At 39.5% G+C, this 57671-nt stretch carries 52 protein-coding genes and 1 pseudogene (1 of these 53 running past the window's edge); 38 read left to right on the plus strand and 15 right to left on the minus strand.

The annotated features are described in order from the left end of the window. Nucleotides 1–1083: 1083 nt before the first annotated feature. From BMW64_RS17495 to BMW64_RS17510, 4 genes are all read right to left on the minus strand, one after another. Nucleotides 1084–2154 (minus strand): nucleotidyl transferase AbiEii/AbiGii toxin family protein, encoded by a 1071-nt coding sequence (locus BMW64_RS17495; protein ID WP_078797530.1) that lies wholly within the window; start codon nucleotides 2152–2154, stop codon nucleotides 1084–1086. Nucleotides 2155–2180: 26 nt separating this feature from the next. After that, nucleotides 2181–2918, minus strand: a complete 738-nt coding sequence (locus BMW64_RS17500; protein ID WP_078797531.1) for a DUF6577 family protein — start codon at nucleotides 2916–2918, stop codon at nucleotides 2181–2183. A 416-nt stretch (nucleotides 2919–3334) separates the two neighbouring features. Then, nucleotides 3335–4420, minus strand: coding sequence for a PIN domain-containing protein (locus BMW64_RS17505; RefSeq protein WP_090001501.1), 1086 nt, complete (start codon nucleotides 4418–4420; stop codon nucleotides 3335–3337). Nucleotides 4421–4924: 504 nt separating this feature from the next. After that, nucleotides 4925–5434 carry a helix-turn-helix domain-containing protein gene (locus BMW64_RS17510; protein ID WP_164462435.1) on the minus strand — a complete coding sequence of 170 codons (510 nt, stop codon included), beginning with the start codon at nucleotides 5432–5434 and terminating at the stop codon, nucleotides 4925–4927. Nucleotides 5435–6289: 855 nt separating this feature from the next. Here BMW64_RS17510 and BMW64_RS20510 point away from each other — a divergent pair. The 4 genes from BMW64_RS20510 (at nucleotide 6290) to BMW64_RS17530 (ending at nucleotide 13708) form a co-directional block, all read left to right on the plus strand. After that, nucleotides 6290–6697, plus strand: coding sequence for a hypothetical protein (locus BMW64_RS20510; protein ID WP_143052725.1), 408 nt, complete (start codon nucleotides 6290–6292; stop codon nucleotides 6695–6697). A gap of 131 nt (nucleotides 6698–6828) precedes the next feature. Further along, the gene (locus tag BMW64_RS17520; protein WP_090001503.1) at nucleotides 6829–9837 is read left to right on the plus strand and encodes a SusC/RagA family TonB-linked outer membrane protein; all 3009 of its coding nucleotides are present in this window, start codon (nucleotides 6829–6831) and stop codon (nucleotides 9835–9837) included. 11 nt (nucleotides 9838–9848) lie between these two features. After that, nucleotides 9849–11213: a RagB/SusD family nutrient uptake outer membrane protein gene (locus tag BMW64_RS17525; protein ID WP_078797536.1), complete on the plus strand. Its 1365-nt coding sequence runs from the start codon at nucleotides 9849–9851 to the stop codon at nucleotides 11211–11213. A gap of 17 nt (nucleotides 11214–11230) precedes the next feature. Beyond that, nucleotides 11231–13708 (plus strand): alpha/beta hydrolase family protein, encoded by a 2478-nt coding sequence (locus tag BMW64_RS17530; RefSeq protein ID WP_177175319.1) that lies wholly within the window; start codon nucleotides 11231–11233, stop codon nucleotides 13706–13708. A 17-nt stretch (nucleotides 13709–13725) separates the two neighbouring features. Here the strand turns inward: BMW64_RS17530 and BMW64_RS17535 are convergent, their stop codons facing one another. From BMW64_RS17535 to BMW64_RS17545, 4 genes are read right to left on the minus strand one after another with little or no spacing between them, the layout of a single operon-like run. Then, on the minus strand, nucleotides 13726–13992 hold the full coding sequence (locus BMW64_RS17535) for a hypothetical protein (protein WP_078797538.1): 267 nt from the start codon (nucleotides 13990–13992) through the stop codon (nucleotides 13726–13728). A gap of 24 nt (nucleotides 13993–14016) precedes the next feature. Next, a complete protein-coding gene (locus BMW64_RS17540; protein ID WP_090001507.1) occupies nucleotides 14017–15525 on the minus strand; it encodes a MauE/DoxX family redox-associated membrane protein in 1509 nt (502 codons plus the stop codon). A gap of 11 nt (nucleotides 15526–15536) precedes the next feature. Beyond that, nucleotides 15537–15707 (minus strand): hypothetical protein, encoded by a 171-nt coding sequence (locus tag BMW64_RS20775; protein WP_164462394.1) that lies wholly within the window; start codon nucleotides 15705–15707, stop codon nucleotides 15537–15539. A gap of 20 nt (nucleotides 15708–15727) precedes the next feature. Beyond that, nucleotides 15728–15976 carry a hypothetical protein gene (locus BMW64_RS17545; RefSeq protein WP_078797540.1) on the minus strand — a complete coding sequence of 83 codons (249 nt, stop codon included), beginning with the start codon at nucleotides 15974–15976 and terminating at the stop codon, nucleotides 15728–15730. A gap of 290 nt (nucleotides 15977–16266) precedes the next feature. Here BMW64_RS17545 and BMW64_RS17550 point away from each other — a divergent pair, with 290 nt between their 5' ends. The 17 genes from BMW64_RS17550 to BMW64_RS17630 all read left to right on the plus strand — a co-directional run bounded on the left by BMW64_RS17550 (nucleotide 16267) and on the right by BMW64_RS17630 (nucleotide 30076). Further along, nucleotides 16267–17961, plus strand: a complete 1695-nt coding sequence (locus tag BMW64_RS17550; protein WP_172523086.1) for a helix-turn-helix domain-containing protein — start codon at nucleotides 16267–16269, stop codon at nucleotides 17959–17961. Between the two features lie 51 nt (nucleotides 17962–18012). Next, nucleotides 18013–18858: an RteC domain-containing protein gene (locus BMW64_RS17555; protein ID WP_090001511.1), complete on the plus strand. Its 846-nt coding sequence runs from the start codon at nucleotides 18013–18015 to the stop codon at nucleotides 18856–18858. 221 nt (nucleotides 18859–19079) lie between these two features. Further along, nucleotides 19080–19343: a helix-turn-helix domain-containing protein gene (locus tag BMW64_RS17560; RefSeq protein WP_090001513.1), complete on the plus strand. Its 264-nt coding sequence runs from the start codon at nucleotides 19080–19082 to the stop codon at nucleotides 19341–19343. Between the two features lie 23 nt (nucleotides 19344–19366). Then, entirely contained in the window at nucleotides 19367–19900 is a 534-nt protein-coding gene (locus tag BMW64_RS20515) for a hypothetical protein (RefSeq protein ID WP_098972696.1), read from the plus strand. Between the two features lie 18 nt (nucleotides 19901–19918). Then, nucleotides 19919–20170, plus strand: coding sequence for a DUF3853 family protein (locus tag BMW64_RS17570; protein ID WP_078797545.1), 252 nt, complete (start codon nucleotides 19919–19921; stop codon nucleotides 20168–20170). A gap of 2 nt (nucleotides 20171–20172) precedes the next feature. After that, the gene (locus BMW64_RS17575) at nucleotides 20173–20883 is read left to right on the plus strand and encodes a helix-turn-helix domain-containing protein (protein WP_090001517.1); all 711 of its coding nucleotides are present in this window, start codon (nucleotides 20173–20175) and stop codon (nucleotides 20881–20883) included. A gap of 62 nt (nucleotides 20884–20945) precedes the next feature. Then, nucleotides 20946–22046 (plus strand): hypothetical protein, encoded by a 1101-nt coding sequence (locus BMW64_RS17580; protein WP_228400951.1) that lies wholly within the window; start codon nucleotides 20946–20948, stop codon nucleotides 22044–22046. A gap of 444 nt (nucleotides 22047–22490) precedes the next feature. Continuing rightward, nucleotides 22491–23339 (plus strand): toprim domain-containing protein, encoded by an 849-nt coding sequence (locus BMW64_RS17585; protein WP_090001519.1) that lies wholly within the window; start codon nucleotides 22491–22493, stop codon nucleotides 23337–23339. 136 nt (nucleotides 23340–23475) lie between these two features. After that, nucleotides 23476–24717 carry an NUMOD4 domain-containing protein gene (locus BMW64_RS17590; RefSeq protein ID WP_090001521.1) on the plus strand — a complete coding sequence of 414 codons (1242 nt, stop codon included), beginning with the start codon at nucleotides 23476–23478 and terminating at the stop codon, nucleotides 24715–24717. A 557-nt stretch (nucleotides 24718–25274) separates the two neighbouring features. Continuing rightward, nucleotides 25275–25673: a single-stranded DNA-binding protein gene (locus tag BMW64_RS17595; RefSeq protein WP_090001523.1), complete on the plus strand. Its 399-nt coding sequence runs from the start codon at nucleotides 25275–25277 to the stop codon at nucleotides 25671–25673. Next, a complete protein-coding gene (locus BMW64_RS17600) occupies nucleotides 25654–25899 on the plus strand; it encodes an addiction module toxin RelE (RefSeq protein ID WP_228400952.1) in 246 nt (81 codons plus the stop codon). The genes BMW64_RS17595 and BMW64_RS17600 overlap by 20 nt, the downstream gene beginning before the upstream one ends. Nucleotides 25900–25916: 17 nt before the next feature. Next, entirely contained in the window at nucleotides 25917–26348 is a 432-nt protein-coding gene (locus tag BMW64_RS17605; protein ID WP_090001525.1) for a hypothetical protein, read from the plus strand. A 64-nt stretch (nucleotides 26349–26412) separates the two neighbouring features. After that, nucleotides 26413–26955 carry a PRTRC system protein E gene (locus tag BMW64_RS17610; protein WP_090001527.1) on the plus strand — a complete coding sequence of 181 codons (543 nt, stop codon included), beginning with the start codon at nucleotides 26413–26415 and terminating at the stop codon, nucleotides 26953–26955. A 9-nt stretch (nucleotides 26956–26964) separates the two neighbouring features. Then, entirely contained in the window at nucleotides 26965–27183 is a 219-nt protein-coding gene (locus tag BMW64_RS17615; protein WP_078797553.1) for a PRTRC system protein C, read from the plus strand. Nucleotides 27184–27188: 5 nt separating this feature from the next. Then, the gene (locus BMW64_RS17620) at nucleotides 27189–28481 is read left to right on the plus strand and encodes a hypothetical protein (RefSeq protein WP_228400953.1); all 1293 of its coding nucleotides are present in this window, start codon (nucleotides 27189–27191) and stop codon (nucleotides 28479–28481) included. Between the two features lie 39 nt (nucleotides 28482–28520). Next, the gene (locus BMW64_RS17625; protein ID WP_090001529.1) at nucleotides 28521–29267 is read left to right on the plus strand and encodes a PRTRC system protein B; all 747 of its coding nucleotides are present in this window, start codon (nucleotides 28521–28523) and stop codon (nucleotides 29265–29267) included. Nucleotides 29268–29269: 2 nt separating this feature from the next. Then, a complete protein-coding gene (locus BMW64_RS17630; RefSeq protein ID WP_090001692.1) occupies nucleotides 29270–30076 on the plus strand; it encodes a PRTRC system ThiF family protein in 807 nt (268 codons plus the stop codon). A 212-nt stretch (nucleotides 30077–30288) separates the two neighbouring features. On the opposite strand, the gene BMW64_RS17635 is transcribed toward BMW64_RS17630, so the two are convergent. Beyond that, complete coding sequence (locus BMW64_RS17635) at nucleotides 30289–30828, minus strand: transposase (protein ID WP_090001694.1); 540 nt, start codon at nucleotides 30826–30828, stop codon at nucleotides 30289–30291. A 410-nt stretch (nucleotides 30829–31238) separates the two neighbouring features. Between BMW64_RS17635 and BMW64_RS17640 the strand changes: the two genes are divergently transcribed. Then, entirely contained in the window at nucleotides 31239–31598 is a 360-nt protein-coding gene (locus tag BMW64_RS17640; RefSeq protein ID WP_090001531.1) for a DUF6876 family protein, read from the plus strand. Nucleotides 31599–31657: 59 nt separating this feature from the next. After that, the gene (locus BMW64_RS17645) at nucleotides 31658–32077 is read left to right on the plus strand and encodes a hypothetical protein (protein WP_090001533.1); all 420 of its coding nucleotides are present in this window, start codon (nucleotides 31658–31660) and stop codon (nucleotides 32075–32077) included. 246 nt (nucleotides 32078–32323) lie between these two features. Here the strand turns inward: BMW64_RS17645 and BMW64_RS17650 are convergent, their stop codons facing one another. Further along, on the minus strand, nucleotides 32324–33655 hold the full coding sequence (locus BMW64_RS17650; protein ID WP_090001535.1) for a hypothetical protein: 1332 nt from the start codon (nucleotides 33653–33655) through the stop codon (nucleotides 32324–32326). Between the two features lie 338 nt (nucleotides 33656–33993). Between BMW64_RS17650 and BMW64_RS17655 the strand changes: the two genes are divergently transcribed. Both BMW64_RS17655 and BMW64_RS17660 read left to right on the plus strand, forming a co-directional pair. After that, nucleotides 33994–34665, plus strand: coding sequence for a DUF6904 family protein (locus BMW64_RS17655; protein ID WP_090001538.1), 672 nt, complete (start codon nucleotides 33994–33996; stop codon nucleotides 34663–34665). Between the two features lie 26 nt (nucleotides 34666–34691). Next, a complete protein-coding gene (locus BMW64_RS17660; protein ID WP_090001540.1) occupies nucleotides 34692–35387 on the plus strand; it encodes a GNAT family N-acetyltransferase in 696 nt (231 codons plus the stop codon). A 27-nt stretch (nucleotides 35388–35414) separates the two neighbouring features. Here the strand turns inward: BMW64_RS17660 and BMW64_RS17665 are convergent, their stop codons facing one another. The 3 genes from BMW64_RS17665 to dinB all read right to left on the minus strand — a co-directional run bounded on the left by BMW64_RS17665 (nucleotide 35415) and on the right by dinB (nucleotide 40656). Further along, nucleotides 35415–36323, minus strand: a complete 909-nt coding sequence (locus BMW64_RS17665) for a hypothetical protein (RefSeq protein WP_090001542.1) — start codon at nucleotides 36321–36323, stop codon at nucleotides 35415–35417. A 123-nt stretch (nucleotides 36324–36446) separates the two neighbouring features. Then, the gene (locus BMW64_RS17670) at nucleotides 36447–39500 is read right to left on the minus strand and encodes a DNA polymerase III subunit alpha (protein ID WP_090001544.1); all 3054 of its coding nucleotides are present in this window, start codon (nucleotides 39498–39500) and stop codon (nucleotides 36447–36449) included. Nucleotides 39501–39510: 10 nt separating this feature from the next. Beyond that, nucleotides 39511–40656: a DNA polymerase IV gene (gene dinB, locus BMW64_RS17675; protein ID WP_090001546.1), complete on the minus strand. Its 1146-nt coding sequence runs from the start codon at nucleotides 40654–40656 to the stop codon at nucleotides 39511–39513. Between the two features lie 61 nt (nucleotides 40657–40717). Here dinB and BMW64_RS17680 point away from each other — a divergent pair, with 61 nt between their 5' ends. Beyond that, nucleotides 40718–41488: an XRE family transcriptional regulator gene (locus BMW64_RS17680; protein WP_090001548.1), complete on the plus strand. Its 771-nt coding sequence runs from the start codon at nucleotides 40718–40720 to the stop codon at nucleotides 41486–41488. A 10-nt stretch (nucleotides 41489–41498) separates the two neighbouring features. Here the strand turns inward: BMW64_RS17680 and BMW64_RS17685 are convergent, their stop codons facing one another. After that, nucleotides 41499–44876 (minus strand): DEAD/DEAH box helicase, encoded by a 3378-nt coding sequence (locus BMW64_RS17685; protein WP_090001550.1) that lies wholly within the window; start codon nucleotides 44874–44876, stop codon nucleotides 41499–41501. Continuing rightward, entirely contained in the window at nucleotides 44873–45715 is an 843-nt protein-coding gene (locus BMW64_RS17690; RefSeq protein WP_090001552.1) for a Hachiman antiphage defense system protein HamA, read from the minus strand. The genes BMW64_RS17685 and BMW64_RS17690 overlap by 4 nt, the downstream gene beginning before the upstream one ends. Before the next feature lie 1171 nt (nucleotides 45716–46886). Between BMW64_RS17690 and BMW64_RS17695 the strand changes: the two genes are divergently transcribed. From BMW64_RS17695 to BMW64_RS17750, 12 genes and pseudogenes are all read left to right on the plus strand, one after another. Beyond that, nucleotides 46887–47672, plus strand: coding sequence for a hypothetical protein (locus tag BMW64_RS17695; RefSeq protein WP_090001555.1), 786 nt, complete (start codon nucleotides 46887–46889; stop codon nucleotides 47670–47672). An 83-nt stretch (nucleotides 47673–47755) separates the two neighbouring features. Beyond that, complete coding sequence (locus BMW64_RS17700; RefSeq protein WP_090001696.1) at nucleotides 47756–48850, plus strand: hypothetical protein; 1095 nt, start codon at nucleotides 47756–47758, stop codon at nucleotides 48848–48850. Next, nucleotides 48847–49212, plus strand: a complete 366-nt coding sequence (locus BMW64_RS17705; RefSeq protein ID WP_090001698.1) for a hypothetical protein — start codon at nucleotides 48847–48849, stop codon at nucleotides 49210–49212. Before BMW64_RS17700 ends, BMW64_RS17705 begins: the two co-directional genes overlap by 4 nt. A gap of 11 nt (nucleotides 49213–49223) precedes the next feature. Next, nucleotides 49224–50663, plus strand: a complete 1440-nt coding sequence (locus BMW64_RS17710) for a relaxase/mobilization nuclease domain-containing protein (RefSeq protein ID WP_317048323.1) — start codon at nucleotides 49224–49226, stop codon at nucleotides 50661–50663. A gap of 61 nt (nucleotides 50664–50724) precedes the next feature. After that, nucleotides 50725–51375 carry a ParA family protein gene (locus BMW64_RS17715; protein ID WP_078797567.1) on the plus strand — a complete coding sequence of 217 codons (651 nt, stop codon included), beginning with the start codon at nucleotides 50725–50727 and terminating at the stop codon, nucleotides 51373–51375. Nucleotides 51376–51395: 20 nt separating this feature from the next. Beyond that, a complete protein-coding gene (locus BMW64_RS17720; RefSeq protein ID WP_078797568.1) occupies nucleotides 51396–51959 on the plus strand; it encodes a hypothetical protein in 564 nt (187 codons plus the stop codon). Between the two features lie 117 nt (nucleotides 51960–52076). Further along, nucleotides 52077–52397 carry a DUF4134 domain-containing protein gene (locus BMW64_RS17725; protein WP_078797569.1) on the plus strand — a complete coding sequence of 107 codons (321 nt, stop codon included), beginning with the start codon at nucleotides 52077–52079 and terminating at the stop codon, nucleotides 52395–52397. 1 nt (nucleotide 52398) lies between these two features. Next, nucleotides 52399–52713 (plus strand): DUF4133 domain-containing protein, encoded by a 315-nt coding sequence (locus BMW64_RS17730; RefSeq protein ID WP_078797570.1) that lies wholly within the window; start codon nucleotides 52399–52401, stop codon nucleotides 52711–52713. Next, nucleotides 52685–55770: pseudogene (locus BMW64_RS17735) on the plus strand (TraG family conjugative transposon ATPase). The gene BMW64_RS17730 and the pseudogene BMW64_RS17735 overlap by 29 nt, the downstream one beginning before the upstream one ends. Then, nucleotides 55757–56410 (plus strand): hypothetical protein, encoded by a 654-nt coding sequence (locus BMW64_RS17740; protein ID WP_078797572.1) that lies wholly within the window; start codon nucleotides 55757–55759, stop codon nucleotides 56408–56410. The pseudogene BMW64_RS17735 and the gene BMW64_RS17740 overlap by 14 nt, the downstream one beginning before the upstream one ends. A gap of 37 nt (nucleotides 56411–56447) precedes the next feature. Then, a complete protein-coding gene (locus BMW64_RS17745; protein ID WP_228400954.1) occupies nucleotides 56448–57104 on the plus strand; it encodes a hypothetical protein in 657 nt (218 codons plus the stop codon). Between the two features lie 2 nt (nucleotides 57105–57106). Next, nucleotides 57107–57671, plus strand: the 5' portion of a protein-coding gene (locus BMW64_RS17750) for a hypothetical protein (protein ID WP_090001559.1). The gene runs 101 nt beyond the window's last position; only the first 565 of its 666 coding nucleotides appear in the window; its start codon is at nucleotides 57107–57109; its stop codon lies beyond the right edge, outside the window.

Genomic DNA, 57671 nt, shown 5'->3' on the forward strand with positions numbered 1-57671 from the left:
GGCTCTAAAGTTTTGGACAAATTCTCTTTTTCCAGAGATGTTATTTCTTTGGAAAGAATAACTTCGCCCAGTTTTATATTTTTAGCATCTAATCCAAGTTTTTCCAATTCGTTTTGTACCACCATAATGCAACGGTCGCAAACCATATTTTTGATAAAGAGTGTATTCATATTTTGTTCAATACTAATATTAAGCACAATAGACAAATTTACGTTTTAAGTTGAACCCTTGCTGCATTTGTTGCGGTTAATTCTTATAACTGCCTGCTGCTGCAAATACAAAGCATTCTAAACCCACTTCTACAGTTAGCAAGTATTCAATTCGATTTACATGATATAGTTTGACTACTTACTTCGTAGTATCTGTGTTTTCATCTGTAAAGTGTTATATGCACAGTATCCTTTTTCACGCGTTAGCTTTGGCTACCCTTTTTTTTGTTAAATGCCAAACCAATCAGATAAAAACACTCTCGGACAACTTTGCAATTTGAGACAAATGAAACCTTGCGGATACCAATACGACAAAAACTGTCGTATCAATTTGATTTATTTTGATTAATTTTAAGTACTTCATTAACAATTAATTATAAATACGGTGATTAATTAGCATAATCAATAAAAAACTCAAACCCCGTATTTTTTACATTTTTAATGAGAGCACTAACCTAAAGAAATTAGTAAGTCTTCACAATCCGTAAAAACCCCATATTTTAATGTAGTTCTAAAGTTCTTTTAAGGATTCTGTATTTTGTAGCAAACTCGAAGATTGATTAAAGTTGCGTGCGTAATGAGAATTACAGAGTAAGCAGAGTTGGAGATGAATACACAACATTCTTTTGCTGCGAGTTACACGTAAAAAAGTCCCCAGGTCTACCGGGGACTAAAAACTAATAACCATGAAAACTCACTTTATATGAGATTCGATGCAAAGATAGAAATAAAGATTGTGATGATTTTATTTTCTTCTCTCTCTATTTCATTCCAAAATTTGCAGAATTATACTGATTTGCTATTGCTAAAGCAACTTGTAAAGTTGCTAATCATATATAAATTAGTAAAAGGTAACAGCCTTAATATGCTAGTTTTATTGTTTTTGTTGTCGTATAAGAGATATGTGATACCAGTAGAAAAAGGCTTCAGGATTTCCTTTTTTCAACTTATTGAGTTTGGAATCAAAACTCTGATCGATCACTAGCTCTTTTATACTTTCCAGCCCTTGATATTTTTCAAGTTTCATTACTTTATATCTAAGAACAGTTGATAGATAGGCAGCTTTTGCAGCATCGGTGATAGCTCTGTCTAAATGATAATTTTCTGAGAATATAAATCTTTTTACTTGATTAATTCCTGATAATAGTGCTTTAAAATTCCCCCTTCCCTTTTCCCCTCGCGAACAGATATGCAATGCCGTGTCATAAATATCATCAAGTACTCCGTTTTCATCAGTTTCACAATTTCTATAACCAATCTCTGTTTTGGCAAAAATATCGAAAGTCTGACCAATTATGTTTACATCAGTAACAGGTTCCAAAAGACTTCCAATATCAAAAAGCTGTTTCATGATCTCCATCGTCCTCGAATCGCCGCCTTTTTCATAAGGTATCCCAGTGGTATTAGGTGCAAAAGCCGTAAGCTTATCCCCTAAAATGTCTTCATGACATGGGATACTAACGTTTATAGGGTCGCCATCCTGCTTGATAAAACTTGAATCTATGGGAAAGTTTATAATTTTTGTGTAGTGCGGCTCTTCAAATAGAATATCCAGCAATACATAGTCTTCAGTCATATTAGACATATGAACAGGTGTGTAAAAAAACTTGTAATGTGCTTTTTCAATGTCGCCTGATGTTTGCCGGTGTTGTTCCTCAAACCTTGTAAATCCTTGTTCAGATAAAAATCCCTGGAACTTCTCTTCCAGGTTTTGCTTTGGGTTACTGATAATTACATCAATATCAATGGAAAGACGTTTGGTACTGTTCATCAATAACATAAGGGCTGTTCCACCTTTAAAAACAAATTGAACATCAGACTTCACTAGGCCTTCAAGGAGAAGTAATGCTCTAATTACTTTTTCTATAAGAATTTTATCTGCTCTGTTATTCTTTACAGAGACACTGTTCAGCCATTCAGTAGTAAGACTGTCTTTTGATATCATAATAATTTAGAATTTAAAACTAATGGTTATTGTTTTAGAAATTTAGAATCGTATATATATTTAATAAGGTCTTGTTTTCTGCCCTTTCGGTCAGCATATCGTAAAAGCCTATTTTCATTTACGATGTATTTTTGAAATGCATTAACAAATATACTTCTGAGTTCACTGCCTGCAAGAAAAGTAAATTCAGGATCACAAAATATATCTACCAGCATTTTTTCGAGGCTAATGAGGGGCAGACCTTTTTCTTCACTCAAAGGACTTTCTGTTGTCAAATACCTAACTATAATGGGAGAACGGAAGTCAGGAAGAAGATCATTTATAAGCATCTCTGAAGGACGTAGAAACACACCGCTGAAATTATTTTTTAGCTGATAATATACAGACTCTGCAACATCACGTTCAATATCTACAAGCACGAATGGATATGCGCTCAGATGCTGAGCGAATTCGTTTAATAAATCCGAGTTCCAAGCACAAAAAGAAACATCAGGAAAATTTTTCCGGATGAATGTGCCGATTTTTTTTGACCTGGAAGATAGTTCCGGCTGATATTGCTTGGCATCGCCGAGTTGAAACAATCCTCTCCCTACTCTATGCAGTATTGACGATCTAACAAGGTCATATACTTTCCACCTTATGGTTGTATCTGGAATCTCAGAGTCATCTTTTCTAAAATAAGCGCGCAAATCATCTAAGGAAAGCTCTGATTGATTCCTAAAATATTCTTTTAGTGCTACTTTATCTCTTTCTTTTTTTACCATGCAAATAACAATATATATACAAACTTACGGCAAAATAATTATTTTACTGCCGAAAGTTTGAATTTTTTTATACATTTTATAATAAACAAGATACTAGTAAATAAGTATATATAAGACTAATTTAAATTAATATAATAAAATTAATTATACAGCAATGAATCGAAAACTTATTTCAAACTTTCGGCAGAAAATTCATATAATTGCCAAATGTTTGAATATAAACTACTCCAAAATTGACCATGTTTAACTCGCTGCGTAGCGAAGTAAAAATCTAAGGTGTACAAACAATGATTAGTAAGGTTAAGAAGTAAATAGATTTCTAATGTACTGATACATCATAATTCCAAAATTCCCTGTCAGGAAAAATAGAGGTTTTTGAGATTTAAATTGCATTTTTAATGCAAGCAGTCTTGCCATTAATCTAATCTTACTGTATCAAAAGAATTAATTTGCAACTCCAATTCTTCATCATTTTTCTTCATTTCCAACATCTGCTCAATGTTAAAGTTAAAGGTAATAAATAAAGTCATTCTGCATTCTTGCTCCACCCTATAAAAGTGTTCATTCCAATCGTCTGCAATCTGAGGTCGGTTCTCGTAAATCCAATAGTCAGCTTTGAAAATGAAATAATCAATCAATGCAAGACCCGAGACCTCTATCGGAAGAAAAATCTGCTCTGCAATATTCTTCGCATCCTTCCATTTGACTCTTACTTCATCAGCACCATAACCAATAATTGTTCCTTCATTATTTTCAGATTTCAAAGAGGGTTCTTCAAATTCAATATGAGAAATTGAATTTGCAAAGGAAAGAGCTTCTTTCTTTATTACGTTTTCACAACACTGCAGAAATTGTAATGCATCATTATACTTTTCTACTTTTAGCAGGGATTTGTATTTTTCATTTATTGACTCAAAAACCATAGATGAATAAAAATCTTTTAAAGTTTTAAAAATCAATATGTTTTTATCGGGTCCACATTTATCCGACAAATTGGTGTCATTTGAGATTAACACCAATTTATTTTTACGCGAAATATCTTTTATAAGAGCATAAATAAATGCATCGGGAATATCATCTCTGTTCTTTAGGCTTTTAAAAGGTTCGCCGCCACTAAAATAATTTTCAAAAACCTTCGTGCTATGTTTGGGATTAAATGGATGTAAAATTGCGTTTGAATCTTTAATAAACTCATCCCACAGTCTCTTGACAGATTCTTCAAAATCAATTTTTAATTCATTTATTTTCTTCACATACTTTATAATATCATTATAGTGATTGGGATGAACTCCTTTTTTGTCTAATGATATTAATTTATTTATCGCTTGCTGAAAATCATTTTGAGACTCCTGAACACTTGACGTAGTAGCTTCTTTATACACTACCCAAGGTATATTTATTTCAATAAGTTTCTTTTTACCCAAATCTTTTAAAAGCGAAAAGTCCGACTTATTGAGTGTTTTGTCCTGCTTGTACGTTGTACTATCAATTAGTATTTTCATAGAATACACATAATAACCAAATATACAAACTAGCTTTTGAAACTATATAAATTTTGAAAGACATATTTTTCTCTGAATCTTTCAAATAATACAACATGATAATTTTCTTTATATTTACAAAAATACATTATGAAAAAGTTAAAAATATATTGTGTCATTTCTACAGCTATTATCATCGGACTTTCGATTTGGGTTTTACTTTTATCAAAAGATTTGCGGGAAACCAATGAGGTTCTTAATCAATGTTCTGATCGATATTATAAGGAAATAAGCAAATAGAATGAAGCATGAAATATCATTTTTACAATATAGTCTCCTAATCATCAAAACACTCCTCATCGAAAGCTTTCAGATGTTCAAATATTTTCGTCGCAAGTATATATTTTTATTACCTTCTATCATTAATTACTCAATCACTGTTAAAAGCCTTGCAACTTATAAGTATCTGAATTCTAAGCATTATCAAACTCATTAGTCATTAGCATAAGAAAGTTAAAAGATTATCTATTTGATATAAAGATTTTTCCTTCCCACCTTACTTTCCACTTTTATAGTATCATCAATAACGAAATTTCGCATTACTCCAGCAATTTCAGTAGATGAAACTTTGGTGGCTTCAATTAGCTTTAACTTAACCAACTCTTCTTTAATTTCTGACACAGTTTTACCCGTTGCGAGAAAACTAGACTGAACAATCCATTTTCGAATTTTGCCAGTTAAATTTGCTTTTGCCTTCCTGTCGTCTGGAAGAGATTTTAGAGGCACCAGTTTAATATTAAAATCATCTAATGTTTCTAAAGGATACTGGACAGCCTTAGCATATTCTACATAATAATCAATATTTGTAGTAATACCCTTCTCAATACTAACTACAGTATTATCTGTCATGTCTGTCATGAAAGCAATATCGTTAATAGAGAGATCTAGTTCAACTCTTTTCTGCTTTAGCTTTTTCCCAATCTTTCCCCGATATTCGGGAGAAACTAATCTTGCTTTTTTGTTAGATTTATCCAATTTATATGTAATTTTACACTTAATTAATTATTTATTTGCATATATTATTTATAATTTATACATTTGTCATACAACATACATAAAGTATAAGCGACCAATATTAACATGAGTCTTGTTATCGAAAACGGCTAATTTTTAGATGACGCAAGACCAGTAGGGTTGTCGCAACCTCATATTTTGTACCTTTGCATTTTATGGGGGTGGACACCCTATCGGAAACTTCGTCACAGGTTCTTAGCCGTACCGCGATAAAAGTTGAAGATAGGCTCCACCCTTTCCTTCAAAGACTCGTTCCATAAAACTAAAATTATATATTATGAGGACGACATTTTCAACCATTCTTCTTATCTGCCCACCGGAATAGTCCGCAAGCATAATATAGAAAGTACAACCGGTACCTGCGGCTTCAACAATAACCTGCAGCAACTGTTAACCGAATGTATTAACAACACTATCCGAAATTCCTTTAATTGTAAAAGGAAAGCCCGACTATGCTTTAAACTCAAACCTTAAAAATACTCGCTTTCTTTTAATATTCCAAAATTATTTTCATCCCGAAAGGAATTTACCGCTAAATAAAAAAGACATTACACAATGGCGCCGTCCATTGCGGCTTTAGGGCTTACATAAGACATTTTTTTCATTCATATTAAATTTTGATCAGTATAGGCAGGAAGATCCTGGACAAGCAACACTTCCTGCTATACGATTTTTAAAAACAAATAGTAGAAATAGCCATTGAAGAGGAGAAGAATAGATTTTAAATACAGATTTTGGTTTGTCAGCAGGAAGCGTTCCAGCTTAAGGATAATTAAATCCTTTTTCAAGGGTTATGATTTGGTGACCGCCAAAGAAATGCTCAACAACCTAATGATCTGTGCCGGGAAAAATAACACGGTGATCCAGGAAGATTCTTCTGTAGTCTTTCGCTTTCATCAGTCCTTGCGGTCCTTGCTGCGTGCCTGTCATGTAATAGCATTGAAGGACAACCAATGGACGATTGCAAAACATTCCGCGAGTCAGAATTTGTTGACGCAAAGATCTTTGTCGAATGAGGAATATCTTAATCCAATTTTAGTATTCCATCGTGCTTTCGCAGAGTACGCTGTCAAAGACTTCGACTATTATCTTGCAGCGATAGTCAGCTTGTCAACAAATACCAATTCCTATTCTGATGGTGCCAGGATCGTAGCGGTCTATATCCATCTTGTAAAAATGCTTGATGCGGCGTATTTAATTCAGCAAAAAGATAACAAAACATAATAACGGCCTAAGAAAATATCATTTTAAAAAGAGAAAAAAAATTAATCGACCAAAAAAGAAAAGCTCTTTCCGCAAAGTTGACGCCACGCTGGAAAGAGCAAAGTTTAACAAAATAAACCCTATTCAAAGGTATGAAAAAAAACTTTTGCAGGCTGGGCCATCTCCAATGGATGGCTTTCAGCAGCCTGCTATTCTCGGGAATGGCCATAGGACAAATGAGAACCATCTCGGGAACAGTCACACAAAACGGGCAGCCGCTCAGCAGTGTCTCGGTATTCCAGGAGGGCGCTGATGCAGTTACGATGACCAACGCTTCCGGAAAATATCAGATTCAGGTTTCCGGACAGAATCTAATATTAATTTTTAAACATCCGGACTATCCGGAACAGAAAATCAATATCGGAAATCTCACTTCGATCAGCGTGTCAATGGATAGACGGGAACGGCAGATCGAGGAAGTGGTGCTCAATGCCGGATATTACAAGGTAAGGGAGAAAGAAAGCACGGGAAGCATTGCGAAGGTTTCTGCAAAAGATATTGCGAACCAGCCTGTCACCAATGTCCTGTCCGCAGCCCAGGGAAGATTATCCGGAGTCAATATCACCCAGAACAGCGGGGTTGCCGGCGGCGGCTACCAGATAGAGATCAGGGGCAGAAATTCACTCCGGACGATAGCCACCAGTGGTGTGGATGGCAACCAGCCCTTGTATGTTGTGGATGGTGTTCCTATCGGAGGCGAGGTAGCTTCGCAATATTCTGGTTCAGCCATTGCCGGCGGCAGTATGAACCCCCTGAACAGCATTGCACCCAATGATATCGAAAGCCTGGAGATTTTAAAAGATGCTGATGCTACAGCCATCTATGGATCGCGCGGTGCTAATGGCGTGGTGCTGATCACCACCAAAAAAGGCCGGTCCGGGAAACTGGGCTTATCTTTCAACAGCTCTTATTCGATGAGCCGAATTATCTCCAATCTCGAAATGATGAATACGGAGCAATACCTGAATATGCGCAGGCAGGCTTATGCCAAAAGCGGGGTTACTACCTACCCTTCTACGGCATACGACGTGAACGGAACCTGGGATCCGCAGCGTTACACCAACTGGAATAAAACGCTCATCGGCAATATGGCCACGGCATCCAATACACAGCTTTCCCTGAGCGGTGGTAATGAAGATACCACATTCCTCATCAGCTATGGCCATAATGAGCAGACGACGGTTTATTCAAAAGATTTCAAGTACAGCACGGACAATATTTCCAGCAATCTCGCCCACCATTCTAAAGACAGGCGGTTTTCGCTGAATGTTTCCAATCTTTTTACGATCCAGAAGAATAATGTGATCAACGAGGATGTGAGCAGGCAATCGTACCTGCTGGCTCCTAATGCCCCGGCGCTCTATAATGAGGACGGAAGTCTGAACTGGGCGAACAATAGTTTTACCAATCCTGTCGCCGCCTATAACGCCACCTACTCTAACGAAAACATCCAGTACCTGAATAATCTGAGCGCAGAGTACGAGGTTGTTAAAAACCTTAAGGTTAAATTAAATGCCGGTATCAATTACCAGACTTTTGAGGAATGGTCATTACGCCCTAATACCATTTATAATCCTGCCTTTGTAACAGGACAGTCCAGCGCTTACTCGCAGGCCTACAAATATAACCAGCAACGGTTCTCCTTTATTCTCGAACCGCAGGCGAACTGGTTTCTTGAGAAAGGTCGCAACCGTATCGACATCCTTGCTGGTATAACTTATCAGGATGATGTCACAAAGCAGGGTTCTATGAGAGGGACAGGTTTTGAAAGCAATATCTTTATCCAGAATATTTCGGCAGCCCAAACAAAGGTCATCAATGACCAGGTTACCACCGAATACCGTTATGCTGCGGTTTTCGGGCGGATCAATTACCAGTGGGATAAGAAATATATTCTGAATGTCACGGGACGAAGGGACGGCAGCAGTCGTTTCGGACCCAATAACAAGTTCGCTAATTTTGGGGCTGTGGGTACAGCCTGGATTTTCTCTAATGAAAAGTTTCTGAAAGAGTCTGAGTGGCTGAGCTTTGGAAAGCTGCGCGGAAGTCTCGGAACCTCGGGAAGCGATAATATCGGAGACTACCAATACCTGGATACGTTTGCGGTTTCTTCCACGTCTATCTACAATGGCGTTACCGGTATTATTCCGTCCCGCCTCTTTAATCCGGATTTCAGCTGGGAAAAAACGACAAAGCTGGAAGCCGCCCTCGAACTGGGATTTTTTAAGAACCGCATCAACCTAACGGCAGCCTGGTACAGGAACCGGTCTACCAACCAGCTGGTGGGCTATCAATTACCTGCCCTGACCGGATTTACATCCGTGAGTGCGAACCTGAATGCAACCGTTCAGAATACTGGAGTGGAACTGGAGCTGAACGCCCGCCCTTTTACCAAAGGCAGCTTTAAATGGGAAACCGGGTTCAATATCAGCTTTCCAAAGAATAAGCTGATCGATTTTCCGGGACTATCTGGTTCAACCTATGCGAATATGTATGTCATCGGGGAACCGATAAGCATCGTAAAGCTCTACCATCTTGAAGGCATCAACCCACAAACGGGTCAGTACCGCTTTACGGACTTTAACGGGGATGGTAAGATCACCTCGCCGGATGACCGGCAGGTAATCGAAAATATCGGGGTGCGGTACTTTGGCGGCTGGACCAACCAGCTGCAGTACAAAAACCTGAGCCTTTCATTCCTGTTCCAGTTTGTGAAGCAAAAAGCGAGGAATTACAACAGCGTGATGACCTCCCCGGGATTAATGAACAATCTTCCGGTGGAAGCGCTGGACGTCTGGTCTCCTGATAATCCGAATGGGTTTTATATGCCTTACCAATCTACTGCCAATGCATCCCATACGCTTCTGCAAAGCAGTGATGCCTCGGTGTCAGACGCTTCTTTTATACGTCTGAAGAACATCCAGCTTTCCTACCGTGTTCCGTTGGGATCGTCAAATGTTTTCCGTGAGGTCAGGCTGTATATCCAGGGACAAAACCTGTTGACCTTCACGAATTATTTCGGAGTAGACCCTGAAACGGGAAGCAGCAGCTTCCTGCCTCCTCTTAAAACCTACGCCTTCGGTGTGCAGTTTAACCTTTAGAACTCATCATTATGAAACGATACAAACTATATATATTCCTGATTTTTACATTGTCAACGGTAAGCTGCGAAAAGCTTCTGGAGGTAGACACGCCTGCCAACCAGATTACCTCGGACCAGGTCTTTGAAAACGTTCAGACCGCTAATGCTGCTTTATCCGGTCTCTATGCGGGATTGTGGGACAACTCGCCGCTGGCAGGAGATCAGACGGGACGATTGTTGGGCGTCTATACCGATGACCTTGACTTTTATGGAACAACTTCCAACAACGGAACGTTGGAGCTTTTCCAAAATACGCTGGTGGATTCTAATCCTGCGGTGTACAGCTACTGGGCAAATGCCTACCAGAAGATCTATTTAGCCAATGCCATTATTGAGGGCGTCAATGCGTCTTCAGGCTTGTCTTCAGCTGATAAGGCGAGGATAAAGGGTGAAGCATTATTGGTAAGATCGATCCTCTATTGTTATCTGCAGCAGATCTTTGGGGATATTCCTTATGTGACCGGTACGGATTATACCCTTAACCAGTCGCTGTCAAAAACTTCAGCACCGCAGGTGCTGGCCAGGCTTGCTAATGACCTTAATGAATCCTTGTCACTATTAGCGGAACCGTACCGCAATACCGAACGGATCTTTCCCAATAGATCTGTCGGCAGGCTGGTCCTGGCAAAAGTATATCTGTTACAGAACCGATGGAGTGATGCGGAAATCCTGCTGAAAGAAATCCTTCAGAATCCCCTTTACCAGTTTCAGAATGATCCTTCCAAGGTTTTTGAAAAGTCGGGAACGCATATCCTCTGGCAGCTGAAGCCTAAAAATCCGGGAGATGCCACCAAGGAGATCACCGCCTACTATTTTTCCAATTCGGCGCCAACCAGCGTCGCCTTATCACAAAGCCTGATGCAAAGCTTCGCTTCGACCGACCGTAGGAAACAGCTATGGACGACCGCCGTAACCTTCAATAACAATACCTTTTACAGGGCGAACAAATACAAGAATCTCAACAATAACACCACAGAGTATTCTGTTGTCTACCGTCTCGAAGAGGTCTACCTGATGCTGGCGGAATGTTTAGCGAAACAGGATAAAGTCACCGAGGCTATTCCGCTCGTTAATGCCATTAAACAGCGGGCGAATGTCCAGCTGATCCAGCAGCCTGTTACCAAGGAAGCCTTAATCAATGAGATTCTGTCGGAAAACCGCAAAGAGTTCTTTACCGAGATGGGACACCGCTTTTTTGACCTGAAACGGGAAAACCAGCTCCAGAATCTGGCTCTTGTAAAACCCAACTGGAAATCCTTTCATCAGCTGTGGCCGCTTCCACAGAAGGAACTGCTGCTTAATCCCAACCTTAATCCCCAAAACACCGGCTACTGATGCGGAGAAAATTAGTAATGTTCATCCTATTCTTTCTGTTGCTTTGGGTTAACGGCCAGGTACTTCAACGCCGGGATACGATAAAAGGACCCGAACGCTCTTTCTTTACGCTTGGTAATTTGGAAGTCTCCGCAGACGGCAGATGGTCGGCGGTAAGGAAACGTTATGAACATCAAAGCGATACCCTGTTGCTGTTTGACCGTCACAAGCCCGGTCAGGTCATCGCAACACTGGTTAAATTGAATCAGCAGTTTTCTTTTTTAAGCAGCAATACCTTAATTGCTTCAGGCAATGGAAAAGCGCTATGGATGGATCTATCCGGCTTAAAGCAGAAAGAATATGACCACATCCGGCAGGCAGGTCCGCTTTCAGGTCAGGACCACTTCTTTCTGTGGTCTAAAAATGGTGAATTAACGGTCTGCGATCATCAGGGAAAGGTTCGCCAGACGATGAAGGGTGTCCAAAAATTGATTACTGACAAGGATAAATACTTGTATGCGGTTCGTCAATGGAACGATCAGTCGGAGCTGGTTCGCATCACTGCCGATAAAACGGTGCCGCTATACGTCACCGCTTCTGAATTCAGCAGAATGGAAATGATGCCGTCGGGAAATCAGATCGTTCTGACCGAAACCGGACAGGGAAAATCGGCCAGACATATCACCTTTGTCAATACCCAGTCAGGACAGGTAATCCACCATCTGCCGGAGCTCAAAAAAGATTTTGACTATGTGAAGGTGACTGAAATTCAAAACGGAAAAGCCTATCTATTGGATTTTCAAAGCCGGACTCAACCTGTAAAGGATCAGGTAGTGGATATATGGTATGGCAATGACAGCAACCTAAAAGCCAAGAAATATGGAACAGAAGATTCGCACGAGTATTTCCTTTTGGATGTCGGGAAACAAGCCGTAAAACCTATCAGCGCAGAACGCTTTCCTGTTTTTGCTTCAGCGAATAACACGGATTACCTGCTGGCTTTTGACCCGCAGAAAGATTACAACTACAGCACCCGTTTTCCCCTGTTGGATCTGTATGTTTACCACCTTTCTGAAAATTCATACTTTCAGATCTTTGAGAAAGCAGCAGATGTTACTCTATCGCCGGACGGAGCCTTTCTCCTGGGATGGAATGACCGGAGCAGCCAATGGATGTTGTTTGATTTTAAGTCCGGAAATCAAACCATAATTAATAAGCAAGGCTTAGAAAAGCCGGTGTTTGATGACAACAAGCTTTTCATCTATTTTGAAAGCAGGGACGGATTATACCGTTATGACATCCAAAAGCAGAAGTTTAATTCTTTTCTTAGTACCCGCGGTAAGGAAGTATCGATTGTATCAGGCGACAGCTATAAAGTGAATGACCTGTTTAATATCAAAGTCAGCAATATTGATTCCGGGAAGCGATTTCTTCTTAAAGCAGAAGATAAGGATAACAGGACGTCATACCTTAAATACGATGCTAAGGAATTCCGGGAAGTCATCGGTCCTACGGAACATCATATCCGGGAAGTCCGGTTCAGCAATGATCTGACTGTAGCCTATACGATTGAAGAAAACTATAATTTGCCACCGAGGATTTTAGTTAAAGATACTAAAGGAAGTCAAAAGCAGGTCCTTTACAGTGGAAACAGCGCTGACCGTCAGGCTTTCAATATCAAACAGGATATTATTGCTTATCAGAATTCCCAAGGAACACCGCTTAAGGGAATCCTATATTATCCTATCGGTTTTAATCCTGCCCGAAAGTATCCGATGATTGTTCATATCTACCAGATTCAAAGCAAGGATGCCAACATCTACACTTACCCCAAAGATGAAGGTGCAGGCTTTAACTGGCGCACGCTCATTGAACAGGGATATTTTGTTTTTCTTCCGGATATTGTTTTTGATGACAGAGGAACGGGATTGTCCGCGCTCGATTGCGTGAACAGTGCATTGGATGCGCTGGGTGGTTTTAAGTCCATCGACCGGAAAAAGATCGGTCTGAACGGACATTCGATGGGCGGCTATGAAACCAATTTTATTGCAACACATTCCAACCGGTTTTCGACCTATATCTCAAGTTCGGGACACAGTGATATTGTCAGGGCTTATTTTTCCTACAGCTATGATTCGTATATGCCACTGCTCTGGCAGTTTGAAAACGGGCAGTATAAAATGAAGCGGTCGTTTTTTGAAAATAAAGCGCTTTATTTTGATAACAATCCGATTCATTTTGTAGATTGCGTGAATGCACCGATGTTATTATGGACCGGGATGAAAGATGAAAATGTCCGCTGGGATCATACGATGGAGTTCTATCTCGGGCTAAAAAGAAGCAATAAGGAGGTTATCGCATTATTCTACCCTACCCAGGAACACATTCTGGAAAAAGGCAGCAGAGCGATCACAGATCTTAACCAAAGGACAATGGAATGGTGGGACTACTTCCTGAAAGATAAAAAGGATGTTGAATGGATCAGCAAACAGTTGAAAAAAAGGCTGTCTCGGTAGAGACAGCCCTCTTTTGGTTATTGTTGTGGAACTTTGTACAACGGATTTCCGCACATGGTCGGAGAATCAATTTCTCTAAGCGTTGAACCGTCTTCAGACCAGGTACAGGCCTCGTTGCTGAAGACATTGCTGCAATCCTGCTGCGCATCGATACACAGACCCTGCGCTGCATCGAAGTGATATCCGGAAACGATAGCACTTTTAACGTTGTTTGCCTTTTTGGTAGCAAACGCTGCTCCGGTACCTAAAAGTACCACTAAAGCAGAAAACATGAAATTTTTCATAATAAAAGTATTTGTAATGTGTGCCTACTCTTTGGACAGGTTTTCGGCTTCCCCCGGTTTAAAATATTTTGTAATGGGTTTACGGTAGGTGTATCTTACCAGCTGATCACCGACTATGGCAAACAGATAGTGATCCGTCACAATAAAATCAGTGAGCTTATTTTTACCCTGATTATAGATATAAAAACTCCCGATGTATTCCTGCTTATCCGTCCGGTAAATATCGATTACCTTAGCTTTCTTCCACGCGTTGACTGATTCGTGCTTACCCATCAGGTCTGATTGAATAAAGGCGAGGTTACGGTTGGCAGAAATATTCTGATTGACCTTCAACGGTGGGGCTATCAGTTTATGAGTGCCATTAGACTGACTTCCCGTCTGTATTTTAGCGACGGTGGTCGTATCAATAGTGTGCAGCTTTCTCTTCAGTTCCAGCTGATTATTCATAATTAAAAACGTATTCCGGTACGTGTAGGCATATACAAGCGTATCTGAGTGAGCACTGGATGTAAGTTTCCCATCTGAATCAAAAACACCGTCCATCTGCTTTTCAAGGATTCCAGGATATAATTCTACTTTTGGCCGTCTGGTCAGATCCAAACGGGCAATTGTAAACATTTTATCAGCCTTGCTTTGGGTGCGCAATGCGAAGCGGATGGAATCCAGGACGATCAACTGTGTAAAATAGGCATCCCTGTAACTGATGGTTTTGGGTGCAGCATTTCCCAGTTTTCCCCTGTAAATAACAGGAACTGTCCCATCATAGAGGTAATAGTATGGCCCTTTTACCTGAACCTGCAGATTGCGGAACGTGTGGTTAAAATCGGACGGCGCCATTTTTAATTTTTTGATCCCCGCGAGGTTGTGGCCAAGGGTAACCAGGGTTTGTGGATAGTGCTTGTTTCCAAGGTAAATATGCGAGTGGTCACTGCCTGCAAAATAATACTGCTCGTTATCCAACTTCACCGACTGATCTTCCAGTACGGGATGTAGAAGAAATCTTCTCGTAAAATTATTCTGCCGCTTAATAATATACTCTGACCGCAAAAACAGCAAAGTAACGGTGCCTGAACTTACAATCACGCTGAGCAGGATCATCATCATCCGTCGCCGTAAACTGACGGCACCACCGATTAAGAGAATGCCCGCACCTGCAATGATGACACAAGCAATATTGAAAATAAGATGCTCCGTCCAGTCCATTTTTTCGAGTATGCCGCCGCAGGAACAGGGAATAAAGTCGCTATAGTTAAGAATAAGGTAAATGTAACCGGTAAAAGCCACCATGATTGCCAATGAAGCATATAGTCCGGCCATTCTGGTTCTGGGCACGAATAATAAAATGACGATCAGCAGTTCGGCAACGATCACTGCGTATGAAACAAATCCGGCATAAGCACTCAGTAAAGGCGATTGCGCGATCTGAACCTGGAAATCTTCAAAATCATAACATTTACTGAATGCTGCATAACAGAATAATAATATAAAAAAATAACTGATATACGCTGCTGACTTTCTTTCGGTGGTTTTCATTGTTTCCGTCTTTATCCTTTTGTAACTAAAACCCATTTTACATTGACCCCGCAGTATGAGGGCATCAATTCACCTTTTGAAACATAGATCGTTGTCGTTATTCTATCTTCAATTTCCCACTCCCCGCTTACCGTACATTTTTTTCCGGTAAGGATGGTAATCTTTTGCTGTTCGGATTTCATAGAGTATCACCATCAGAAATTCAACGCAGTGTATCGTAAACAATTTTCCAATGCTGCTTGTCTTTCGGAGGATCATCGTCTCCGGTATCCTTAAAGCTATTCATACTGGGGACATCGGGAACGTCATCCCCCTCGTTTCCAGATGCTTTCGCCTGATTTATTGCTGTTGGATTATGGTTTTCAGATTCTGTGAAATCTGTACCGTTTCTTTCACACGACTGCAATACCCATGCAGTGACTAAACCTAAAATTGAGATATACTTTTTCATATTTTTCTGTAAAGGGTTAAAAAGTCATCCCGGCTGCCGGTTCACAAATAGAATTCTGAGGACTAAATTAGCGCTGCCTGCAGGTTCAGAAAAGATTTTGTTGGGTCAAACGGTACTCAAATCAGTCATAATGGGTAGATAATGACTGCAAAATATCGCGGTACAGCATTGAAAATCAACACCTAAAAGATATAATTCACAAATGCGTTAAATATCATTAATACGGTGCTAAATTTTGGTAAATTTGAGTACATTTTTAAATTATGCGCACAAATAATAAAATATTTTTGATGATTTTCAATTTATTTATATTATTGGCACATGGACAGAATGCCCGGAAAATCCACCAGGGGGAATCTTATGGAAAAATTGCAGGTTTGTTTGATTCCTATTCCGAAAACGATGAGAGAGCCCTGGTATTTGTCCAGATGTATATTGATAAAGCGAAAAGAGAAAGAAATTATCAAAAATTAATAAGAGGATACGAAGAAGCGATCTACTACAATAAAACGATCGCCACCAAATTATTGTATGCCGATAGTACGATTCTGACTGCCCAACAGCATAAAGACTATGACCAGATCGCCAGAGCCTATCTCGGAAAAGGAATTATCTATTTTTATAACAGAAGACAATATAAGCCTGCGTTAGACCTATACCTAATCGCGTATAACCATTCTAATAAGTCTAAAGATGAATACCTGAAAAATAAGATCGTATACCATTTGGGAACCGTAGAAAGTTATTTGGGAGATTATAAAGAAGCGGCATCCCACTTTGAAAAATCAGCCGCCTACTATGAGAAGAGCATGTTGAAAAACAATCATCCGAATATCATTCTCAACAATAAACTCGGTTATTTTAACAGCCTGTACCGGCTGAGCACCTGCTATAAAAATCTGCGTTTGTATTCTAAAGAAGATTCGCTCATTCAGATTGGTCTGGCAAAACTATACGACACCAAAGAGCTGACCTTAGAGTACGGCTATTTTCAAAAGGGTAAAGGGGTTCAGCTTTTGAGACAGCACCGATTGGATGAATCGTTAAAACATCTTCAGATTGCTGATGAAATTTTAAGTGATAAGGAAGATTACGCATCTCTTACGACGGTTTATTTTTACTTGGGGAAGTTGTTTTTAGAGAAGCCCGATAGGGCTCGGGCAATGCTCTACCTCAGAAAGGTTGATTCAATGGTTAATAAGTATTATTTTATTACCCCTGAAATACGATCGGCTTACGAACATTTAATCAATGATGCGAAAAAGAACGGGGACCGTGAGAAACAGTTATATTATACCGATCAATTGCTAAAGGTCGACTCAGTAATTAGCGCCGATTTCGTCCTGCTGGCATCCAAGATCCACAGCGAATACGACCGTAAATCATTGGTAGAAGATAAGAACAGGCTTGAAAAAGAGAAACACAGGGGATTGGTCATCACCTGTTTGTTTATCGGCACCACGGTAGTAAGCTCCTTTTTGCTGGTTCGGTCCCGAAGAAAGGCGAAGCAGCTGGATCTTAAATACCGTGAAATTCTTAAAAATTACAAAAACCCACCCCGGGCAGAGCCTAAGCCCGAAAATAATACTGTCCCTTCTGCCGATAAGAAGCTCTACACAGAAGAGATGATCCTTACGGTGAAAGAAAAGTTAAAGGAATTTGAAGCGGAAAAAATGTTCCTCAACAAAAATCTTACCCTGACGATCGTGGCAAAAATGCTCGGCACCAACCGGAACCTTTTATCGTATGTTCTCAATGATCATCTGCAGACCAATTTTACGATGTATCTGAAGCAGTTACGGATCGGATACATCACCAGTATGCTGATAGAAAACAGCCGGTACCTGAATTATACGGTCGATACCCTTGCGGATGCCTGCGGAATGGCAAACCGTAAAATATTTGCCGCTCATTTTACGGAAGTTATCGGAATGAAGCCTTCAGAGTTTATCCGAAGAAGAAAAGAAGAGATGAACAAATCATAGTTTTTATTATTAACTCGACTTTTACGTTGAATTTACATAAAAAATCAACGTATGAACCAACAACATTTCAGAAAAAAGACAGACCTGCTTTGGAAAAACCTAACCGCTTCTATCGACCAGATCAACCGAAAAGAAAGTGATATCGTCCTTAGATCCGAAGAGATTCTGATGAAGACCGATGCCGCCATCCGTAGTTTAAAAGACCTTCTCAGGCAGTACCGTTTCCTGGATTGGAGTGATGAAATTTTCTTCTTCAGGAATATTAAACCCAAATTTATTGCCATCTATATTTATTATTCCAAAGTGCTGGCAATAGAATCTTCAAGACCCCACGCAGATCCCCCTACCCTTAAGACTTATTATGAGAATGAAAGAACCAGCCTCCTGTACTTTTATAATGAGCATAAAGAATTTATCAGCTATTACCGGAGAAAGGCCGCTTATCTTGATAAAAAATATTTTATCCGCTTCAAATTTGATTTTAAACTCAAACTTAGTCCGGAATTTTACAGTTACGATGAATCTTTTTCAACATCTCACGATCATATCGTTGCCCAGATCATTGCCAATGATTTTCTCAATCAGTACCTGACGGATCAGCTAAGTACACCGGAGGAAGTGCGAAATGTCATTTCTCAAACCCCAAAACTGGAATGGACCGCTCCAAAAGTGGCTCTAATCGAACTGCTGTTTGCGCTGTATCAGACAAAGTGCTTTAACGGTGGACATACTGATCTTGCAGAGGTATTCCGCTGGGCCGAGAATTCCCTCAACGTTAACCTTGGCAACTATCATAAAACTTTAGGTGAAATACGCTTACGAAAAAGTGATCAGACCAAATTTTTATCACTCCTTCAGAAGAATTTAAGCCAGTTTCTTGATGATATGAATAGGTAACAGATCAACATCTTCAAATTTCAACTTTTTATGACAGCAAAATAGAGATTAATGGTTAAAAAGCGCTCATTTCTTAATCTTTAGGCAGATGTGCGATTGTCTGCTGTAGTATAATTCTTTATTTGCAATAGATACAACGGATTCTTTCGGTAGTACCGACAAACTACCGAAAGATTTCTGTTTTGATTTCCAAATTTTGTCAAGTGATAAACATTGGAAATATGGAAATATCAATTGTAACCAAAGAGGATCTTCAACAGCTGAAAAATGAACTGCTGGAAGAGATCAAAACTTTACTTGAAAAAGAGAACAGAACCCAGAAAGAATGGCTTCGAAGTTCGGAGGTCAGAACATTGCTGAACATTTCAGCAGGGACTTTACAGACGCTACGGATCAACGGTTCGCTGTCTTACACGAAGGTCGGAGGAACCCTCTACTACAGCTACAAAGATATTCAGAAACTTCTTAGCAGCGATAAAAAGTGATATTCATTGGTAACAGCATTCGTATGAAACAGTCTAAAAATATCATTCGCCTTTTTGAAAATGTGGTCTGGGACGAGCAAATGCTCCCCTCCCACATCAGTATGTATGTTTCGCTCCTTCAGTTGTGGTCAATCAATCAATTCCGGAAGTCTTTCAGGATTTATCGTGATGAAGTGATGAAGCTGAGCAGGATCAGATCTCTGGCTACCTATCACCGGTGCATTCGCCAATTGCATAATGCAGGCCTGATCCACTATTTACCAAGCTACGATCCTTACAAAGGAAGTCTTGTTGAAATTATTGAAGAACGGGATCAGTCGCCGCGAAAAGCAAATACTCCAACCCAAAAGGCACAAAAGTTTGTCACTCCCGATCTTTTTGAGGTCGAGCTGTACTTTACAGAACGTGATCTTTCTTCTTGTAAAGCCCTGGCATTTTTCAACTTTTACGAGTCACAAAACTGGAAAGTACACCGTAACAAGCCGATGTCGAGCTGGCAGGCTGCCGCAAGGAACTGGATTTCAAAACAGCAAAAACAAGTGCTTACTCACCAATAAATAACGCAAAACTCAGTTATGAACAATATAGATCCGAAAACACCGCTCTGGAAATTGACCGTGGAGGAATACCTGGAAGTGATGAAAAGTATTTGCCCCGAGAATAATTATGAGTTTGGACTCAAAGGATTATCCAATATCCTCGGATGCTCAATCTCGAAAGCCTCCGAAATAAAGTCGTCCGGAATACTGGATGAGGCGATTATTCAGCGGGGAAATATCATCATTATTGACAAGAAGAAAGCTCTCAAGCTTTTTGCAACCAAGTAGCAATGTACTACCTGAAGCTCATACAGAAGTTTTGGAATTTCAACCAGAAGGCAAAGCTGGACGCAAATGTTATTACAGTTTATTTCTATCTGTTGAACTTTGCGAATGATTGCGGTTCCTACACGGTCAGCATTTCCGACCGGAACTTAAGCAAAACCTTAGGTCTATCCAGAAATACCATAATGGCCGCAAGAAAGAAACTGCAAAGCCTGGGAATCATTCATTACAACAAAGACACCGACGGTGCTGCAACCTACCGTATTCTAATAGACTACGACGCAGTGGCATCGAAGCCTGAAACAATTCAATTAGATACCATTTTATTAGATCTTGTTGTGCCGCAAAATGAGGAATCCATTGTCTCCTCCCCGACTTCCCTGACTTCCCTCGTTTCTGAATGCGAGCAAAAAGAGCCCGAGCAACACGAATTAAATGATGAAGACACTGCGGAACCGACTGTGAAAGGAACCGGGCAACCGTCGTTGGATACATTCCTTCAATATGCCCAAACACTGGAGGGCTACGAGCCGTCATTGGATCAAAAGATCACAGAAAAATATAGTTCCTGGGAAATGAATAACTGGAAAAGTGTCTCCGGAAGGCCCATCACCGATTGGAAATCGTCGCTCAAAAACCTGATGCCTTTTATGAAGAATACAGCCGATAAGGATCTATCCCTTGACTCCATCTCCAGGATCAAGCGGCCAAAGTAAGAAACAGCCAGGTTCTTTCTATAATATCAATTCAAATACATCCCATCTCTAAACAGCACTGAATGATGGCAATTCCTGAAAAAGAGGTCAGACTGGTACGCAAAAACTTTGAAAACAGCACGGATAAGGTGCACGACAGAATCCGTATTGGCAACCGGTTTGTCGATGATTTTATCTTTGACGACAACCAGGCTGCCGATATTCCGATCAACGCACTGCGGGTTATTTTCAATATTATTTCGCAAATCAGCAATGAGCAGTTTCGTCCCGAAGACCGTCCCAAGCAGCTTTCTCTGTTCGATGATGAATTTGAGACAGACAACAATATTTTCGCAGCAATGAAGATCCGAAACAGTAAAATTTCGCCAAGCGGTTCATCAAAGCAGGTCATCGAAGCTTATGAGTTTTTAGCTCAATTCAAAATGGGTTGGTACCGGTCTGTCAATACCAAAGGAAAGGAAATCAGGACCTTTGGCGGTTTGATCTCTACACCAAGCTATGACCAGCGCGGTTATACCAGTTTTCTTATCAGCAGTTACTGGCTAAAAAAATTACTGGTCATCCCGGAATACAATTACTTACTGTACAACCTGGTCTACAACATCCGGAATAATAAGCATATCATTTTTGCGATCTGGCTGTCTAAACTTCCGGAGACCGGAACCGCTTTAAAGCTTGAAACGCTGAACAATAAATTCGGTCTTCATTACAAATCTGCCAATGATTTTTGCTTTAAATTTCTAAAACCGGCTAAAGCAAGCCTGGACCAGTTCAATACGCTTTCATTCCGCTACCATTACCGTGGTGATACCATCGATATTCAGCCTGTCCTTTTAAGTGAACGATCGGGTAATAATGCATTGCAACAGAAGAAAAACAATACCCTGGTCACCAGAAGGCTTCGGTATTTTAAAAACAGGTACCGCCTTACCGAACGGCAGATGAACCAGCTCGCCTATCAGTACATCCACATCATCCAGACTCGTGAGCTGATCGAAAAGGCCTTCAAAAGATTCATCAGGGATAACCGGCTTCAAAAAATCAGGTCAACAGAATATACCGGTATTCATTTTCTGAATAAACTGCAGGAATACCTGATCCTGATCTACCGGGAAACCAAAATGGGCGAATTGCTGCCTAATGGTTATCCCGTTATTATGTGATTTCGGAATTGCGCTCATCCGTATTTCGGAATTGCACTCATTCGGAATTCGGAATTGCACTCGTAAAAGTTAAAGAATTGTTAAAATTGAGGTTTTTTAGCTGCTCATTTCGGAATTGCACTCATTCCGAGATTTGCATAACCGTAAAAATTGTGGATAACTCCCTGAAATTGTGGATAATATCAAATATTGACAAAAATGGCAATGATGAATTCGGAATTGCACTCATCCGATAATCGGCCCTTTTTCGGAATTGCACTCATCTCTATATCGGAATTGCACTCATTCGGAATTCGGAATTGCACTCATCTCAAAAATAGCTGTATCTGCCTGTCAGAAGGCGCCAGGGGGAATTACTAAAAGTATATTAAAAGTAATTAAAAAGTTCTTTTTTTTATTAAAAGGGAAATGTGAATAAAAATTTGCTTTAAAAAAGAAAAAAAAATGAATTGCAAAAACATCAGACAAAAGGTCAGTATCCGTGCAGTCCTGGAATCTTTCAGCCGTTTCCCGGTCAAAGAAAACCGAAGAACCGCTTTTTATTTTGCGCTGGACCGTGATGAGAAAGTTCCCAGCCTTTCCGTGGATTATGTCAAAAATACAGCGTTTGATTTTGGAACGGGAAAAAGTTACGATGTGATCTCCATCGTGCAGCAGATCAAACAATGTTCTGTTTCGGAAGCCCTGCAATACCTTTCAGCACTTGATCTTTCATTTGATCCCGGGCAATTGCCTGTAGAAAAGCCGTCAGAGGTTTCTTATAAAATTTTAAAGATCAAAAAGATCAGGCATCCTGCGTTGATTCAGTATCTGGACGCCCGGAAAGTTCTTGAACAGAAACATTTCCTGAAGCAAATTGATTATGAATTCTACGGCAGGAAGTATTTCGGAATCGCTTTTGAAAATAATTCAGGCGGTTTTGAGGTGCGGAATACCTACACGAAACTGTGCCTGGGCTTAAAAGACGTTACTTTGGTTCGGGCCGGATCAGAGCCAACTTCCGAAATTGCTGTTTTTGAAGGGTTCTTCGATTTTCTCACGTTCCGGAACCTGGAAAATAAACTTAACTCAGGGTGTGATTGTCTTATTTTAAATTCTACGGCCATGCTTTTCAAAGCAGAACAGATTTTACAAGAATACCCGAAGATCCTGCTGTTTCTTGATAATGATCCAAACGGAAAATCCGTCGCCTTGAAGATCCGGAATGACTATCAGAATGTAGAGGATTGTTCATTAATTTACCACGGCTATAAAGATTTGAACGAATGGCTCATCAAAACTAAAGAGCCTTAGTCAATAGTTTTCAGTTTGCATTACGGTTTTCCGTAAGAATAAAATAATGATAAAGATTTATCCTGTTTATTCTTTGTAACCATAATACTGGTTTTTTGGTATTCTAATGAATTCTTGCATATAAGATCTTGATATATTGGATATTTATCAATTTTTTTTATCTTTATATAAGATATTATTAGTAAAACACAACGTTGATACCATTGCATTGAAGCTGCCTGCAGAATTTGAAGACCAGTATGTAAAGGAAGTGATCTACAACCGTTCTTTATCAGCTTTGCCTGGTGAAGAATGGAAAACTGTGGAAGATTTTCCCAATTATGCCATATCGAGCTTTGGCAGATTAAAAAGTTTGGAACGGTGGACGTTCTTACCCAACAAAACAAAAGGTAAAAAAGAGCCGGAGATGATTATGAAGCTGGTCATCGTCAAGCAGTCGAATCAGTATCTTCAAAAAAACTTTTACCAGTTCCATTGCACCTTATCCTCGGATGGCAAAAAGCACCGCAAATCGATGGCGAGGCTGGTTTATTATCACTTTGTAGAAAAATTTGATTACAACGATTATAATATTAAGATTGCATTTAAAGACGGCAACAGCCTGCACCTGCATTATACCAACCTCGAAAAGATATCGCATAGCGAAAGCCGTTACAGAACCTTTCAGAGCAACAGAGCGAGAAACCGAAATGCAATCTATTCACAGCCGGTCTCCCAGTATGACATTGACGGGAACTTTATCGCTGCCTTCGACAGTATGTACAGCGCTGAAAAGGTGGCCGGTGTCGGCTGTGAAAACATAATGGATGCCGCGCACGGGGTGTTCCTGACAGCCGGCGGCTACCGGTGGTTTCTTAGCAGCCATTCCATTACCGAAAAAGATTTTGAGGTAATTCCAAATTTTAAAGGTAAACAGAAGATTTTTAATCAAACGGTGTGGAAAAACCTCGGGAAACCTTTAGTTGAAAGGAAGAATCCTCCGGCTTGTATGAACCTGTCTTTGGAAGACCTGCCCGGTGAATGCTGGAAGCCGATACCCGGTTCAGGAAACCGATTTGTGATTTCAAATAAAGGACGGGTTAAACGCCTGAGCGGCTGGATCACTGAAGGCCGGAAAGTTTTCCTGAGGGAACACATCCTCTCTCAATATGTCGACTTTTTCGATGGGAAGCCTTATGCCCTGCGTTGTATCCTTCGGCATCAGAAAAGAAACAGATATTTATCGGTTCCCAAAGCGCTGGTCTGCTGTTTCGTCCGGGAATTTGATATGGAGGACAAAACATTTGCGGTGGTTAATAATAATGAACCGTTCTGGAAATTTGATCTGTCTAAAATGTATTTGACTCGTGGTGGCTTGGTAATTACAAATGATAAGTAATTGGTCATTTATAACAGATTTTCATTTTAAAGACATTCCAGAAAATCACATTCCTTACGGTGACCTCTTTTATTTTCGTTGATCAAAACGTTCCGGAACTGATCTCTGACCGAGGTTAGGCTTTTTACTGTTGCAAATGTAGGACAGTATCATTCACTCAAAAAAATCTTTTTGGGTTTCTAAAAAAATTCTCTCCGCTTCACTCCGACAATTTTCCCAGACACTCCTGAATTCTACGAACAAAAAGATTTCAAGCCCGATCCGTGAGCAGTTTGCTTTTAAGCTGAAACGAATCGGGTTTTGTGTGCCTGATGCTGTCCTATCGTCATCGGCAAAGAAAAAGCCGGAACCTCAGTTATACGAATCAATTCATCTGCAGACGTTCTTTGACATCAACGGAACAATAAAACGGAAACAACGATAAATAATGCTTTTCAACATTTGAAAAAGTAAAAAAAGAAGAAAGCCGAGTGTCCTCGATACCCAATCAGTTCAGTCGGAATTTTTAAGCGAAAAACAAAAAAAATCAAAACAATTAACATTTAAATCGAAATATTATGAACACCATCGTAGGTAGAGTAACCAAAAACGCAGAAATCAACATTCTTAAAAACGACAGACAGGTCGTTAATTTTTCAATCGCCATCAACGATAACTACAAGACAAAACAGGGCGAAATTAAAGAGCAGACTACTTTTTACAATTGCTCGTACTGGATTAACGCCAAAATCGCTCCGTATCTCATCAAAGGGACTTTGGTGGAATTATCAGGAAGAATAAGCAGTAATGCGTGGATAGGCAAAGACGGTGAAATTAAATCGGGTCTTAATTTCCACACCTCAAGAATTAAGCTACACGGAAAAGCCAACACAAAAAAAAACCATCAACAGCAGACTTCGGAAACGCCTAAAGGCAATCCTTTTACAGAAGATGAAAATGATGATTTACCATTCTAACAGCAACTACCTTATGGATGCACAGTTTAATTTTCAGCTCAGGTCTGCCAAAGATAAAAAAGACTGGGATCAGATTACGGCTTACTATAAGACCTATTGCGACCGAACAACAGCCCTACGCTATGCAAGAAAGCTTTCACGGATTTTCAAATCGGAAATCAGAATGACGGAGGGTGCCGACCCTTTTAAAACAAGTGGAACATACATTAATGAAAACAACGGTTAAACAAATTTTATAATACTATGAAAACATCACTTCAACCTACAGAATACCTGCTTATCAAAGCAATGACCGACAGCGAATGGGACGACTGCGGATTTGCCATTATCCGAATTTCAGAAGAATGGAAAATGACCCAAAAGAAAAGGCTCGAAGCTGTTAAAGCCGTGGAAAACGACCAAGATTTGAAATGGCTGAACTATAATGATACGGATGTGGAATTTTTCAGGTTTTCAGACCAATATCCCGAAATGGAAGAATTGTTATCCGAAAGGAACCGAATTTTTATCGAGCTGGAAACGGATGATCTGAAAAAGCTTCTGCAACCCGAAAATAACCTGAACTGCTACCAGATGCAGGTATTCAAAAACGGCAACGCCATTTACAATGCCTTCGGAAAGCATACGGGCGATGAGTTTTATACGGAAGAGTTTTCATTGTGGGAACTCACCTGATGATTGCTCAAAATTGAATCTTCATCTTTTTAATCTTACACTCTAATCTTGAAACTACATCAATATGCAAACTAATTTTTTCAGACAGATCGCCAAAATGAATCTCACAGGAGATTTGCAGTTAACGATACGACCCACTCAGGATAACTGCTTTGTTATTTCCGTATTGCTCAATAATGAGCAATGCGGGGACGAAGCAAGAAAGCTGATTCCGCCCCTCAATCTGAGGGGAACGGCAGAAGACCTCGACAATGGCTTTTTTGAAAATGTTGCAACGCCAATGCAGACCGCTTCGGGCTTGATGGTGGATATGGATGCCTATATGAAACAGGTGGAGGAAGCCAAAAAGAAATCGGCAATGGAAAAGGAGAAGGCAGACCGCGAGAAAAAGGAAAAGGAAGCCAAAGACAAAAAGTACAATGAAGCCTTGCAGAAAGCCCAAGAACTTGAAAAAGAGGGTAAATATAAAGAGGCGTGGTCTACCCTGCCCAAAGCTTCGGATTTTCCCGAAAATGCGGAACATATCCGCAAAAAGCAGGATGAATACGAGCGTCACTTTGCGCCAAGCCTGTTCTCTGAAACGAATAATGACAATGTTGAATCTTAAAATGAGCCTATGTTACTTGCAACACGATTAGACCGGGTTTTTATACTCAAAGAAAACGGTCAGGACATAAGACTGCCTGACCCTGAACCTCAATGGACGGTGGAAACGGTAATGAACTTTTACGCCAACACATACCCAATTTTGACTACCTCAAAAATTTCAGCCCCAAAAATCAAAGATGATGCAGTAGAATACCGATTTGAAAGCGTAGTCGGAACAAAGGGCTGAATTGAATGGATCGTTTTAGGCTGACAGGTGGAAGATTTTCATCTGCTGTCAGCCAACAGCGGTTCACTTATTTGCTACCATCAACCAACAACCGTAAACCAATAACAAAACCAATGAAAAATGCAACGCAAAACCATATCGGGCATCATTCAACCGCCCGAAGAAAAAAAACAAAAGCAACTGCACCGACAGTTAAGGGAATTCGCACAATGGATGCATCAGCCCAAGGACAGTTCGGAAATACAGAAAGACCAACGGAAATCAGTTCCCGTTTCACAGCTTCCGATGTTTTTCTGAAAACCTGCTTTATGCCCTTGTTAAAGGAAAATGACATCACAGCAAAACAGAGCCAACGCAGGAGAGCCAAAACGGAAAGGGATTTTTATAAGTCCCTTTCTCAGTTGGCTGAGCATTATGACATACAGCCAATGCCAACAAAGCATTTTGGTTATCCGTATAATGTAAGGCTTGCTTTGATGGACGTGCAGAAGCAGTTGAAAGCCAAGACCGAGAATTGGACGGGTGTCCGACTCATCGAAAAGAATGGTAAAGCCTATTTTACCGTAGAAGAAAGATGCAATACAGGGGCGACTTTGTTCTATATTCCGATTGTTCCGCTTTATCGATTGCTCCGCCAAAAGACACACAGAAAAGCAGGCTGTCTGCTGCTTTCCGTGTGTTCTTATCTCTACAGAAATGCAGGGATTCCCCATTACAGAATTGAAGATTCTTATCTCTACTGGAATTACGAAATGCTCAATGACTGGATAGAACAGGATCCGGAAATGGAGGATTATTTCGTTTGCACAAAGGAGTTGCACCGTGCAGAATTGATCGGTGATGTGATGGGACAAAAGATTTCAGACCCGAGGAATCTGCAATTTTTTGAGCATCGTTTGAAAGGGTTCAACCCTAAAGACCATTTCGACAAAGCGTGCTTTGAACTTGCCAAAAAGGTATTTGCGCTTTACAGTCAATATCCCGATGAAAGCATTTTCAGAAATGCGCACTATAACAATGCCATCGACCCTAAAACTATGGATGAGAATGGCTATAATGATTACAACGAGGAAAATGTGGTGACAATGGACAAATACATTTCTTTCTTCGCAGAGGGTGAAGGCGTGGTTTACGACAACTTAGTCAGTATGATCAATAATGAATTCAACGAATATGCGGAAGCTCAGGAACCGATTATCTTTAAAACTTTTGACGGAAATTCTCTCTTAAATGAAAGTCTGGACTTTGAAAATAATCTATTCAAGGTGCTGAATGAATTGTGCCGATTACTGAATTAAACCACCTCCTAATCACAAATAAATCCAAAACAGAACGCTATGAAAAATAATACAAATACAAACGAAACTATCGAAACTGATATTACCCATAATTTCGGTCCGCTCTATTATCCAAAATCTGCATTGGTGTTTTATGAAACCGATGATTACAATCCCGACGGCTATGTTGAACATTTTGATATTGACGGCAACGGACACCCTGTCAATGCACATCCCTTAACCGTAAGGGAAGCCAACAGGCTGGCAAAGTCGCTGATGATTCACAGCAGGAAAGAAAAAGATTTTCTGAAACCCAATGGGGTGATGTCTGAAAATGTCCTTTATATTGATTCGACAGAAAACGGAAAAGTAATCTGGTTGACAAAAGGACAGATACGACCAATGTTGTTTACCGAAAAGCTGTCTATTCCCAATGGATCGGCGGAAGTACCGCCTTTGCTATGGTGTGCCAACAGGCAGGGAATGAAAATATTTGCGTTGGATTCGGACGAACGCCCGAAGGAGAATACGCCCCTTTTCCACGCCCCGTTTTTTAATGTGTATGAAAGCGGAAGCGTGTGTATGGGAACTGTTGACATCAACATTAAAAAATCCGCATCATTGGAAGAGTTTATGGCGCAATGGGAGCATTACTTTTTTAATTCTTATTTCAGCCATCTGGTCAATAGCCATAACCCGATCAAAGGCAATTGTGTGAACCTCTGGAAAGGCTTAATTCAAAATCAAGGCTCTTTTCCGAAAGAGGTTCTGGTTAATTCCAATCTAACATTAAAAAACCTACTCTGATGATAAACAATGAAAAACCAAAAGTCCATTTTACGGACGAAAGCCTAATCTATCCAACCAATCCTGTTACGGTCAATCTTATCGGGGCAGGCGGAACAGGCTCTAAGGTACTCACCGCCCTGATGGAAATGAACCATTCATTGATTGAACTCGGACACGCAGGATTGCAGGTACGGCTTTGGGATGATGATACGGTGGCGGAAGCCAATATCGGCAGGCAACGTTTTGCAGAATGTGAGGTCGGTCTTCCAAAGGCGGTTGCCCTGATTAATCGGGCAAACCGCTGGTCAGGAACCAACTGGAATGCGGAAGTCAGCAGGTTTGAAAGGGATGCTGTAGGCAGGATTCACGAACCAATGCAATCCACATTGTATATCTCCTGTGTTGATAACGTCAAATCACGCTTTGAAATTGCGGAGATTCTTAACGAATTGAAGCATTACAGCAGATCATACCGAAACAATATCAAGTACTGGCTGGATGCAGGCAACGGAAAAAATACGGGGCAGCTTCTGCTCTCAACCATCGGGAATATTAAACAGCCTGATTCGGAAAAATACGAAACCGTGGCAAATCTTCCATTTGTGACCGAAGAATTTGGAGACCTGTTAAGACAGTCCGAGCAGGAGGATGATACGCCAAGCTGTAGCTTAGCCGAAGCATTGGAAAAGCAGGATTTGTATATTAATTCGACATTGGCACAGATGGGATGCTCCCTGTTATGGAATCTGTTCCGAAACGGATTGACGGAATACCGAGGGTTTTTCCTCAATCTTAAAAATTTCCATTCACAGCCCATTAGGGTTTAACAAACCGCCTGATGTAAAAGTCGGGCGGCAAAAATGCAATTCCTCCCTGCGGTCGGAAACACATTTTTGCATCAATCGGAGCAACCCTATTTCTAAAACATTACCCCGGCTTACCTATTCAGAAATATTTTGAAAAAAGGTTGCGGCTTTCTTGTTGTACTTTGATTGGAATTCAAAAAGTAAATCGATGTATGATGATGTACACCTAGGTTTTAGTTCCAGTTCACTTTAAGGTCTCTGAATTCTAAATTCGCCCTTGATTTTTCAAACGTATTTCTTTCTAATTGGGAAATGGTTTTGAATCGGAACATTTTGATAAACATCGGTTCTCCCTGCACCTCCTTAAAGGAGAAAGTAAGCTTTACAGGGACATTCTTTGACAGCTGAGGATAGGTCTTACTTGATTTATACAGATCAATTTTGTACTCGTTTCCTTCCACATCCACAACGGATATGTCCTCAATTGTCATTTTTTTATTTTCATCTTTCGATTCGATCAGGAAGGTAATTTCAATATTCTTCCCGGCCTTATTGCCTTTTACTGCCGTTATTGTATAGATGGAATTTTCCTGCTCACTTTCCAGAACGGGTTTATTAAGATCAAGAGCTTTCTTCAGGTATTCATTTTCGGAAGTCAGCATTTTATTGGCCGATTGCAGCGTTTCATTGTCTTTCTTCAGGGCATCGCAATTCGTCTGACCGTATCCGTATGCCGTCATTACTACAGCACCTAAAAATAAAAATCGTCTCATATCCATTGTTGTCATTTCTTTTGGTTATCGTAGTCCAAATATAAGGATAAAATGGCTTCTATTCAATGGATTGCCGTGAAAAATGCGGTCGGTATGCTTGCCACCGACGGGCGTTTGTTTTCAGGTTGCAAAAGTATAAATCCCGTTTCTGCTCAAAAAAATCTTTTTGGGCTTCTAAAAAAATTCGCTCCGCTTCTCTTGGCTAATTTTCCCAGACACTCCTGAATTCTGTGAACAAAAAGATTTCGCAGCCTTCATTCCTTCAGATCCATTCCGGTTTTGGCTGAAACGGAATTTCTATCGTCAGAAAGCAATGAAAAACGACTGGCCCATCGGACACAAAGCAAAGCGCTCTTTACATTTTTAATGAACAATCCAAAATCAATATCAACCCTTTACATTTTTTAACTATGAAAAATCCAGGTATTTCAGCCAATGAATTTTACAACCATTTTAGCGGTACTGAGCAGTATTACGCTTATTTCTTCGGATTCGTCTTTACGGATGGCGTTAAAATTATTGCAGAAGAAGAACAGTGCTTCTGGCTGATCGCCTGCATTGTATCGTATCAGCTTTCTGAAAAGTTCCGTCAGGAAGAATTCCAGGTCTGGAAACTCGAAAGAGTGAAAGAAACGCAGTTCAGGCTTACCGCAACTGACGGAAATAACAAGGTACTTGCCACGCAGGACATTTCGTTTTCTGATTTCTTCTTTAACGAGTTCACCATCTGGAAAGAAGGCAATGTGCTGCTGCTGCCAAGTGAACATTAATCTTAAGAACCTCACGATGTACAGGCAATCGTGTTTAATAACTTTAAAAAATTATAACAATGGGAACTTATGCTATCATCTATTTAAAAAAGGCTGAAAAAGCCGTCGAAGTCAACGATCTGTTAAAGAACAGCTATCAATTGGAATACGAAACGTTTAACGGCGTGGAATATGGTGTGTTTTTCACAGAGGAAATGTTTATAGAAGATTTACGCCTTATGAATGAAGACGAGGAAGGAAAAAAGAACCTTCCGCACTACGCACGCCCGATTTCAAGGGAAACCTACCATTCTCTTCTTTTTGGCGCAGAAAACTGTTTCGGAGAAATCGGCACTGCCTGCTTTAAAATTTCCTGTGTTGACGAAAAGGATATGCAATATATCAGAGCGCTTAAGGCGTTTATAAAAAATCCTGAGTATAAGAACTATATCAATTTTAAAAAATCAAAACATCTGCAGGACTTCCTGCGACTGAAGTGATGATCTTTATTGAACCGCAATCTGAGCCTGCTCAGATTGCGGTTTTGTTTAGGTTTAAAATTCTTTAAAAGGCAAAAATACAATTCCTCCCTTCGGTCGGAAATGCATTTTTGCGCAAAGCGTTGCAACCCTATTTCTACTAGAGTTCCGTGCAGTTCCGAGATGTTGAAAAAAGGTTGCGAATCAATTTAATCGTCAAATTATTCACAAAGAAGCTTTTGCTCAACTTCTTATGCGATCATTAAATTAAGGTGCAGTTTTTGGTGAAAACCCAGCAAGCGCCCAATGACGCCAAATTGCCCCAACGGGACAGAGATCGATATGCTTTTCCCAAGGTGCATTATCACATCGCTCATCTGTTATATCATCTATTCCTTCCAATTCCGAACTTTTTTTGCAAAACCCTTTCAATTCACAAGGTGTAGGCGATTGATTAGTAAATATTTTTAGGATTTGATTAATAGCCCAAAATAGATGGGGTTGAAAATTTTCCGGGTTGAATTGACTAGGTAAAGCAACGGTACCTTTATCCTCGCTGTTTACTACAAGAGGAGAACCGAAAGCCAGGTAAAACATAGCGAAATCTTTATTATTCTTTAAATTTCCACCTTGAAGAAAGTCAATTATAAACTGGGGATATTCTCTTCTGAGAATTGTAATGCGATCAAATAATACGTCGATCCATTGATTATTGCCATCAAAAATACTAGCCTTGAAGCTCTTTTTTATCGAATCTCTTACCTGCTCCACAATAACGTCTAAATCGAAATGATTTCCTTTTAAGAAAGCACTCAGTACTTCATAAAGTTTTGATATTATCTGATCATTATCCAGATTAGTTTCAATGAATTTTGATTTACTTAGAAATTCCATAGCACGGATAAAACTTAATCCGGGATGGTATGTCATTAGTGAACAGTCACAAACGGCTATAAGTAGAATAGTGTACTGTGCTAATTCAGGGTAAATTTTTTGTGCGATTTTTTCAACTACCAGGTAGGGATATTCATCAGCTTGAACATTAGCACCCTGTGATTGTAAAATTTCTGAATAAACATAACGTTCAGAAAGGTAAGCCATACCTTCAGTTATCAGAATACCTCCAAGACTCACCTCAAAATTTGCATTTGATTTTGCATCATTCAAAGTTACTTTTATAATGTTAACTTTTTCATTTTTATCATTAAATACTTGGCTTCCATATTTATATGAAACCAGCTCTATTTTCGTTCTTTTGGGATTAATCTTACTTCCAAGATAGATAGGCTGCAGACAAAAATTTGAATATCCATAATCACCTTCTCTGGGTGAAAGTTTTAACGGAACCTGAAATTCCTTTTTATTTTCTTTAAAAATTCTTGATGCACAATCCTGAATGTAATAGTTGATCGTCGAGATATTCACTAGTCCATATATGGTTGAAATATCCTGTATAAAATGAATATATTCGTGTAGATACAATGACAGGGCACCATCTGTTAATTCTTGTAAGTTCTTGAATTCAAAGGGTAAATCAATTTTTATTTTGAAAAATGCGGGTCTGTAATAACATTTTAGAAAGTCTAATTGGTCATTCATTGGATATCTTTAATTATTAGTTTTTAATAAGCTGCAAATTGCAACAGTTTTCACATTACTTATGATAGAAAAAGTGGCTTAATTTAAATAAAATATACCTATTTGCAGAATAACTTAATGCAAAAAGTTTGGGCTCTAAGTCATACCACAGCTCTGGTTATGTTTGGAACCACAATTCATCTTCATTTGCAACAGTGATTATACACTCCTTGTCAGAAAAAATGTTGGGATTTACATTTGAGAAGTGATGTTTAAAAGCTTCCCTATTTATAGAAAAAATTCAAAAATTTTTAACCACGGAATTTGTTCGTTACATTTGTTTGCAAGAAGAAAGGAAAATGATTTACACCATACCAACAAAGAAAGGTTTAGGAATTGAGATTTGGGGAACGCGCGATGATCTGGAATACCTATATGATATTGTCTCAAAATTTTGGAATGATCCGTCGCTATCACCAATAAAAGGGTATGAAGATAAAAATCATCTCATCAGCGGTTTTTCTCACGAATTACGGAAAGCATCTTATGGAAGCAGGCTGACCAGAACCCATAGCCATTATTCTTTCGAGGAAATTCCATATTGTGGTTTTCAGGTTTCCTGGGTTCATATTATATTCTCTATTGCCGCACTGAAATATTTTAAATTAATGAAAAGCGATAAGGCGGATATCGCTATGTTTTTACATTTGGAATACTGGATAGAAAAGGCAATGAAAGATTATGATTCAGTCGGAGCCGTTAATCTCTTACCCTATCTGGATGACGCTATTCACGCTGGTAATGAAAATCTGTATCTTTATATGCGGCATATCAATTCAACATTTTTTGGATTGAAGGGCGGAAAGAAATCGTTTAGAAAATTAGCGCACCTGATGCGGACTGCCGTCTTTTCAACGGATGAATACAATGATTTAAGAAACTTTCTGCAGTCGGAAGCTAAAAAGCACAACTGTAAAGTTGAGGATTTGGAACTGAATGATGATGACACGATATACGAAATAGAATGGTAATAACAGCTATTAATTGCTATTGAAAAATGACTGATAAATCCCTGCAATCACTTATTGATAATTTAAATTCAGGTAATACCGAATCTTACCTTATCTTCCGCAGACCTCTCAATCAATATGTCGATTTTGCTAAAATCTGGATTGAAAAACCCACGGTAAATGATAATGTAACCTCTTCTGACGGTCCCGATCATTTTTACCTGATTAAAAATAATGAGGGTGTCTTTGTCGCAACTGTATATGATATGCGCCGGGATTTACACTGGTTTGTATTACCTCAGTACCGTGGTAAGGGTCATTTGACACAATCAATGAAGACTACCATTATTCCGCATTTGTTTTTGAGTAGAGATCAGCAAAGAATTACCATTGACGAAATGCAGATCGGACCCCTGAATTTTAAAGCTTCCCAAAAAGTTGCATTGGACTTAGGCTTTATAAAGAGTGAAGAGAAAGACTATATCCTTTTGAAAGACCATTCTACTAAAGAAATTCTCAATACAGGTGAAAATTCAGAACTCACCACTGAAAGAGTAGGTGAACTTAGAAAACAAATCAATTTCTTAGCCCGTTCATTGTGGGCCATACAAACCGAAATAGAAATGGGATACGGAAAGACAGAATACTCCGAAGAACTTCAAAAACTTGTCAGGCAGATTAAAAATCACACCTGGAAAATTGAAGATTTCTGGTATAGCAGCGGTCGTGAAAGCGAACGATAATGCAGCAACAGTTTTTCAGCTTTATAATTATGATTTGAAGGAAAGCTGATAATTAAAATCAATTTCAAATTTAGTCTTTTCATCCAGGCTGTCATATCTCTCCTTCACTAAAGGATACTTATTGACAATATTCTTTATCATAATACTAGTCATTAAATAAGAATAGAATAACATTAAATATAAGGTTTCTTTCATATGTTCGTGTTCCATCAGATGCTTTGTCTCCTTCAGTTGAAGGACAACCAAACCTTCGGAATGGGCATATACTGAAGCATTATAATAGAGTTTGGAAAATACGCCTGCATCGCTAAATTTTGATTCTGAAAATATGGTATCCCAATTTTTAAACAGTTTTCCGGATCCATTTTCAAGCAAGCTTCTTTGTTGCTTTTCTGTGAGCTTCTGAAAAAATTCATTATTTGAGATATTGTTTTTCAACCGTTCAATGGCATCTTGTTCACTTTTTACTCTCTCATTATTTATAAATTTTGACTGAGAGAATACTTTAGAGCGCAGCATCATCGAAGACATAATCCAGGATTCGTACCGGAGTTTCTGTTCATTTTCGTCTTCTGGATTGACATACAAATGTTGATACATTAATAAAGTCTCGTACTGTGATCTCACAATCGTTATAATAGAAGACAGATCTAGAAATTTAATATCGGAGCTTTTATTGTCGTAAAATCTGGATGAAATCGAATGTCCCTTTGATAAATCTAACAAACTCAGGTTTTGAAGATGCAGTTTAATAACCAATTGTTCAGAATAGATATCTTTTTCTGGTAGGTCAACTTTCCGCTCTGCAAGGATCTCGTGTAAGTAGATCAGTACATCGGAAATTTCAAAAAGTCTTTTTTTAATGTCTTCAATATTCCTGCTTTCGTAAAGTTTATAAAATTCTATAGCCCATAAAGGTTCATTCCCTAAATTCATTATGTATTGTTTAGCTCAAATTTATACAAAATCTTTATGGCTGTAATACATTTTGTTTATTCGTCTCACTCATTCAATATAATAATGTCGTTTTTGATTCTATAATAAAGATTTTGAATGAACTCAACTCATTTTCCTCCTAGGCAATCCAATCTCGTGTTCCTGCGGGTAAGGCTTCCTGAAAGTCATACTCACATCTTCCCGGATATTATTATAAGCTTCATACGCTTTGTCTTTATCCAAAGTGTATCTTGGGTCGGGGATGAAAGGCATTTTTGCCATTTTTAAAATGGTTATGGTGGGAAAGTGAAAGTCTACTTCCACAGTTCCTAATAATAAATAGCATCCACCACCCTGAAAAGGATATTGAGTTAGATTGTCAGGGAAATGCGCTGTATCAAAATATTCACCCTCCGCGTCTATCCACGTTCCGAAATACATCGTCCCTCTTTTGGTGGGAACGTGCTTTCTGGAAATCAAGTAGGCAAGCATTTTGACTTGCTTCTTATGGTATTTCGTCAGGTCTTTTACCATTACACTTCCCCTATATTTGGTCTGTAATAAGTCGAATGGCCTCACTAAAACCGGAAATCCCAAGATCTCAATTTCATCAAATGCATCCTCCAAAGGATGTCTTTGCACCTTTGGAAGGGTATATTCTTTTTGCGGTTCTTCCAGTAATGTTAAATGCTTAAAAGACGGCCTGTTTCCTGCTAAAAGAAAACGGGCTTCAATTAACAGTTCGTGCTTTTGCTTCCCGGTAAACCGGAATGCTCCTATTAATATCAAGGTCTGTAAAGTCTCAATACCAATAGGGATTCTTTTGACAAAGTTTTCCAGGGAGGTATAATCACCGTTGTTCTTTCGTTCTTCAGGAATTGAAACTGCGATTTTACTTTCCAGCTTTTCAATATGCATCAGCCCTAAATAAACATCTTTTTCGTAAACAGTAGTCTGGTATTCGCTTAGATTGACACAGGGATTTAAAATGGTTGCACCTGACATTCTCGCTTCGTGGACATATACCTCTGTTCTGTAGAAACCGCCGCCATTGTTTATCGCCGAAACCATAAACTCGATAGGATAATAAACCTTTAGATAAAGGCTTTGGTAGCTTTCTACCGCGTAAGATGCCGAGTGGGCCTTGCAAAATGAATAGCCTGCAAAGGATTCTATCTGGCGGTAAACCTCTTTGGAGAGCTGCTCCGGATGGCCCAGGGATTTACAGGATTCAAAGAAATGGTCTTTGACTTTCTGCAGTGCAGAGAGCGAACGTCCTTTTCCGCTCATTGCCCGGCGTAACACATCGCCGTCAGCAGGTGACAGGCCTCCGAAATGAAGGGCGATTTTGATAACATCCTCCTGGTACACCATAATGCCATAAGTCTCCCCCAATTCTTTTTCAAAAACCGGATGAAAATATTCAAATTGATCAGGATTGTTGTGACGGAAGATATATTCCTTCATCATTCCGCTTTGTGCTACGCCCGGACGGATAATAGACGATGCCGCCACCAATACTTTGTAATTGTTGCATTTTAATCTTCGGAGAAGTCCGCGCATGGCCGGACTTTCAATATAGAAGCATCCAATTGTTTTTCCCCTGCTCAGAAATTCATTGCATTTCTGTTCATCCTTTGACAAGCTCACATCTCTAATATTGACTTTGATACCCCGTTTTTCTTCGATGAGCTTCACTGTATCGTTGATGGTTCCCAAGCCCCGTTGGGAAAGGATGTCGAATTTTTCCAGACCGATTTCCTCGGCCACGTGCATATCGAACTGGACAATCGGAAATCCCTTCGGCGGCATTTCCAATGCCGAGTAATTGGTGATGGGTTCTTCAGAGATTAAAATTCCACAAGAATGCATACTTCGCTGGTTTGGAAATTTCTCTAAAAGTTTTCCATATTTGTGAACCATTGCTGACACCGAATTAATATCGTGCTGTTCAATGGATTTGGAGGCCAGTTCATCCAGTTCCTCTTTTGGCAGACCAAATGCTTTTCCTACCTCACGGAAAATCGATTTATACTTAAATTCGACGTTCGTGCCGCAAAATGCCACGTGGTCTTTTCCGTATTTGTCAAAGATGTATTGTAAAATGGTATCCCTGTTCTGCCAGCTCCAGTCGATATCGAAATCCGGCGGTGTTTTTCGGTTCAGATTCAGAAAGCGTTCAAAGTACAGATCAAGCTCCAGCGGGCAGATGTCCGTAATGCCAAGACAGTAGGCAACGATACTATTGGCACCACTTCCGCGACCGACGTGCATAAATCCCATCCGATTGCTGTACTGGATGATGTCCCAAGTGATAAGGAAATAAGCACAGAAATTCAGCTGGTCAATGACACCCAATTCCTTATCCATCCGTGCTTTAGCCTTTCCGTCATCATTAGGATATCTGTTGGTAAACCCTTTATAGGCAAGTTCCTTCAAGAGCTTTATATCGCTGTCTTTACTTTCTGTAAAGTTTTTTTTGTTTTTAGGGGTCTTATAATCAAAATGAAAATGGCATTGTTCAAGTAATCGTTGGGTATTTTCAATAATTTGCGGATAATGCTGGTATTTTTCTAGAAGCTCATCCTTCGAAATCAGCTTCTCGTTTTGCCTACATATATCATTTTCATCAAGTTTAGTGACCAACGTATTCCGGTCGATGGCACGCAGAATCTTATGTAGTGTGTATTCTTTCTTGGTTGTAAAAGTCACTGGCTGTAAAATGACCATTCTTGGCAGATACTTTCTGAGGCTGGAATTAATCAAAAGATTGATTTCTTCAGGACGGATGCCGATGTATTCATTTCGCTGAAGTTTCTCAGGGTAATTGCTCAGAGGATATACGACAAATACATCCGGCAGATTGGGGCGATGTAATGGCAGATCTTTTCCTTCACAATTATGTAGCGTCAAAAGCCTGTTGATTTGTCCTATGCCTGATTGATTTTTTGCCAGGCAGATGTAATGCTGTTTATTGTCAGTTCTTATATCCACACCCACGACCGGCCTGATGTTGCTTTTTTCACATAATCTGTGAAAGTCATAAATGCCGGAGATACAATTGATGTCGGTCAAAGCGGCCACACCGATTCCCAGATCAACGCACTGTTGAACCAATTCTTTAACGGAAATGGTACCGTAACGTAAGCTATGGAAAGAATGACAATTGATGAACATAACATCGTAATTATTGGTTTAAAAGTCCGGAAGCCCGTCCGACACTTGTCGCTCCGAACCTCATTTTAATTTTATCCATCGTTTGATAAAGACTGATAAGCTCTTCCGTATCTTCAAACAGATTCATCTGGTGGCATCCGTGTACCAGACCGGTGAACTTTACACCGATAAGTCGGATTCGCATTCTGCGGTTATAAACCTTCTCAAATAATTCTAATGCGTATTTGAGCAGCGTATGGTCGGATGAAGTGTAAGGAATCCTGTGTTGCTTGGTCTCCGTATCGAAGTTGGAGTACCGAATTTTTACCACAACGGTAGAAGTCAGCCACTTCTCCTGACGGAGCTGGAAGCATAACTGTTCCACCATTCCTGACAGTGTGCTCTTTATGCCATTGATATCGATGGTATCCTGTGAAAATGTATTTTCCTTGGAGATAGATTTCCTGTCAGAATAAGGGACAACAGGCGTTTCATCAATACCATTGGCTTTTTTCCAGAGTTCCTGTCCGTTCTTTCCGATCAGCTGATGCAGGACATCAACAGGCATCTCTGACAGCGTTTGGATATTTCTTACGCCCAGCCTGGACAACAATTGAAAGGTCACATTGCCAACCATCGGAATTTTCTTAACTGAGAGCGGGTTCAGAAAAGGTCTTATATTCTGTTCGGGAATTTCAAGTTTTCCGATGGGCTTAGATTCCCCGGTCCCGATTTTTGAAACGGTTTTATTGGTGGATAAAGCAAAGCTGATGGGCAGACCGGTATTTTTTCTGACAGCCTCTGCAATTTCCGTGGTCCATTGATAGCAACCGAAAAATTTATCCATTCCGGAAAGATCAAGGTAGAATTCATCAATACTTGCCTTTTCAAGAATTGGAACTTTTTCCTGTATGACTTCAGTGACCGTATGAGACATATTGGAGTACATTTCCATATCTCCCCGGATTACCTTTGCCTCCGGGCAAAGCCGTAAAGCCATCTTTATCGGCATTGCACTTCGTACCCCAAAATACCGTGTCTCATAAGAGCAGGATGCTACCACGCCTCTGTCCCCGCCACCAATGATAAGCGGCTTTCCAACAAGGTCGGAGTTTTTCAGTCTCTCACAGGAGACGAAAAAGGTATCCAAATCCATATGTGCTATTGCCCGTTTCATTTGACAAAATTAGATTCATTTTGTATCATTTTTATTATATTTGCTGATACAATTTGTATCAATGTCAGTTTTTTCAGATAATATCAGGTTTCTAAGGCATAAAAAAAGTTTGTCCCAGCAAAGTATTGCAGGCAATTTGGGGATAAGCAGGGTCCGTTATGCCAAATATGAAGACGGCCGATCCGAACCTCCGTTCGATGTTCTTCTTAACATCTCAAAATATTTTAGCATCAGCATCGACCTGATGCTGACTTTGGATCTGAGAAAATATCCTTTGGAAGATATTATCAAACTGCCGGATAACAGGATTGTTCTTCCAATACTGGTCGATGAAGCCGGTGAAAATAAAATTGAAATTGTCCCCCACAAAGCGTCAATGGGTTATCTTGAGGGATATAATGACCCGGGATATATTGAAAGCCTGCAGTATATGTCATTGCCTTTTCTGAGAAACGGGAAATACAGGGCTTTTCCAGCAGAAGGTGATTCGATGCCGCCATTTAAAGATGGCACCTATATCATTGGTGAATTTGTTGAGAAATTATCTGAACTCAAGGTAGATAAAACCTATCTGATTATTACACAAAGTGGGCTGGTTTATAAAACTATCGAAAAGATTAATCATAATTCGATTATTGTTAGTTCGAAGAACATTTTTTATGAAAATTATGAGATTCCTTTCAGTGAGATTGTTGAAGTCTGGAAGTTCGTAAAAGCCCTTACAGATGAATACGAACTAATTGATCTGACGGATAGTGTAATCAAAGATATGTTTTTGTCTTTGAAAAATGATATGAAGAAAATGCGGGAGGAGTTAAAGAAAAAATATTAGTTTTCTTCGCTTAATCATTATCAATTATTTCAATGTATGGGTTTAAACTTTCCATATACCACAAATTATCGTTTTCATCATATTTAAAAACCACTCCAGATTTATTCAATGCAGGCATGAAATCAACATTACCCCATCCTTCATGTACAAATTCAAAGTCAGGGCTAATAAGATATTTTTTACCGTCGATAATTTGAGCAATTAAAGTTTGGGTTTTTTCATGAGTATCTCCAAACTCAAAAGATGAAACTCTATCTATTTTTAATCGATCTTGCATTGATGTCTTTCTAAGCATTTCTAGCCACTCTTCAGTAGTCTCGCTGACAAATAATGAGTAACTATCAATATTGGCAATTAAGGTTCTTTTTATTGTTGAAACCGGTTCATCACCAGAAAAACCCACACAAAAATCCCCCAATTCATTTGCAGCTGATCTAGACCTTATACCCGCTTGGTAAATTTTGACTTTTATGATCGAGGGTAAGCCAACTTCCACAAATAAAGATAATTCCTCTAATACTGTAGCCTGTATATCCAAATCTCTGCTTTTAAACTTTCTTGCTATTCCATTTAGAATCCATGGCAATGAGAATGAGTAAACATCAGTTACAATTTCAGCTCCTTTCTCTATATGGAAAATTTTATAAGCATCATCCCCGCCTAACCATAATCTTCTTATTTGAGCAACGTTAGGATATTTTAAATACTGTCCTCTTTCATTTAAAACAGGTAAATCTTCAATAGTTGTTTCAATAGATTCCAGCAATTCTAATAAATTTTCAAATGTGCCTTCAGTTAATAAATATTCGTCAACGTTCGAAATTAACTGATCCATATTATCCTCAATGATTAGATCACTGTTAAGAGGAATACCAGATCCAACAATCGACCTCCATTTGTTTCTATTGTTACTCACTTTTGCTACAATACCAATTGTTCTTGCCTCAATAAAATCCAGAAATTCTTTATGTGAGATATTTTTCTTGGAGGATATTTGAATATATGCCAACGATTTTGAGAAGAAATCTTCAACCCAGGAAATACTAATATCACCTTCAGGATTGTGAATTAACAGTAATGAAAGTAGAGTGTCATCTACCCAATCTAGAATTTCATCAATTGCGTCTGCCTCTTCGCCAATAGCTGAAATATTATTTTCTGTTATGAGTTCTATAAGAAGACTAAAATCTACACCAATATTGTCTGCATAAGTTTTCAAAGTACTTATTAAAGAGAGTATTCCGCTTTCAGCGTAGTCAATTTTTTCTTTATTAAAATAGTTTTTTCGAACACTATTAAATAAATTTAATCTTGATTTTTGACTTTTGTTGTTCGTATCAATTGCTACTAAAATCTTACCTTCATGATCCACAAAAGCGCGTCCAGCTCTTCCCGCAATATTCCAAAAATCTCTAGCCCTGACTGGAGATCCAGCTTGATAAAGAGTTGAAAAAATGACTGTAGAGACTCCTAAATTTACACCTTGACCTAAGGTCGAAGTTGAAATAATTACCAATGGTTTCTCCTCTCTCATAATCCGCTCTAATGGAAGGCGAACATCACTATGTAATGCTGCATTATGACATAAGATACCCATTTTTGCATACTGCAGCCACTTATTATCAGGACCATATGTTTCAGCACATGCTAACTGAAATATTCTCCATAGCGATTTATTTTTCCATTGATAATCATTCCCACCATCATCCATAGCCTTTAAGTAGGCCTCAGCCATCACAAAAACAGAATCTTTCAAACCAACGAAAATAAGTAGCGGACCAAATGTTCTTAATTTGTACGCAGTTGTTGCCACTGCTTCATTTTTATCACTCGGAAAATATCTTATTCGTTCTTCACCACGATATTTATATCTTGAAACTTCTTCTGAAGTAATAAAATACGGATTAAACGAACTTCTCTCATGATCCTGACTTTCCCAGTTTAAACTTACATTATTGTTTCGCCATTCTAGTATTCCTAAGCGCTCATCTGAAGGCCTCCAACCATTTTTAAATATGGCTTCATTGTTATCAGTCAGCCATTGTGCAAGATCTTCAGCGTTTGGTAAAACGGCAGATAGTAAAAGAAATCTACCTTTATTTTGCTTCATGTGAAATCGAAGTTCTTCATAGAAAATCTCATTCATTACTAATCTTTTATCTTCTCCCAGAAGATGGCCTTCATCTAAAATAGTCAATGTGACATTATTTATGATATCGTTATTTGCCCTGAACAAAGCTTTCGCTTTTTCAGGAGTAGCAATGATTACCTGAGCTTCCATGATACTTAACTCATCAAGTTTGCTAAATAAGCTTCCTCCATAAAGGTGTGATACCACTATGCCAGAGCTTTGAAAAACTTTTTCTAAACTATTCTCTATTTCAAATGCTAAAGATCTAAATGGAGCAACGTATAAAATTTTTCCATCCGGATTAGATTGTATAGAATGTAAAATTGCTATTTCTGCAATCCTAGTCTTTCCACTGCTAGTTGGTATACTAACAACACACCCACACTCACTATTTATAACTTGATCTAACGCCGCACGCTGGGTAATAAATAGTTCATAATGTCCTCTCGGTTGCAAATAAACAAGCGATCGCAAATAATTTTTAACTTGAATATTTTCGATATTAAAGTATTTAGCAAGCACATTCCATATTGCAGCTTCATTAAAGCCGTTTGAAATTAAGAGTAATAATCTTATTATCCACCATATGCCAGCGTCTTCCTCTAGTTCTGCAATTTTCTTTAGATTCCTAAGTAAAAATCTGGAATTTTCTAAAGCTTGTTGATTTCCAGAAGTATAGAATTGAATAAAGCCATTTAAAGATTTTGCGATAGTAATCTCATAAATTTTTTGATTACCTTCCTCTTCACTATTCTCGGCAACCTTATCATCACGGTATTTGCTATCCATTAGCATAGAAGACAACAGATCATTAAGTTGTATAAAGTTACGTTGTAAAAAAAGCCCTAACATTGAAGCTATAATTGTATTCGCTTCAAATTTCTTAATCAGTATAAATGCTTTGGAATATTCAAATGCTACATAATATGCTAATGATGCTACCAGACCATAGTAATCACTAACAGTTTTTCTATTTGTCTTTGCACCATGAATAACTTCCAGTAATGAAGCACCCTTTTCTAGAGGAACACTAGCGTTAGACAAAGCTTCATTTTCAGCATAGTTACACCCTAAATGCAAATATTGTAGGGCTAATAAATTGAGTTGGTCATCATTAATTGTATATGGTGGGTAATTTTCCTTATTTTCCTCTGTATTAAGCAAAATATACCTTGCATTGGCCTGTGCAAAATAATTTTGTATAGTAGCATCAGCATCCAATCTTTTTAATTTACTAGCGATTAGTTCATTATTCATATAGCAGTTGGATTATTGATTATTGCATTGGCTTCATAAAAAGCATTATAAATTAATGACTTTGGATCATCAATACCTACTGAAATTATAACTGCATCAGGATTATCATTTGTATAATTTTTTTCTATAAAATCAGATGTTTTGTCATTGCTAAGTAGTAGCCCGGCATATTTCATATTACCTTTTGACTTTATTTCGTCTAAAATGAATTTCTCCAAAAACTCTGCTAAATTAACTGTATGATCATTATCATAAAGGCGGTCCAATAAAAAAGTGTAAGATAGTGGTAACTTGTCTTTGCTTATTGCATTACTCAGTTCGGAAACCACCGCCTTATCCGGTTTACTCCTAAATTTGGCTTCTCCAAGGAAAACCTTTATTTCCTCTTTTCCAAGTTCACTATTAATTACATCAATTATCAGTGCATCATCACCTTTCATTGATTGGTTGACGTTTGGATTATAATGAAATTTAAAACATTTTATAAGAGTTCGATCTGAATTACAACCTAAAATGTATTCAATCAAAATTATTTCGGTAGCGTTTCCTTTCATGGTTCGGTCTGCACTCGGAATCTGTCTATGCTGATTAGCATAAGCTGGAAAACCAATGTTTTTATACATTCTCCTTAGTCGTCTCAATTTAGATGGACTGTAGTGATGTTCAATTATTTTATTAGCAAGCCAGGAGATAAGTTCGGAATCATTCGATGCGAGTTTACTTGAAAGTGCTCTATGACAACGATTTTTAGTACGCTTTATGTTGTCGCTATGAAACCATTTTTCAAAAAAGCTTGGTGCTATAGGATGAGATCCTAAAATTTCGTCTTGAGAAAACATTAATAAATTGATTGGTCATTAGGTTATGTTTATAAAGTTAATCATTTTAAAGATATAATCATTTAAAACCGTATATAAATTATTGACATATTTTTAGTTCTCAAATGAAACACCGAAAAAGAAAAAATATAAGCAATCACACTTCTATTCAATTTTTTATCATAAAGAGTAGACTTATTTTTAAAAATAATGACACATAAAGGGCAGGGAACTATTTAATAATATAAAAACTATTTTTATTTTAATACACTAATTTAGTCTAAATTAAATGCATGTTTTTTAATAAATTACCATAACATGTTCTTAAATAAATTTTAATAGCAATATTCTTACCTTGAGCAAATAATAAGCCGACCATCTCCTACCCAGTCCAGAATTTCACCCGGATATTATTGATGCGGCTCAGGAGTTAAACCACCCTATTTCTGAAGTGCATTCAGTAGACTTCAGTAGCTGATGACCTTGCCTAAAAATTGCACCACTTTTGGGGAAACCGGCTCAAAATTATTACCACCAAACGCTGCACTGGCTCAAAAAATAAGCCACTAATCTCAGCCCCGGCTCAGAATATGCACCAGATAATGCCAATGCGGTTCAAGTATTAAACCACCCTACTTCTAAAGTGTATTCAATAGACTACAGGAGCTGATGACCTTGCTTAAAAAATGAACCACTTTTTGGGAAACCGGCTCAAAATTGTTACCACCAAACGCTGCACTGGCTCAAAAAATAAACCACTAATCTCAAAACCGGTTCAGAATTTGAGCCGGATGCTGCCTATGCGGTTCAAAAATTGAGCAGCCTCGATGTTATTTACTTTTCTGCTTTTTTTCTTTTCAAAAGCAATTAAATCAACTTACTAATAATCAATTACATACATTCTCATTTCAGAGCTCTGAAAAAATAGCGGTCTAAGTAAGCAAGATGTGTCTTTGTATATACAACTTTTCAAGTTCCATATCCCAAGACGCTCTTGCCTTTTTGCAAAAGGGAAAAGACTTCGGAACTCGTCTTTTTTCTTTATAAACCTTCAGTTAGATTCCATTTTATTCTTTTTTAATCTCCACGGATTCAAAAGTAATCCAGATTGTTATTATTTAGCCCACGCACCTCTAACCCTATTGTTTTCAAGGTTTTAATGCTACAACTTTGCAGCAGAAATCTTAATCAGATGAAAACAATTCTTTACTTTTTCTTTAGCTTATTGACGGTATCAGTCTCGGGACAGGTCGGTATCAATACGCCAAACCCGGAAGCTACTTTTCAGGTCGTAGGCAAACCTGATGATCCGAATCATTATGATGGGATCATTCCGCCAAGCATCACCGGTGATCAGCTTTCAAAAAAGATCTATTCCTCATCGAAAAAGGGTGCTCTCCTTTTTGTGACTGTTCCGCCGTACATACTGTCCGGGCAGGTCATTAATATTTCCGAGCCCGGGCTCTATTATTTTGACGGCAATCGATGGCAGCCTGCCCAACAGGAGCGGAAGATCGAGTATCAAACCATTCTGGTTTTCGACCGTAATACCAACAGCCCGCTAACTGCTTCTACGCAATGGAGTGCACCTGTTAATATTTGGGATGATAAAGATACTTACGATACCTCTACGAAATTCTACAGCATGGGAACAAAAAAATTCGGCGGCTTAGAGGGAGCGGTATCATTTAGAAAAATTGACGGCATCATCAATATTAAATTTCTGGTATCACGAACAAACGGTTCCAACCCAGTTTCGGATGATGCTGTAATGGATATTTCTGACATCTGCAATGAACTTGGATACTTCCCGACTGACGTCGCCTGGCTTCATCCGGAAAACTCAACAGCGCTGATGTCCGTTTTTCTGCAAAACAATTCCATTCATATCCCGGCATCAACTTTAAATGCCATCACTGCCAATACAGTGGGCGAAGCCAAAGGATATTCAACCTGGACGAAACCTCATTTAAAATAAGCCAATACAAGATGCTATTCAACAGCATTTCGAAAATGATGAATGATTCTAAAAACGCAATAAACCTTAACAAAAAAACAACAATGAAAAACAATTTTCTAACCTTACTTTTTGCCTTGGCAGCAGTGAACCTGTTCTCTCAGGTCGGTATCAATACCCAGTCGCCCAAAGCTACGTTTGAAGTGGTCGGAAAACCAAATGATGTGAATCATTTTGACGGGATTATTCCGCCACGTATTACCGGCGATGAGTTGGCTGCAAAAACTTACTCCACCGCACAAAAAGGTGCTTTTGTATTTGTAACTACGCCTGCAACCTCTCCATCGGGACAAGCTGCTCATCTAACCAAATCGGGATTATATTATTTTGATGGACAGCAATGGGTTGCACTGACTAAGGATGACCCTTTGGAAATGGTTGCGCTAAGAGGCAATACTTCTCCGGTCGAATTGATACTGAAGAATTATCTTACACTTGATTTTGATCAGAAAGAAAATTACATCCTGGGAAGATCCAGAAGTCCGATCACAGGTGAATACAATACGATCGTGGCGACAGATTCCAACATCACTTCCGGAAAAGGAAATTCGGCATTTGCCTATGCCATGTCACAGGGAAAAGTGACCGGAAAACTGAATTACGCGGCAGGTGTATCGGCATTGAATGGAATGGCTAACGGGACCATAGCCGGTAACAGGAATATTGGTATTGGTCCAGGTGCCATGTCATACATCACTTCCGGCAATGATAATATATCGATCGGTTACCTTTCAGGAACCGGGAACCGGACAGGTTCCAATAACGTTTTCATTGGCGTTGGAGCCGGAAGCCCGGTAGTCGGAGACCGAAGTGTCAGTAATAAGCTGGCCATTCATTCGACACCCGTCAATACCAATCCGAATGCTTTTTGGGACAGTATTACGAACAATTACACCGACTATAAATTTGCTTTAATTTCAGGTGACTTTTCTGAAAGATGGCTCAATATCAATGGTAAGCTAAGCGTAACGCCTTCCCAAATGCCTAATGCAGACGGCGATTCTTCTTATACGAAAAAAGTAGTCGCAAAAGCCGATGGTTCATTTGGTTTTGCCACCGAGGTCATTCCCACACCACCAGCCTCTGGAACCTTCGTCCTGAAAAGTGTGAATGGTATTCCAAGTTGGAGTTCACCGTGAAAAAAGAAGGGAACACGAATTCTGAAGTAATCTTTTTCCGGATCCAACAGGAAAGAAAAAAGAACTGGAAGAAAACGTGCAGGGAAAGAAATATCTCTTTGACCAGGCTGATTATCGATTCTGTAGAGAACAGGATTATGGATGATGAGAGAAGAAACGTTATTGAATTCATTGAAAAACAGGACAACATCTTTACAAAGATCGAAACCAATGTCAATCAGTTGGCAAAAGTAGTCAACGGACAGAAGTTCATCTCGGAAAGTCAATTGGAATTGTTTTCTACACAACTTTCAGAAATAGCAGCACTGAAAGCCAGGCAGAATACAATTTTTGAAAACATCTACACATTGCTTTCAAAATGATCGTCAAGATTATGAAACCAGCGGGAACCAATTTCCCGGGAGTAGACTACAACGACAAAAAGATTGACAAGGGAAAGGGAGAACTGATGCTGATGAAGAATTTTCCGTCATTTATTAATGAAAACAGCAATAAGCAGCAAGTAAGGGATTATCTGAAAGCGATATCCAAAAGCAATAAGGTACAAAAGCCACAATTCCATGCCGTGATCTCTACCAAATTCCAGGAGCACAGCAAGGAAGACCTTACAGGGATCAGCGCAGATTTTATGGCACAAATGGGATACGGACAACAGCCCTACATTGCAGTTTTCCACAAGGATACCGAAAATAATCACATCCATATTGTTTCCACAAGGGTGGATAAACAAACCGGGAAAAAGATTGATGACAGCTACGAAAAGCTAAAGGCGCAAAAAGCTTTGGCCCAGGTGATGGAAAAACGCTACGGCATAAATGAGGAGGGAAAAATAAATCAACTTTTAAACTACAAAATTGGCTCTTTTCAGCAGCTGAAAACTTTGCTCAACAGAAATGGTTACCAATTGATCGAAAACACAAATGATGGAAAATCCATTACCATTTCAAAGAACGGCATTGTACGGCGAAGAATCTCAGCAGATCAGATTGTTTTCAGCAATAAGGAAAGCGAGAAACGGATCAGGCAGATCAGGGCCATTTTTTCAAAATACAGGCAGCTCTATTCCAACAAAGTGTTTAGAATAGATGATTACAGAAAACAGGAGGCGATGCTCCCTGAGGGAAAGCACAAAGATTATTGGAAACCGGAAATTGAGTTTGAAAGCGAGCTTCAGAAAAAACTGAGAGACTCTTTCGGCGTCGACATCGTATTTCATCATAAGGATAATCAAATGCCTTTCGGATACACTTTGATCGATCACAGGACCGCAACAATTTATAAAGGCAGTGAGATCATGAAGATGGGGGAATTGTTTGAATTCACATCGACCAGAATGGATAAAAGGCTTTTTGAACAGCTGAAAGATTATGGCATTCCCAATGCGGAAACTAAGACGGTACTATTAAAATATTTAAAAGAAAGGTATCCGGAAAATGAGCTAAGTGATTTTATGCTGTTTAAGAATAAAAAGCTGAAGAACAGGGAAACATTCAATGCCATCAGAAGTGATGTGAAAGAATATCTTAAAAGTCAGGGTGGATATCAAGTCAGTCTTTTAAGATCCGACGAAGGAAAATATTATGCAATCCATTCCAGGCTTCACTTCGTTGGTGAGCTGCAATCATTGATCGGCGAGAAGCAATATCAGCAGTTTCTAAATCCGGAGCCGAAAAATGAAAAGAATCCGGAAAACAGTACTGGACAAGAGTTGAAGCAAGCCGTAAACGAAATGCTGTTTAAATGGATGAGGTCTTCCGGTACATCAAAAGACCCGGCCGAGAACGAATTGAAAAAGCGAAAGAAAAAGAGATAAGACCGAGCGTTTTTTAGCTAGTCATAACCTGGCTACAAGCCATCAACTAAAAACAATAAAAATGATTATCACATTCGGGACACAAAAAGGTGGAACTGGCAAAACCACACTTGCGATTGCTTTTGCCAATTATATTTCGGGAGTATCCGAAAGAAAGGTCAACGTGTTCGATTTTGATTTTCAGAAATCTTTCTACCACAAATGGATCGAAGATGAAGAATCAGAACTGCCTAAACTGTATGAGGTCAGGATTATTGATGAGGACAATGAACAGCCTTTCTCCGATTTTGAGCATCTGATCGAAATGAAAGAAAGTGAGGAGGTTAACGTTTTTGACCTTGCCGGAACGCTGGATGCACGGTATAGTGACCTGCTGATCTACAGTGATTTTATCGTGATCCCATTTGAGTATTCCAATGTCTCCGCAAAATCGACGCTGGTTTTTATCAATTTTTTAGGATTGCTGGAAAGTCAGGCGGAGCGAGTTTTTATCCGGTCCAAATATGATAAAGGCTACAAATACCAAAACCAGGAGGGAATGGATGCCGAGATCAGTAAATACGGCATCCTGCTGAAAAATTCGGTATTCAAAAGGAATTGTCTTCAGACCATTGATACGAGAAAACTGACCTATGAACAGAAATATGCGGTCAAACATCCTTTCAATGAACTGATCGATCACATCAACCATATACTTGAAATTAACATATAACGATTCTAAAAACACTTACAATGATCAAAATATTTCTTACCATCCTCGTCCTTTATCTACTGTATTACGCAGGAAATATTGTTTACGACCTTTTTCTCAAAAAAGATCCTGAATTAAAAGAAGAAGAGGCTGAAGAATATGCCCTTACAACATTCTCAGAGATTGATGCTAATGAAATCAAGTCAGTCAGCATCGATGATGTAGAGCAACTCAATACACCCAATTCATTTAATACTAAGGAGATCTTTTCTTCAAATGACGAAGAACCGGATGAACCGCATGATCTCGAACACTGGCGTAAGAAATTTGAATCTGAGCAGGACATTGATGATTTTAAAGAAAATACAAAAATCAAAGAAGAAAATCAGGAAGATGCAGCCAAAGAAATGAATACTCAGAATGCTGACATACAAGAGTTTTCAACTGCGAAATCCAATGATGAAAATACGAAATCCGAACACAAGAAAGAAGATCCTGCTTTAAAACTCAAACAGCAATTCAACCACTTCCTCAGCCTTGCTGAGACCCAGGTCCAGGTCCTTTCAGACCGTGATGGCTTCAAGGTCTACCATTCAATGATCTAGCAACTTAAACAACCTTCAATACTCTTTATCCGATCCGCTCCATTGAGCCGGACAGCACACCTCCTATGCCTTTTTCTGAACAAAAAAAACACAGTTCAAATATAAATCTTACCTATTATGAAACACAAATGCAAACGTTACCTAACAACGAAAAAATTATTAACTGCGGCACTGCTTCTAATGGCGGTCACGCCCATGCTGGCACAGGGAGGTGCTACGGCCATCTCCAATGCAGCCAATGACATTAAAGACTATTGGGACCCAATCAAGCTGATCTTAAAAGCCGTTGGCGGATTGGTCGGTTTTATCGGCGGTCTTCGGGTCTATAACAAATGGACCAACGGTGATCAGGATGTCAATAAGGAAATCCTGGGTTATGGCGGGGCGATGATCTTCCTCATCGTTGTTCCTGAATTTGTAACCTCTTTTTTCGCATAAAATGGGATTTTACCTCTACAAGGGGCTGAAAAAGCCTCTTGTATTCTTCGGACTAAAAGGAAAGTATATCATCTATGCAGTAGGCGTTATCGGCGCAGGCGTCTTAGCGGCTCTGGTCCTGTCCAAATTCGGATTGCTGGGTTCACTGCTGGGACTGGCCGCTACGGCCGGAGGTGTTTACCTGATCTTCAGAAGGCAGGATAAATACGGACTCTACGACAAGACCAAAAACTTTGATCAGATCTTCATTTTTCCAAAAAGAATGAACAACAATAAAATTTTTAAAAATGGCAGCAGCAAAAAAACAAACCTTTGATATTCCGTTTATCGGCTACGATTACGGAAAGTATTTCAATTGGGATTTTGACGTGCTGTTCGGACAATACGGCAATCCCATCATCGGGATCAGGATCAAAAACATCGTTGAGCAGTATTCTGCTGACCCGGATAATTACCTGAACTTCCATACGGTTCTTAATCAGGTCGTGTCGATCATAGGAGAAGGAAGGATCGTTCAGAAGCTGGATATATTCACCAAAAAGAAATACGCCGCTGAGCCATCCCCTCAATTCCTGCAGCAGAAATATTCAGAGCATTTTGACGGAAGGCTTTTTAAAACTATTGAAACAGTCATACTGTTTACGGATCTCATTCATGATAAAATTAAAAAAAACGGTCGGTCAGCGACCGGTGGCAGTATAACAGAAAAGAGTTATAAAGAGCTCAGGGACAAATGCCAGAAGGTGTTTATGCTGCTGAAGCAGAGTGGCTGCGAACCTGAATTTCTGTTGGAAAAAGATTTTGAATACTACATCTCAGGGGTTTTGTCAATGCAGCTTTCAGACGTCCCGGTATTTGACAATATCAAAAGTACCAGTGAATATCTGAAAATAGGCAATCGGTATGTCAAGAATATTGCCTTTGTCGATGTCGAAAATATTGACCTGCCCTCTGAAATAGAACCCTACTCCATCCTCGGCGGAAACGGAGCCGCTTCCGAAACAGCGGTTGATAATTTTACCTTTATCAATGAGCTGGAGGATTACGAAACCATTGTTTACAACCAGGTCATTACCATTCCACTGCAAGCACAACAACAGCGGGAACTCGATAAAAAGAAGAAAAAGCACGAAGGCGCGGCCAATAATTCACCATCCAATGCCATTATCGCAGAAGAGATCCAAACCCTGCTTCATAATATCGCTATTGATGGCCAGCTGGTAGTGAATGCTCATTTTTCGCTGCTGTTTTCAACCAACACGCTGGAAGCAATGGAAGGGATACAGTCCCAAATTGAGAATAAGCTATTTACCAAAGGGATCATCGTTTCCAAGAATGCCTACAATCAGTTGGAACTATTCCGGGCAGCCATTCCGGGCAATTCAACAGAACTCAGGGACTATGATCTTTTTATGACGACAAGCGAAGCGGCCTTGTGTTTTTTTTTAAAGAAAGCTATCCCGTGAATGAAGAATCCAACTTCTACCTGAGATTCACAGACCGGCAGGGCGTACCATTAAAAGTTGACCCCGCTGACCTGCCGATGAAAACCGGACGGATCAACAACCGGAACAAATTTGTTCTGGGACCATCCGGTTCGGGAAAATCATTCCTGATGAACAATATTATCGAACAGTATCTGACCTACAATTATGATGTGGTGATCGTTGATACAGGTGATTCTTATTCGGGAACCTGCCAATATAAAGGCGGACGGTATATCCAGTACACCGAAGAAAAACCGATTACGATGAATCCTTTTCTGATGGATAAAAAAGAATTCAATATTGAGAAAATAGAGTTTCTGACCAACCTGATCTTCCTGATCTGGCAAGGGCCGGATGCAACGGTGTCGTCTGCGCAGAAATCAATTCTTGATAATGTGCTGATGTCCTATTACCATCAGTATTTCAATTCGGGAACCGATTGGTTTGACAATAAAACATCGGAAGAACTGATTCTTTACCTTGCAAAATATAATATTCACGAAGAAGATATCGTAACCGAGGGGTCAGCGACCGGAGGTGGTTCTGAAACCAGCTATTATGATATTCTGGGGATACCTTTTGATGCATCTGCCGATCAAATTAAAGAGACAGGACGAAAACTGTTGAAATCTTACCATCCTGATAAAAACCTGAATAACCCTGATTACGACAGCGAAAGGTTTTACAAGGTTTATGAAGCCTATGAAACTCTCAGCGATGAGCAGCGGAGAAAGATCTACAATGAAACGCAGCTTATCCTTATCAAGTCAAAAGATATCATAGAACGTCCGGAGTCTTTAGCAGACCAGGATCAAAGTTTCCGAAACGCCATTATCAAAAAGATCAAGGAGCTCGATGAAAAGCTGGAAGCCAAAGAGCTTTCGTTCAATGGATTTTATGATTACTGCGACAAGTTCTTGCCGCTTTATCTCAACAACAAAAAGCACAGCATTACGGAAAGGGAGTTCAACCTTCGGACGTTTCTGTTTGTGCTGAGGGATTTTTACAAAGGGGGAAGATACGGAACGACCTTAAATGAATCTGCTGATAATACGCTCTTTGATGAATCCTTCATTGTCTTCGAGATCGATAATGTGAAAGATAATCCGAAACTGTTTCCGATTGTAACCCTCATCATTATGGACACATTCATTCAGAAAATGCGTCTGAGAAAGGACCGAAGAAAGGCTCTCATCATTGAAGAAGCTTGGAAAGCGATTGCCAGTAAGCTGATGGGTGGTTACATTTTGTACCTCTATAAAACCGTCCGAAAATTCTGGGGAGAAGCGGTGGTTGTCACACAGGAACTGGATGACATCATTGGAAATGCTGTGGTAAAAGATTCGATCATCAACAATTCCGATACATTCATCCTGTTAGACCAGACCAAGTTCAAGGACAACTTTGAGCGGATAGCATCGCTGTTATCGCTGAATAAAGTGGAGCAAAACAAGATCTTTACGATCAATAATCTCAACAATAAATCCGGACGAAGCCGGTTTAAGGAGTTTTATCTGAAGAGAGGTTCCAAGGGTGAGGTCTACGGCAATGAAGTCTCCCTTGAACAATACCTGACCTATACTACTGAAAAGCCTGAGAAATCAGCCGTGGAGTATTATGTACAAAAGTATGGCAATTATGACGAGGCTTTGATAAAGATTGTATCGGATTTAAAAGTTTTCGGTGACAGTCTTGAAAACCTGGTGTCTTTGGTCAATCTCTACCGGCATCCTCTGGATAAGAAAGTAGTTTCCTACTACCATCATATGAAAAATAACCATCCCGGGAAAAATATCTTCAAGATCATCGGCCAGGAACTGGAAGAGCGAAACATCACTTTCCTTGAATTAATCAATAAAAAAGAATATCAATATGAAAAAGTTTAGCCTGTTATTTTTAGGATTCTACGGATGGGTATCTGCTCAGAACACCTACATCGACCCTACGGTAACTGCTGCGATGATCCTCTATTCGGAAAATCTGAAAGCCAAACAGAATGAGGTTATTGATGAAACGTCGAAATTAAAGGATGCTCAGACCTGGGTGGGAACCCAGATGGTCGCTGCCAATGATATTCAGAATAAAATACTGAAAGGATTGAAGGAAGTATCAGGAACCTTACAGAACGGAATCCAGGTACAGGAGATCTACTCCGAACTGAACAAATGCTATACCTATTCGTCAGAGGTGGTGCAGCTGGCTTCGCAGCATCCCCAGTATGCGATTTTCGGTACCAGGGCTTCGCAGAAAACCTATGAACAAAGCCTGAAGATCGTAACGGATGTATCGGATATTTTGGCATCGGGAGAATTAAATCTGGCTACTGCAGGCGACCGTTATAAGATCCTTCATAACATTTCAGGAAATGTGAAAAGCTTAAAGCTGTGGCTTCTGGCTATCAAGCTGAGACTGGAGAAAGCCAACAGGCTTGGATTCTGGAATTCCATCAATCCTTTTGCAGGATATATCAATACCGATAAGGCCATTGTGGATGATATTATGAACCGCTACAGACGGAATTTTTAATATTTCTGTGATGAAAAAGATTTTTTATACCCTTTTCATGCTAATCGGATATACCGTTATCACCTCTTCCGGCGGTGGCTCAACACCAGCCTGGCAAAAGGAGAATGTTTCTTTCCCAATGATGAACCTTGAGATCAATGCCACCATGAAAGAACACGATCGGCAGAAAGAAATGCGGCAAAAGCAAACACTGAGTGCCTCGGTAGAAACAGCCAACCAATCCCAGTGGAAGAACTTCAAAGACAAAGTGACCAAGATCCAGGACAGGCTGCGTATTGTATCTTTTGCTATACAGGCTATTCCGGCAGGTGTGAACCTGAGCAGGGAAATTACCAAAATTACGGATAATCAAACGGCCATTATCAACGAGATCAGTACAGCTCCTTACTCTATTATCGCAGTACTGCCTTCACAGTTGCAATTTGTGGATGATCTTCAAATGACCTTACGCTTACTCACAGGAATTATTTTGTCTTACGGCGCCATCAACCAGATGGAACAATCGGAACGAAAGGTATTACTGGATTATGCCTTAGGCGAGGTCAAAGTACTCAGTAGGAATTCAACCCACATGCTTCTGAAAATAAGGGATATCAAAGCCAAGGTGCTGCGGAACAAACGAGCCTTCCAGTACTATGTCAACAGGGACCGACAGGTTGTAGAAAACATTATGAACCACATCAAATCCTTTTAGCGATGAAGAAAATAATAATCTTTGCAACGTTTCTCTTTGGCGTAACTCGTGTTACAAGCCAACAGATCGTGATCAACGATAAACTGCTGTCGCAAATTACCGTTAATCACGGCGTACGACTGGTCAGTGAGCAGGCATTCCTGGATTCTTACAAAAAGCAGAAAGAACTCTACGACGAGATCAACAATAAAACAATGCAGGTGATCGCCATTCAGGAGTATATCTATCAGCAACTGAAAAATGTCAATTCAGCACTGACCCAAAGCAAAAAGCTGATCTACCTTTATCAGTATCTGGGAAAGATCGTCAGCAATTCCAATAAGATGCTAAACCTGTCTACGCAGCATCCCGAGTATGCCGCATTGGTCTCAAAATATTATGTAGAAATCGGAAACCAGGTCATAAAGCTCCAGCAGGAGGTCTCACAGGATATACTTAACGAAGACAAAGACTTTTTGATGGATGCCAGCGACCGGGAAATGCTCATTGAGAAGGTCTTTACACGGGTAAGGAATATTCACGGGAACATCCTCTACATTATTATGAGACTTGAAAACGCGAGGAAAA

Source organism: Chryseobacterium taichungense (assembly GCF_900109935.1).
GTDB lineage: Bacteria > Bacteroidota > Bacteroidia > Flavobacteriales > Weeksellaceae > Chryseobacterium > Chryseobacterium taichungense.

Bases quoted from the DNA above. Each gene is read 5' to 3' on its own strand.
- BMW64_RS17560 (WP_090001513.1), top strand. From the start codon at position 19,080: ATGGAAATATCAATTGTAACCAAAGAGGATCTTCAACAGCTGAAAAAT.
- BMW64_RS17715 (WP_078797567.1), top strand. From the start codon at position 50,725: ATGATTATCACATTCGGGACACAAAAAGGTGGAACTGGCAAAACCACA.
- BMW64_RS17575 (WP_090001517.1), top strand. From the start codon at position 20,173: ATGTACTACCTGAAGCTCATACAGAAGTTTTGGAATTTCAACCAGAAG.
- BMW64_RS17670 (WP_090001544.1), bottom strand. From the start codon at position 39,500: ATGTTCATCAATTGTCATTCTTTCCATAGCTTACGTTACGGTACCATT.
- BMW64_RS17585 (WP_090001519.1), top strand. From the start codon at position 22,491: ATGAATTGCAAAAACATCAGACAAAAGGTCAGTATCCGTGCAGTCCTG.
- BMW64_RS17505 (WP_090001501.1), bottom strand. From the start codon at position 4,420: ATGAAAATACTAATTGATAGTACAACGTACAAGCAGGACAAAACACTC.
- BMW64_RS17710 (WP_317048323.1), top strand. From the start codon at position 49,224: ATGAAACCAGCGGGAACCAATTTCCCGGGAGTAGACTACAACGACAAA.
- BMW64_RS20515 (WP_098972696.1), top strand. From the start codon at position 19,367: ATGAAACAGTCTAAAAATATCATTCGCCTTTTTGAAAATGTGGTCTGG.
- BMW64_RS20510 (WP_143052725.1), top strand. From the start codon at position 6,290: ATGCTCAACAACCTAATGATCTGTGCCGGGAAAAATAACACGGTGATC.
- BMW64_RS17655 (WP_090001538.1), top strand. From the start codon at position 33,994: ATGATTTACACCATACCAACAAAGAAAGGTTTAGGAATTGAGATTTGG.
- BMW64_RS17725 (WP_078797569.1), top strand. From the start codon at position 52,077: ATGAAACACAAATGCAAACGTTACCTAACAACGAAAAAATTATTAACT.
- BMW64_RS17695 (WP_090001555.1), top strand. From the start codon at position 46,887: ATGAAAACAATTCTTTACTTTTTCTTTAGCTTATTGACGGTATCAGTC.
- BMW64_RS17665 (WP_090001542.1), bottom strand. From the start codon at position 36,323: ATGAATTTAGGGAATGAACCTTTATGGGCTATAGAATTTTATAAACTT.
- BMW64_RS17495 (WP_078797530.1), bottom strand. From the start codon at position 2,154: ATGATATCAAAAGACAGTCTTACTACTGAATGGCTGAACAGTGTCTCT.
- BMW64_RS17580 (WP_228400951.1), top strand. From the start codon at position 20,946: ATGATGGCAATTCCTGAAAAAGAGGTCAGACTGGTACGCAAAAACTTT.
- BMW64_RS17525 (WP_078797536.1), top strand. From the start codon at position 9,849: ATGAAACGATACAAACTATATATATTCCTGATTTTTACATTGTCAACG.
- BMW64_RS17520 (WP_090001503.1), top strand. From the start codon at position 6,829: ATGAAAAAAAACTTTTGCAGGCTGGGCCATCTCCAATGGATGGCTTTC.
- BMW64_RS20775 (WP_164462394.1), bottom strand. From the start codon at position 15,707: ATGAAATCCGAACAGCAAAAGATTACCATCCTTACCGGAAAAAAATGT.
- BMW64_RS17610 (WP_090001527.1), top strand. From the start codon at position 26,413: ATGCAAACTAATTTTTTCAGACAGATCGCCAAAATGAATCTCACAGGA.
- BMW64_RS17640 (WP_090001531.1), top strand. From the start codon at position 31,239: ATGAAAAATCCAGGTATTTCAGCCAATGAATTTTACAACCATTTTAGC.
- dinB (WP_090001546.1), bottom strand. From the start codon at position 40,656: ATGAAACGGGCAATAGCACATATGGATTTGGATACCTTTTTCGTCTCC.
- BMW64_RS17570 (WP_078797545.1), top strand. From the start codon at position 19,919: ATGAACAATATAGATCCGAAAACACCGCTCTGGAAATTGACCGTGGAG.
- BMW64_RS17550 (WP_172523086.1), top strand. From the start codon at position 16,267: ATGATTTTCAATTTATTTATATTATTGGCACATGGACAGAATGCCCGG.
- BMW64_RS17620 (WP_228400953.1), top strand. From the start codon at position 27,189: ATGGATCGTTTTAGGCTGACAGGTGGAAGATTTTCATCTGCTGTCAGC.
- BMW64_RS17730 (WP_078797570.1), top strand. From the start codon at position 52,399: ATGGGATTTTACCTCTACAAGGGGCTGAAAAAGCCTCTTGTATTCTTC.
- BMW64_RS17595 (WP_090001523.1), top strand. From the start codon at position 25,275: ATGAACACCATCGTAGGTAGAGTAACCAAAAACGCAGAAATCAACATT.
- BMW64_RS17500 (WP_078797531.1), bottom strand. From the start codon at position 2,918: ATGGTAAAAAAAGAAAGAGATAAAGTAGCACTAAAAGAATATTTTAGG.
- BMW64_RS17530 (WP_177175319.1), top strand. From the start codon at position 11,231: ATGTTCATCCTATTCTTTCTGTTGCTTTGGGTTAACGGCCAGGTACTT.
- BMW64_RS17605 (WP_090001525.1), top strand. From the start codon at position 25,917: ATGAAAACATCACTTCAACCTACAGAATACCTGCTTATCAAAGCAATG.
- BMW64_RS17645 (WP_090001533.1), top strand. From the start codon at position 31,658: ATGGGAACTTATGCTATCATCTATTTAAAAAAGGCTGAAAAAGCCGTC.
- BMW64_RS17720 (WP_078797568.1), top strand. From the start codon at position 51,396: ATGATCAAAATATTTCTTACCATCCTCGTCCTTTATCTACTGTATTAC.
- BMW64_RS17615 (WP_078797553.1), top strand. From the start codon at position 26,965: ATGTTACTTGCAACACGATTAGACCGGGTTTTTATACTCAAAGAAAAC.
- BMW64_RS17745 (WP_228400954.1), top strand. From the start codon at position 56,448: ATGCTAATCGGATATACCGTTATCACCTCTTCCGGCGGTGGCTCAACA.
- BMW64_RS17680 (WP_090001548.1), top strand. From the start codon at position 40,718: ATGTCAGTTTTTTCAGATAATATCAGGTTTCTAAGGCATAAAAAAAGT.
- BMW64_RS17660 (WP_090001540.1), top strand. From the start codon at position 34,692: ATGACTGATAAATCCCTGCAATCACTTATTGATAATTTAAATTCAGGT.
- BMW64_RS17740 (WP_078797572.1), top strand. From the start codon at position 55,757: ATGAAAAAGTTTAGCCTGTTATTTTTAGGATTCTACGGATGGGTATCT.
- BMW64_RS17685 (WP_090001550.1), bottom strand. From the start codon at position 44,876: ATGAATAATGAACTAATCGCTAGTAAATTAAAAAGATTGGATGCTGAT.
- BMW64_RS17545 (WP_078797540.1), bottom strand. From the start codon at position 15,976: ATGAAAAAGTATATCTCAATTTTAGGTTTAGTCACTGCATGGGTATTG.
- BMW64_RS17535 (WP_078797538.1), bottom strand. From the start codon at position 13,992: ATGAAAAATTTCATGTTTTCTGCTTTAGTGGTACTTTTAGGTACCGGA.
- BMW64_RS17700 (WP_090001696.1), top strand. From the start codon at position 47,756: ATGAAAAACAATTTTCTAACCTTACTTTTTGCCTTGGCAGCAGTGAAC.
- BMW64_RS17555 (WP_090001511.1), top strand. From the start codon at position 18,013: ATGAACCAACAACATTTCAGAAAAAAGACAGACCTGCTTTGGAAAAAC.
- BMW64_RS17635 (WP_090001694.1), bottom strand. From the start codon at position 30,828: ATGAGACGATTTTTATTTTTAGGTGCTGTAGTAATGACGGCATACGGA.
- BMW64_RS17625 (WP_090001529.1), top strand. From the start codon at position 28,521: ATGAAAAATAATACAAATACAAACGAAACTATCGAAACTGATATTACC.
- BMW64_RS17600 (WP_228400952.1), top strand. From the start codon at position 25,654: ATGATGATTTACCATTCTAACAGCAACTACCTTATGGATGCACAGTTT.
- BMW64_RS17690 (WP_090001552.1), bottom strand. From the start codon at position 45,715: ATGTTTTCTCAAGACGAAATTTTAGGATCTCATCCTATAGCACCAAGC.
- BMW64_RS17540 (WP_090001507.1), bottom strand. From the start codon at position 15,525: ATGAAAACCACCGAAAGAAAGTCAGCAGCGTATATCAGTTATTTTTTT.
- BMW64_RS17650 (WP_090001535.1), bottom strand. From the start codon at position 33,655: ATGAATGACCAATTAGACTTTCTAAAATGTTATTACAGACCCGCATTT.